General features: G+C 56.1%; 47 protein-coding genes. 36 read left to right on the top strand and 11 right to left on the bottom strand.

Annotated elements, in window-relative coordinates; all coding sequences use genetic code 11:
- Positions 1-128: 128 nt before the first annotated feature.
- The 4 genes from metA (at position 129) to aceK (ending at position 6,082) form a co-directional block, all read left to right on the top strand.
- Positions 129-1,058, top strand: coding sequence for a homoserine O-succinyltransferase (gene metA / locus EKN83_RS19300; RefSeq protein ID WP_126801506.1), 930 nt, complete (start codon positions 129-131; stop codon positions 1,056-1,058).
- 270 nt (positions 1,059-1,328) lie between these two features.
- The gene (aceB, locus tag EKN83_RS19305) at positions 1,329-2,930 is read left to right on the top strand and encodes a malate synthase A (protein ID WP_025759007.1); all 1,602 of its coding nucleotides are present in this window, start codon (positions 1,329-1,331) and stop codon (positions 2,928-2,930) included.
- 31 nt (positions 2,931-2,961) lie between these two features.
- Positions 2,962-4,266 (top strand): isocitrate lyase, encoded by a 1,305-nt coding sequence (aceA, locus tag EKN83_RS19310; RefSeq protein WP_126801507.1) that lies wholly within the window; start codon positions 2,962-2,964, stop codon positions 4,264-4,266.
- A 70-nt stretch (positions 4,267-4,336) separates the two neighbouring features.
- Complete coding sequence (gene aceK / locus EKN83_RS19315; RefSeq protein ID WP_126801508.1) at positions 4,337-6,082, top strand: bifunctional isocitrate dehydrogenase kinase/phosphatase; 1,746 nt, start codon at positions 4,337-4,339, stop codon at positions 6,080-6,082.
- Positions 6,083-6,110: 28 nt separating this feature from the next.
- Here the strand turns inward: aceK and iclR are convergent, their stop codons facing one another.
- Complete coding sequence (iclR, locus tag EKN83_RS19320; RefSeq protein WP_126801509.1) at positions 6,111-6,941, bottom strand: glyoxylate bypass operon transcriptional repressor IclR; 831 nt, start codon at positions 6,939-6,941, stop codon at positions 6,111-6,113.
- Positions 6,942-7,134: 193 nt separating this feature from the next.
- On the opposite strand from iclR, the gene metH reads away from it, so the two are divergent.
- The 5 genes from metH (at position 7,135) to rluF (ending at position 14,198) form a co-directional block, all read left to right on the top strand.
- Positions 7,135-10,818, top strand: coding sequence for a methionine synthase (gene metH / locus EKN83_RS19325; protein ID WP_126801510.1), 3,684 nt, complete (start codon positions 7,135-7,137; stop codon positions 10,816-10,818).
- A 116-nt stretch (positions 10,819-10,934) separates the two neighbouring features.
- Positions 10,935-12,566: a Na/Pi cotransporter family protein gene (locus EKN83_RS19330; RefSeq protein WP_045286170.1), complete on the top strand. Its 1,632-nt coding sequence runs from the start codon at positions 10,935-10,937 to the stop codon at positions 12,564-12,566.
- A gap of 95 nt (positions 12,567-12,661) precedes the next feature.
- Positions 12,662-12,955, top strand: a complete 294-nt coding sequence (locus EKN83_RS19335; RefSeq protein ID WP_126801511.1) for a type II toxin-antitoxin system CcdA family antitoxin — start codon at positions 12,662-12,664, stop codon at positions 12,953-12,955.
- Positions 12,955-13,272: a CcdB family protein gene (locus EKN83_RS19340; RefSeq protein ID WP_126801512.1), complete on the top strand. Its 318-nt coding sequence runs from the start codon at positions 12,955-12,957 to the stop codon at positions 13,270-13,272. Before EKN83_RS19335 ends, EKN83_RS19340 begins: the two co-directional genes overlap by 1 nt.
- A gap of 53 nt (positions 13,273-13,325) precedes the next feature.
- A complete protein-coding gene (gene rluF, locus EKN83_RS19345) occupies positions 13,326-14,198 on the top strand; it encodes a 23S rRNA pseudouridine(2604) synthase RluF (protein WP_048957452.1) in 873 nt (290 codons plus the stop codon).
- Positions 14,199-14,270: 72 nt separating this feature from the next.
- Here the strand turns inward: rluF and panS are convergent, their stop codons facing one another.
- The gene (gene panS / locus EKN83_RS19350; RefSeq protein WP_126801513.1) at positions 14,271-15,215 is read right to left on the bottom strand and encodes a ketopantoate/pantoate/pantothenate transporter PanS; all 945 of its coding nucleotides are present in this window, start codon (positions 15,213-15,215) and stop codon (positions 14,271-14,273) included.
- 93 nt (positions 15,216-15,308) lie between these two features.
- Entirely contained in the window at positions 15,309-16,658 is a 1,350-nt protein-coding gene (lysC, locus tag EKN83_RS19355; RefSeq protein WP_045286172.1) for a lysine-sensitive aspartokinase 3, read from the bottom strand.
- A 374-nt stretch (positions 16,659-17,032) separates the two neighbouring features.
- On the opposite strand from lysC, the gene pgi reads away from it, so the two are divergent.
- The 10 genes from pgi to EKN83_RS19405 all read left to right on the top strand — a co-directional run bounded on the left by pgi (position 17,033) and on the right by EKN83_RS19405 (position 27,980).
- Positions 17,033-18,682, top strand: coding sequence for a glucose-6-phosphate isomerase (gene pgi / locus EKN83_RS19360; RefSeq protein WP_126801514.1), 1,650 nt, complete (start codon positions 17,033-17,035; stop codon positions 18,680-18,682).
- A 367-nt stretch (positions 18,683-19,049) separates the two neighbouring features.
- The gene (gene yjbE, locus EKN83_RS19365) at positions 19,050-19,292 is read left to right on the top strand and encodes an exopolysaccharide production protein YjbE (RefSeq protein WP_008503423.1); all 243 of its coding nucleotides are present in this window, start codon (positions 19,050-19,052) and stop codon (positions 19,290-19,292) included.
- 118 nt (positions 19,293-19,410) lie between these two features.
- On the top strand, positions 19,411-20,049 hold the full coding sequence (locus EKN83_RS19370) for a YjbF family lipoprotein (protein WP_025758995.1): 639 nt from the start codon (positions 19,411-19,413) through the stop codon (positions 20,047-20,049).
- Positions 20,046-20,783 carry a capsule biosynthesis GfcC D2 domain-containing protein gene (locus EKN83_RS19375; protein WP_126801515.1) on the top strand — a complete coding sequence of 246 codons (738 nt, stop codon included), beginning with the start codon at positions 20,046-20,048 and terminating at the stop codon, positions 20,781-20,783. Before EKN83_RS19370 ends, EKN83_RS19375 begins: the two co-directional genes overlap by 4 nt.
- On the top strand, positions 20,783-22,879 hold the full coding sequence (locus EKN83_RS19380; protein WP_045286175.1) for a YjbH domain-containing protein: 2,097 nt from the start codon (positions 20,783-20,785) through the stop codon (positions 22,877-22,879). The genes EKN83_RS19375 and EKN83_RS19380 overlap by 1 nt, the downstream gene beginning before the upstream one ends.
- Before the next feature lie 201 nt (positions 22,880-23,080).
- Positions 23,081-23,491 carry a phosphate-starvation-inducible protein PsiE gene (gene psiE / locus EKN83_RS19385; protein ID WP_000202963.1) on the top strand — a complete coding sequence of 137 codons (411 nt, stop codon included), beginning with the start codon at positions 23,081-23,083 and terminating at the stop codon, positions 23,489-23,491.
- Positions 23,492-23,637: 146 nt separating this feature from the next.
- Positions 23,638-25,332, top strand: coding sequence for a PTS transporter subunit EIIC (locus EKN83_RS19390; protein ID WP_126801516.1), 1,695 nt, complete (start codon positions 23,638-23,640; stop codon positions 25,330-25,332).
- Entirely contained in the window at positions 25,329-26,372 is a 1,044-nt protein-coding gene (locus tag EKN83_RS19395) for an oxidoreductase (RefSeq protein ID WP_126801517.1), read from the top strand. The genes EKN83_RS19390 and EKN83_RS19395 overlap by 4 nt, the downstream gene beginning before the upstream one ends.
- On the top strand, positions 26,372-27,235 hold the full coding sequence (locus EKN83_RS19400) for a hypothetical protein (RefSeq protein WP_235424903.1): 864 nt from the start codon (positions 26,372-26,374) through the stop codon (positions 27,233-27,235). The genes EKN83_RS19395 and EKN83_RS19400 overlap by 1 nt, the downstream gene beginning before the upstream one ends.
- Positions 27,236-27,275: 40 nt before the next feature.
- Positions 27,276-27,980: a GntR family transcriptional regulator gene (locus tag EKN83_RS19405; protein WP_045286180.1), complete on the top strand. Its 705-nt coding sequence runs from the start codon at positions 27,276-27,278 to the stop codon at positions 27,978-27,980.
- A 104-nt stretch (positions 27,981-28,084) separates the two neighbouring features.
- Here EKN83_RS19405 and malG read toward each other — a convergent pair whose 3' ends face one another.
- From malG to malE, 3 genes are all read right to left on the bottom strand, one after another.
- Complete coding sequence (gene malG, locus EKN83_RS19410; protein ID WP_025758991.1) at positions 28,085-28,975, bottom strand: maltose ABC transporter permease MalG; 891 nt, start codon at positions 28,973-28,975, stop codon at positions 28,085-28,087.
- A gap of 14 nt (positions 28,976-28,989) precedes the next feature.
- The gene (gene malF, locus EKN83_RS19415) at positions 28,990-30,534 is read right to left on the bottom strand and encodes a maltose ABC transporter permease MalF (protein ID WP_126801518.1); all 1,545 of its coding nucleotides are present in this window, start codon (positions 30,532-30,534) and stop codon (positions 28,990-28,992) included.
- A gap of 120 nt (positions 30,535-30,654) precedes the next feature.
- On the bottom strand, positions 30,655-31,845 hold the full coding sequence (gene malE, locus EKN83_RS19420; RefSeq protein ID WP_059386340.1) for a maltose/maltodextrin ABC transporter substrate-binding protein MalE: 1,191 nt from the start codon (positions 31,843-31,845) through the stop codon (positions 30,655-30,657).
- A 370-nt stretch (positions 31,846-32,215) separates the two neighbouring features.
- Between malE and malK the strand changes: the two genes are divergently transcribed.
- The 5 genes from malK to ubiA all read left to right on the top strand — a co-directional run bounded on the left by malK (position 32,216) and on the right by ubiA (position 37,335).
- Complete coding sequence (gene malK, locus EKN83_RS19425; RefSeq protein WP_008500080.1) at positions 32,216-33,325, top strand: maltose/maltodextrin ABC transporter ATP-binding protein MalK; 1,110 nt, start codon at positions 32,216-32,218, stop codon at positions 33,323-33,325.
- 71 nt (positions 33,326-33,396) lie between these two features.
- Positions 33,397-34,707 (top strand): maltoporin, encoded by a 1,311-nt coding sequence (locus tag EKN83_RS19430; protein WP_126801519.1) that lies wholly within the window; start codon positions 33,397-33,399, stop codon positions 34,705-34,707.
- 114 nt (positions 34,708-34,821) lie between these two features.
- Positions 34,822-35,775 carry a maltose operon protein MalM gene (gene malM, locus EKN83_RS19435; RefSeq protein WP_095450284.1) on the top strand — a complete coding sequence of 318 codons (954 nt, stop codon included), beginning with the start codon at positions 34,822-34,824 and terminating at the stop codon, positions 35,773-35,775.
- 180 nt (positions 35,776-35,955) lie between these two features.
- Positions 35,956-36,453, top strand: a complete 498-nt coding sequence (gene ubiC / locus EKN83_RS19440) for a chorismate lyase (protein ID WP_025758980.1) — start codon at positions 35,956-35,958, stop codon at positions 36,451-36,453.
- A 12-nt stretch (positions 36,454-36,465) separates the two neighbouring features.
- The gene (gene ubiA / locus EKN83_RS19445; protein ID WP_025758979.1) at positions 36,466-37,335 is read left to right on the top strand and encodes a 4-hydroxybenzoate octaprenyltransferase; all 870 of its coding nucleotides are present in this window, start codon (positions 36,466-36,468) and stop codon (positions 37,333-37,335) included.
- Positions 37,336-37,424: 89 nt separating this feature from the next.
- Here ubiA and zntA read toward each other — a convergent pair whose 3' ends face one another.
- The gene (gene zntA / locus EKN83_RS19450; protein WP_126801520.1) at positions 37,425-39,596 is read right to left on the bottom strand and encodes a Zn(II)/Cd(II)/Pb(II) translocating P-type ATPase ZntA; all 2,172 of its coding nucleotides are present in this window, start codon (positions 39,594-39,596) and stop codon (positions 37,425-37,427) included.
- Positions 39,597-39,672: 76 nt separating this feature from the next.
- Complete coding sequence (locus EKN83_RS19455) at positions 39,673-40,299, bottom strand: lysoplasmalogenase (protein ID WP_025758977.1); 627 nt, start codon at positions 40,297-40,299, stop codon at positions 39,673-39,675.
- A 129-nt stretch (positions 40,300-40,428) separates the two neighbouring features.
- Between EKN83_RS19455 and EKN83_RS19460 the strand changes: the two genes are divergently transcribed.
- Positions 40,429-40,788 (top strand): DUF2500 domain-containing protein, encoded by a 360-nt coding sequence (locus EKN83_RS19460; RefSeq protein WP_025758976.1) that lies wholly within the window; start codon positions 40,429-40,431, stop codon positions 40,786-40,788.
- A gap of 82 nt (positions 40,789-40,870) precedes the next feature.
- Here the strand turns inward: EKN83_RS19460 and EKN83_RS19465 are convergent, their stop codons facing one another.
- Both EKN83_RS19465 and rsmD read right to left on the bottom strand, forming a co-directional pair.
- The gene (locus tag EKN83_RS19465; protein WP_008500088.1) at positions 40,871-41,152 is read right to left on the bottom strand and encodes a DUF1145 family protein; all 282 of its coding nucleotides are present in this window, start codon (positions 41,150-41,152) and stop codon (positions 40,871-40,873) included.
- Positions 41,136-41,738 carry a 16S rRNA (guanine(966)-N(2))-methyltransferase gene (gene rsmD, locus EKN83_RS19470; RefSeq protein ID WP_025758975.1) on the bottom strand — a complete coding sequence of 201 codons (603 nt, stop codon included), beginning with the start codon at positions 41,736-41,738 and terminating at the stop codon, positions 41,136-41,138. Before rsmD ends, EKN83_RS19465 begins: the two co-directional genes overlap by 17 nt.
- Positions 41,739-41,865: 127 nt before the next feature.
- On the opposite strand from rsmD, the gene ftsY reads away from it, so the two are divergent.
- From ftsY to livJ, 6 genes are all read left to right on the top strand, one after another.
- Positions 41,866-43,329 carry a signal recognition particle-docking protein FtsY gene (gene ftsY / locus EKN83_RS19475; protein ID WP_126801521.1) on the top strand — a complete coding sequence of 488 codons (1,464 nt, stop codon included), beginning with the start codon at positions 41,866-41,868 and terminating at the stop codon, positions 43,327-43,329.
- 2 nt (positions 43,330-43,331) lie between these two features.
- Positions 43,332-43,997, top strand: a complete 666-nt coding sequence (ftsE, locus tag EKN83_RS19480) for a cell division ATP-binding protein FtsE (RefSeq protein ID WP_025758973.1) — start codon at positions 43,332-43,334, stop codon at positions 43,995-43,997.
- Positions 43,990-45,045, top strand: coding sequence for a permease-like cell division protein FtsX (gene ftsX / locus EKN83_RS19485; protein WP_025758972.1), 1,056 nt, complete (start codon positions 43,990-43,992; stop codon positions 45,043-45,045). The genes ftsE and ftsX overlap by 8 nt, the downstream gene beginning before the upstream one ends.
- 251 nt (positions 45,046-45,296) lie before the next feature.
- The gene (rpoH, locus tag EKN83_RS19490) at positions 45,297-46,154 is read left to right on the top strand and encodes an RNA polymerase sigma factor RpoH (RefSeq protein ID WP_008500093.1); all 858 of its coding nucleotides are present in this window, start codon (positions 45,297-45,299) and stop codon (positions 46,152-46,154) included.
- 137 nt (positions 46,155-46,291) lie between these two features.
- On the top strand, positions 46,292-47,557 hold the full coding sequence (locus EKN83_RS19495; RefSeq protein ID WP_126801522.1) for a 4-aminobutyrate--2-oxoglutarate transaminase: 1,266 nt from the start codon (positions 46,292-46,294) through the stop codon (positions 47,555-47,557).
- 197 nt (positions 47,558-47,754) lie between these two features.
- Positions 47,755-48,855: a branched chain amino acid ABC transporter substrate-binding protein LivJ gene (livJ, locus tag EKN83_RS19500; protein ID WP_072201786.1), complete on the top strand. Its 1,101-nt coding sequence runs from the start codon at positions 47,755-47,757 to the stop codon at positions 48,853-48,855.
- 90 nt (positions 48,856-48,945) lie between these two features.
- On the opposite strand, the gene panM is transcribed toward livJ, so the two are convergent.
- Entirely contained in the window at positions 48,946-49,335 is a 390-nt protein-coding gene (gene panM, locus EKN83_RS19505; protein ID WP_025758967.1) for an aspartate 1-decarboxylase autocleavage activator PanM, read from the bottom strand.
- Between the two features lie 424 nt (positions 49,336-49,759).
- Here panM and livK point away from each other — a divergent pair, with 424 nt between their 5' ends.
- Genes livK through livF form a run of 5 tightly spaced genes read left to right on the top strand, consistent with a single transcriptional unit; the run spans position 49,760 to position 54,592 of the window.
- Positions 49,760-50,869, top strand: coding sequence for a high-affinity branched-chain amino acid ABC transporter substrate-binding protein LivK (gene livK / locus EKN83_RS19515; protein WP_025757804.1), 1,110 nt, complete (start codon positions 49,760-49,762; stop codon positions 50,867-50,869).
- A gap of 46 nt (positions 50,870-50,915) precedes the next feature.
- Positions 50,916-51,842: a high-affinity branched-chain amino acid ABC transporter permease LivH gene (livH, locus tag EKN83_RS19520; protein ID WP_025757805.1), complete on the top strand. Its 927-nt coding sequence runs from the start codon at positions 50,916-50,918 to the stop codon at positions 51,840-51,842.
- Positions 51,839-53,116 carry a branched chain amino acid ABC transporter permease LivM gene (gene livM, locus EKN83_RS19525; protein ID WP_013099130.1) on the top strand — a complete coding sequence of 426 codons (1,278 nt, stop codon included), beginning with the start codon at positions 51,839-51,841 and terminating at the stop codon, positions 53,114-53,116. The genes livH and livM overlap by 4 nt, the downstream gene beginning before the upstream one ends.
- Entirely contained in the window at positions 53,113-53,877 is a 765-nt protein-coding gene (livG, locus tag EKN83_RS19530; protein WP_025757808.1) for a high-affinity branched-chain amino acid ABC transporter ATP-binding protein LivG, read from the top strand. The genes livM and livG overlap by 4 nt, the downstream gene beginning before the upstream one ends.
- Before the next feature lies 1 nt (position 53,878).
- Positions 53,879-54,592: a high-affinity branched-chain amino acid ABC transporter ATP-binding protein LivF gene (livF, locus tag EKN83_RS19535; RefSeq protein WP_008500102.1), complete on the top strand. Its 714-nt coding sequence runs from the start codon at positions 53,879-53,881 to the stop codon at positions 54,590-54,592.
- Positions 54,593-54,622 lie beyond the last annotated feature (30 nt).

Below are 54,622 nucleotides of genomic sequence, written 5' to 3' on the forward strand. Positions count from 1 at the left end.
TGTTTTTCTCCCTCTCCCTGAAACTTTCTCACCTTCGCCTTGCAGACTCGACATTCCGATCATTTCTGGGTATCGTTAGCTGTCTGGATGTCTAAACGTTTATACGTATACTGTGAGGAAGTAAGGTTATGCCGATTCGGGTGCAGGACGAGCTACCAGCCGTCAATTTCTTACGTGAAGAAAACGTCTTCGTTATGACGGCTTCACGTGCGACAGTTCAGGAAATTCGCCCGCTGAAGGTGCTTATTCTCAATCTGATGCCGAAGAAGATTGAAACTGAAAACCAGTTCCTGCGTTTGCTCTCGAACTCCCCGCTGCAGGTGGATATTCAGCTCCTGCGAATCGATGCCCGAGAGTCGCGTAATACGCCTTCTGAGCATCTGAACACCTTCTACTGCAACTTCGATGACATTCAGGGCGAAAACTTCGACGGACTGATTGTGACCGGTGCCCCGCTGGGTCTGGTTGAATTCAACGATGTTGCCTACTGGCCGCAGATCAAACAGGTGCTGGAGTGGGCAAAAGATCACGTCACGTCGACATTGTTTGTCTGTTGGGCGGTACAAGCCGCTCTGAATATTCTTTATGGCATCCCCAAGCAAACCCGCACTGAAAAGCTCTCCGGCGTGTACGAACACCACATTCTCCATCCCCATGCTCTGCTGACGCGCGGGTTTGATGATTCTTTCCTGGCGCCACATTCACGTTATGCCGATTTCCCGGCGCAGCTGATACGTGATTACACCGATCTGGAGATCCTGGCTGAAACAGAGGATGGCGATGCTTACCTGTTTGCCAGCAAAGATAAACGCATTGCCTTTGTGACCGGACATCCGGAGTACGATCCGTATACCCTCGCGTCAGAGTATTTCCGTGATGTCGAAGCGGGCCTTAACCCGGATGTGCCGTACAACTATTTCCCGAAAAACGATCCACAAAACACACCGAGAGCCACCTGGCGCAGCCACGGGAATTTACTTTTTACCAACTGGCTCAACTATTACGTCTACCAGATCACGCCATACGATCTGCGTCACATGAATCCGACGCTGGAGTAATCGTCTGCACTAAACGATCCTAAAGCGTTTCAGCTATTCACATCAGGCACCTTCGGGTGCCTTTTTTATTTCCGAAATTCCACTCATCAAGCGAGGTAACTTTAATCTCATTAAAATCAATTGGTTGCCTGTTATTTTAAATTAAAATGGAAATTGTTTTTGATTTTAGAAAAAATGGAGATAGTCTTAATTCTGCTGAGCGAAAACTACCCAACGATCTTTCGTTCGCATCGGGGGCGTGATTTTGGATCTTTGATGAGGAGCAGAGTAATGACTCAACAGGCAACGACGGTCGATGAACTGGCCTTTACCCAGCCGTATGGCGAGCAGGAACAGCAAGTATTGACGGCAGAAGCGGTAGAATTTCTGACTGAACTGGTAACTCGTTTTACGCCACAGCGTAATAAGCTGCTGGCGGCACGCATTCATCAGCAGCAGGAAATTGATAACGGCAAGTTGCCTGGTTTTATTTCGGAAACCGCTTCCATTCGCCGTAGTGAATGGAAAATCCGCGGCATTCCTGACGACTTACAGGATCGTCGCGTTGAGATCACCGGTCCGGTAGAGCGTAAAATGGTGATCAACGCCATGAACGCGAACGTTAAAGTCTTTATGGCCGATTTTGAAGACTCGCTGGCACCGGACTGGCGTAAGGTCATCGAGGGTCAGATCAACCTGCGCGATGCCGTGAACGGCACCATCAGCTATACCAACGAAGCCGGTAAAATTTATCAACTCAAACCGAACCCGGCGGTGCTGATCTGTCGCGTACGCGGTCTGCATCTGCCGGAAAAACATGTTACCTGGCGCGGGGAAGCCATTCCGGGAAGCCTGTTTGATTTTGCGCTCTATTTCTTCCACAACTATAAAGCCCTGCTGGCAAAAGGTAGCGGCCCGTATTTCTATCTGCCTAAAACGCAGGCCTGGCAGGAAGCGGCCTGGTGGAGCGAGGTGTTCAGCTATGCGGAAGATCGTTTCAACCTGCCGCGTGGCACCATCAAGGCCACACTGCTGATTGAAACATTGCCCGCAGTGTTCCAGATGAACGAAATTCTCCATGCCCTGCGCGACCACATTGTTGGCCTGAACTGTGGGCGCTGGGACTATATTTTCAGCTATATCAAAACCCTGAAAAACTATCCCGACCGCGTGCTGCCGGACCGCCAGGTTGTCACCATGGATAAACCTTTCCTCAGCGCCTACTCGCGTCTGCTGATCAAAACCTGCCACAAGCGCGGCGCTTTTGCGATGGGCGGTATGGCGGCCTTTATCCCGAGCAAAGATGCTGAGCGTAACAACCAGGTGCTCAACAAGGTGAAAGCCGATAAAGAGCTTGAAGCACGTAACGGTCACGACGGCACGTGGATTGCGCATCCCGGCCTGGCCGATACGGCAATGGAGGTCTTCAACCGCGTACTCGGTGACAACAAAAACCAACTGTTCGTCACGCGCGAAGAGGATGCCCCAACGGCGGAAGAACAGCTGCTGGCTCCGTGCGCAGGTGAACGTACCGAAGAGGGCATGCGCGCCAATATCCGCGTCGCCGTGCAGTACATCGAAGCGTGGATCTCCGGCAACGGCTGTGTACCGATCTATGGCCTGATGGAAGATGCCGCGACGGCAGAGATCTCACGCACCTCAATCTGGCAGTGGATCCACCATCAAAAAACGCTCAGCAACGGCAAGCCGGTGACCAAATCCCTGTTCCGCCAGATGCTGGCTGAAGAGATGCGGGTGATCCAGGACGAGCTGGGCGAACACCGCTTCAGCAGCGGACGTTTTGACGACGCCGCGCGCCTGATGGAGCAAATCACCACATCAGATGACTTAATCGACTTCCTGACCCTGCCGGGCTACCGCTTCCTGGCGTAACTCACCACATAACAATATGGAGCATCTGCACATGAAAACCCGTACCCAACAAATCGAAGAATTAAAGAAAGAGTGGACACAGCCTCGCTGGGAAGGCATCCGCCGTCCTTATAGCGCGGAAGAGGTGGTGAAATTACGCGGCTCGGTCAATCCGGAATGCACGCTGGCCCAGAACGGTGCAGCGAAAATGTGGAAGCTGCTGCACGGCGGTTCCAAAAAGGGCTATATCAACAGCCTCGGTGCGCTGACCGGCGGTCAGGCACTGCAGCAGGCGAAGGCAGGCATTGAAGCTATTTATCTCTCCGGTTGGCAGGTCGCGGCGGATGCCAACCTGGCGTCCAGCATGTATCCGGATCAGTCGCTCTATCCCGCTAACTCGGTGCCGTCGGTCGTGGATCGGATCAACAACACCTTCCGCCGTGCGGATCAGATCCAGTGGGCTGCCGGTATCGAACCTGGCGATCCGCGCTTTATTGACTACTTCCTGCCGATCGTTGCGGATGCGGAAGCGGGCTTCGGCGGCGTGCTGAACGCATTTGAGCTGATGAAATCGATGATTGCGGCCGGTGCAGCGGCCGTTCACTTTGAAGATCAGCTGGCCTCCGTGAAGAAGTGCGGGCACATGGGCGGAAAAGTTCTCGTCCCGACCCAGGAAGCGATTCAGAAGCTGGTAGCGGCGCGTCTGGCCGCTGACGTGCTCGGCGTGCCGACGCTGGTCATTGCCCGTACCGATGCGGACGCGGCTGACCTGATCACCTCGGACTGCGACCCGTACGACAGCGAGTTTATTACCGGCGAGCGCACCAGCGAAGGGTTCTATCGCACCCATGCGGGCATTGAGCAGGCGATCAGCCGTGGCCTGGCGTACGCCCCGTACGCGGACCTGGTCTGGTGTGAAACCTCCACGCCGGATCTGGCGCTGGCAAAACGCTTTGCCGATGCCATCCACGCGAAATACCCGGGCAAACTGCTGGCCTATAACTGCTCGCCGTCCTTCAACTGGCAGAAGAATCTGGACGATAAAACCATCGCCAGCTTCCAGCAGCAGCTGTCCGATATGGGCTACAAGTACCAGTTCATCACCCTGGCGGGTATCCACAGCATGTGGTTCAACATGTTCGACCTGGCCCATGCCTACGCGCAGGGCGAGGGGATGAAGCACTATGTTGAGAAGGTACAGCAGCCAGAATTTGCCGCCGGTAAAGAGGGCTATACCTTCGTTTCACATCAGCAGGAGGTGGGAACCGGCTACTTCGATAACGTGACGACCATCATTCAGGGTGGCGCCTCCTCCGTCACCGCTTTAACAGGATCAACGGAAGAAGCACAGTTCTGATGTTTTCCTCCCCTCACCCTAACCCTCTCCCCGGAGGGGAGAGGGCCGGGGTGAGGGGTAAGGGGAATATATGTCGCGTGGTCTGGAATTACTGATTGCCCAAACTATTCTGCAGGGCTTTGATGCCCAGTATGGACGTTTTCTGGAAGTGACCTCCGGCGCTCAGCAGCGCTTTGAACACGCTGACTGGCATGCGGTGCAGCAGGCGATGAAGCAGCGTATCCATCTTTACGACCACCACGTGGGTCTGGTGGTGGAGCAGTTGCGCTGTATTACCGACGGTAAAAGCCCGGATGCGGAATTTTTGCTGCGCGTGAAGGATCATTACACCCATTTGTTACCGGACTACCCGCGCTTCGAGATTGCGGAGAGCTTTTTTAACTCCGTCTATTGCCGGTTATTTGACCACCGCTCATTATCTCCTGAGCGGTTATTTATCTTCAGCTCCCAGCCCGAGCGACGCTTTCGTACCATTCCGCGTCCGCTGGCCAAAGATTTCTTCCCTGATAGCGGATGGGAAAAGCTCCTGCATCGTGTGCTAACTGATTTGCCGCTGCGCTTACCCTGGGAGAATAAAGCCCGGGATATTGGTTATATCCACGCCCATCTTATTGAAACCTTCGGCACGGAGGTGCTCAGCCACAGCCATTTGCAGGTCGCTAATGAGCTTTTCTACCGCAATAAAGCTGCATGGCTGGTCGGTAAACTGATTACACCCTCGGCCATTCTGCCGTTTCTGCTGCCCATCCATCGTACCGATGACGGCGAACTGTTTGTCGATACCTGCCTGACCACCAGCGCGGAGGCCAGCATTGTGTTTGGCTTCGCCCGCTCCTACTTTATGGTCTATGCCCCGTTACCGGCCGCGCTCGTGGAGTGGTTGCGTGAGATCCTGCCGGGCAAAACCACGGCCGAGCTGTATATGGCGATTGGCTGTCAGAAGCACGCTAAAACGGAAAGCTACCGGGAATACCTGCGCTATGTCACCACCGCCGATGAGCAGTTTATTGAAGCGCCCGGCATTCGCGGCATGGTGATGCTGGTATTTACCCTTCCGGGCTTCGACCGCGTATTTAAGGTGATCAAAGATAAATTCGCGCCGCAGAAAGAGATGACCGCGGCACACGTTCGTGCCTGCTACCAGCTGGTGAAGGAGCACGATCGCGTCGGGCGCATGGCGGATACTCAGGAGTTCGAAAACTTTGTGCTGGATAAGCAGCAGATCGATCCGGCGCTCATGACCCTTTTACTGCAGGAAGCCTCGGGTAAAATCACCGATCTTGGCGACAAAATCGTAATAAGCCATCTCTACATTGAACGCCGCATGGTGCCGCTGAATATCTGGCTGGAGCAGTCCGAAGGCCAGGCGCTGCGTGATGCCATTGAAGAGTACGGCAACGCGATTCGCCAGCTTGCCGCGGCCAATATTTTCCCCGGCGATATGCTGTATAAGAACTTCGGCGTCACGCGTCACGGACGCGTGGTGTTCTACGATTACGACGAAATTTGCTACATGACAGAAGTGAATTTCCGCGATATCCCACCGCCCCGTTATCCGGAAGATGAGCTTTCCGGCGAGCCGTGGTACAGCGTCTCACCGGGCGATGTCTTTCCTGAAGAGTTTCGCCACTGGCTGTGCGCTGACCCGCGCATTGGGCCGTTATTTGAAGAGATGCACGAGGATCTGTTCCGCGCCAGCTACTGGCGGGGGCTGCAAACGCGGATTAAAAACGGACATGTGGAAGATGTCTACGCTTACCGCCGTAAGCAGCGGTTTTGCATCCGGTTTTCAGAGGGCATCATGCAGGCCGGGTAAGGCGAAGCCGCCACCCGGCAATGCATGCCTAACGGATCCCACCATACGCCAGGGTCACCTCTTTTGCCGCCTTAATCACCAGCGCACCCAGCTCGGTGACCCGATCATCGGTCATGCGGGAAATCGGCCCGGAGATGGAGATGGCGGCAAACGGTTCGCGGTGCTCGTCAAAAATACAGGCCGCAATACAGCGCAGGCCCAGGGCGTGCTCCTCGTCGTCGAACGAATAGCCGCGCTTGCGGGTCAGGGCCAAATCTTCTTTCAGATGCACCGGCGACACCAGCGTAGCGTGCGTATAGGCATGCAGTCCCTTGCGGTGCAGCAGCCCTGTCACCTGTTCCTCGCTCAGCTGTGACAGAAACGCTTTCCCCGCGCCCGACGCGTGCATCGGCAGCTTGCCGCCAATGGGGGCTGACATGCGCATCAGCTGCGTGCACTGAACCTGATCAATAATGATCGCCTGATGGTCGCTCTGGTCGAGCACCGCCAGGTTTACCGTCTCACCGGAATCTTCCATCAGTTTGCGCAGAATCGGGTGCACAATCGCCAGCAGGTTGCGACTCTGCAGGAAGCTGCTGCCGACGATAAACGCATGGGCGCCTACCGCCCAGTGCCCCAGCTCGCCGACCTGACGGACAAAGCCCAGCTGTTGCATGGTGGTCAGCAGCCGGTGGGTTGTGGAGTTCGGCAGGCCCGCCTGCTGCGCCAGCTCCGTCAGGGCCACGCTGCTGTGCGACTCGGCTATCCACTCCAGCAGCTTCAGACCGCGCGTGAGCGATTGAACCTGTCCGCCCTGTTGTGCGGCGGTGGCGGTGGCAGCAGGTTTTCTGCCGCGTTTAGCGGGAACGGTCGCGACCATGACGATCTCCTTTTTCTGTATCGTGGAAATCATTTTCGTTTTATTTGGTGAATTTGCAACCGTTATCCTGACTGATCGGAGGAGTGATGGTGAACATGTCTCATGTTACCCCTGAGTGACTTTTCCACCCTGCGAGATTGTGCCAGTATGGGACGCAGCCTTTTGGCCTTGTTGAGCGTTGTCGGGAGCAAGTGTGAGCAGCAAAGTAGAGCAACTGCGTGCGCAGTTAAATGAACGAATTCTGGTGCTGGACGGCGGTATGGGCACTATGATCCAGGGCTATCGCCTGAGCGAAGACGATTTCCGCGGCGAACGCTTCGCTGACTGGCCATGCGACCTGAAAGGAAACAACGACCTGCTGGTGCTCAGCAAGCCGTCAGTGATCAAGGATATCCACAACGCCTACTTCGAGGCGGGTGCGGATATTATTGAAACCAACACCTTTAACTCGACAACCATCGCCATGGCGGATTACCAGATGGAATCCCTGTCGGCGGAAATCAACTATGAAGCCGCGAAACTGGCGCGCGCCTGTGCCGATGAGTGGACGGCCCGCACGCCGGAGAAACCGCGCTACGTTGCAGGAGTGCTGGGTCCCACTAACCGCACCGCGTCGATTTCACCGGACGTGAACGACCCGGCGTTTCGTAATATCACCTTTGACCAGCTGGTCGTGGCCTATCGTGAATCGACCAGAGCGCTGGTGGAAGGCGGTTCCGATCTGATCCTGATTGAAACGGTATTCGACACCCTCAACGCCAAAGCCGCGATTTACGCGGTGAAAGAGGAGTTCGAGGCGCTGGGCGTTGACCTGCCGATCATGATTTCCGGCACCATCACCGACGCCTCGGGCCGTACCCTGTCCGGCCAGACAACTGAAGCGTTTTACAACTCGCTGCGGCATGCGGAGGCCCTCTCCTTCGGCCTGAACTGTGCGCTGGGGCCGGATGAGCTGCGCCAGTACGTGCAGGAGCTGTCGCGTATTGCGGAATGCTACGTCACCGCCCACCCGAACGCCGGTCTGCCGAATGCGTTTGGTGAGTACGATCTGGATGCCGACACCATGGCGGCACAAATTCGCGAATGGGCCGAGTCCGGCTTCCTGAACATCGTCGGCGGCTGCTGTGGCACCACGCCGGCGCACATCGCCGCGATGAGCAACGCCGTAGCCGGACTGCCGCCGCGCAAGCTGCCGGAGCTTCCCGTTGCCTGTCGTCTTTCCGGCCTTGAGCCGTTGACCATCGGCGAAGACAGCCTGTTTGTGAACGTGGGTGAACGTACTAACGTCACCGGCTCGGCGAAGTTCAAGCGCCTGATTAAAGAAGAGAAGTACAGCGAAGCGCTGGACGTCGCCCGCCAGCAGGTGGAGAGCGGCGCTCAGATTATCGATATCAACATGGATGAGGGGATGCTCGACGCCGAAGCTGCGATGGTGCGTTTCCTCAACCTGATTGCCGGTGAGCCGGATATCGCCCGCGTGCCGATCATGATTGACTCCTCCAAATGGGAGGTCATCGAAAAAGGGCTGAAGTGCATTCAGGGGAAAGGCATCGTCAACTCCATCTCGATGAAAGAGGGCGTGGACATCTTTATCCACCACGCGAAGATGGTGCGCCGCTACGGGGCCGCCGTGGTGGTGATGGCCTTTGACGAAGTGGGCCAAGCCGACACCCGCGAGCGCAAAATCGAGATTTGCCGCCGCGCGTACAAGATTTTAACCGAAGAGGTGGGCTTCCCGCCGGAAGACATCATCTTTGACCCGAATATCTTCGCCGTCGCGACCGGGATTGAAGAGCACAACAACTACGCCCAGGATTTTATCGGCGCGTGTGAAGACATCAAACGCGAGCTGCCGCATGCGCTGATCTCCGGCGGCGTGTCGAACGTCTCGTTCTCGTTCCGCGGTAACGACCCGGTGCGTGAAGCGATTCACGCCGTGTTCCTCTATTACGCCATCCGCAACGGGATGGACATGGGGATCGTCAATGCCGGACAGCTGGCAATTTATGACGACCTGCCTGCGGAGCTACGCGACGCGGTAGAAGATGTGATCCTTAACCGCCGCGACGACGCGACCGAGCGGTTGCTGGATTTGGCCGAAAAATACCGTGGCAGCAAGTCGGATGACGCAGCCAATGTTCAGCAGGCCGAGTGGCGCACCTGGGACGTGAAAAAACGCCTGGAATATTCGCTGGTCAAAGGCATCACCGAGTTTATCGAACAGGATACCGAAGAGGCGCGTCAGCAGTCAGCCCGTCCGATTGAAGTGATCGAAGGGCCGCTGATGGACGGCATGAACGTGGTGGGCGATCTGTTCGGTGAGGGCAAGATGTTCCTGCCCCAGGTGGTGAAGTCTGCCCGCGTAATGAAGCAGGCCGTGGCATACCTGGAGCCGTTTATCGAAGCCAGCAAAGAGCAGGGTTCCAGCAACGGCAAAATGGTCATTGCCACCGTGAAGGGCGACGTGCATGACATCGGCAAGAACATCGTCGGCGTGGTGCTGCAGTGTAATAACTACGAAATTATCGACCTCGGCGTGATGGTCCCGGCGGATAAAATCCTCAGGACCGCGCGCGAAGTGAATGCCGACCTGATTGGCCTCTCCGGGCTGATCACACCGTCGCTGGACGAGATGGTTAACGTGGCGAAAGAGATGGAGCGTCAGGGCTTCACCATTCCGCTGCTGATTGGCGGGGCGACCACCTCTAAAGCGCACACGGCAGTTAAAATCGAACAGAACTACAGCGGCCCGACGGTGTACGTGCAGAACGCCTCGCGCACCGTTGGCGTGGTCTCCGCGCTGCTCTCCGACACCCAGCGCGATGACTTTGTGGCGCGTACCCGTAAAGAGTACGAAACCGTCCGCATCCAGCATTCCCGCAAGAAACCGCGTACGCCACCGGTAACGCTGCAGGCGGCACGCGATAACGATCTGGCCTTTGACTGGTCGAGCTATACGCCGCCGGTGGCCCATCGGCTGGGCGTGCAGGAGGTGACCGCCAGCATCGAAACGCTGCGCAACTACATCGACTGGACTCCGTTCTTTATGACCTGGTCGCTAGCGGGTAAATATCCGCGCATCCTCGAGGATGAGGTGGTCGGTGATGAGGCGAAGCGCTTGTTTAAAGACGCCAACGATATGCTCGATAAGCTCAGCGCAGAGAAAACCCTTAACCCGCGGGGCGTGGTCGGGCTCTTCCCGGCGAACCGCGTGGGCGATGACATTGAAATTTATCGTGATGAAACCCGCACCCATGTGCTGGCGGTCAGCCGCCATCTGCGTCAGCAAACCGAAAAAGTGGGCTTTGCCAACTACTGCCTGGCCGATTTCGTGGCGCCGAAGCTTTCCGGTAAAGCGGATTATATCGGTGCCTTCGCCGTGACCGGTGGTCTGGAAGAAGATGCCCTGGCGGACGCTTTTGAAGCGCAGCACGATGATTACAATAAAATCATGGTGAAAGCGATTGCCGACCGCCTGGCGGAAGCCTTCGCCGAGTACCTGCATGAGCGCGTACGTAAGGTGCACTGGGGCTACGCGGCCAATGAGAACCTCAGCAACGAGGAGCTGATCCGCGAGAACTACCAGGGCATTCGTCCGGCACCGGGTTATCCGGCCTGTCCGGAGCACACCGAAAAAGGCACCATCTGGACATTACTGGACGTAGAGGCGCATACCGGGATGAAGCTCACGGAGTCGTTCGCCATGTGGCCGGGGGCGTCCGTTTCCGGCTGGTACTTCAGCCATCCTGACAGCAAATATTTCGCCGTGGCGCAGCTGCAGCGGGATCAGATTGAAGATTATGCCCTGCGTAAAGGCATGAGCGTTGCTGAAGTGGAGCGCTGGTTAGCACCGAATTTAGGCTACGACGCGGACTGACGTCACTTTTCCTTACAACAAACAGGGCGCTCATTGGGCGCCCTGTCTCTTTCTTACGTTTAAACCCTTATACTGAACCTAAGGAAAACGAATAACGATAAGGAGGAAAACCTTCCGTGCTGACCTTGTTACATCTGCTCTCTGCAGTCGCACTGCTCGTCTGGGGCACCCATATCGTTCGTACCGGCGTAATGCGCGTCTTTGGTGCCCGTTTACGCACCGTTCTCAGCAACAGCGTTGAGAAGAAGCCGCTCGCCTTCTGCGCGGGCATTGGCGTGACGGCACTGGTGCAGAGCAGTAACGCCACAACACTGCTTGTCACCTCCTTTGTGGCGCAGGATCTGGTGGCGCTGGCCCCGGCGCTGGTCATTGTGCTGGGGGCGGACGTGGGTACCGCGCTCATGGCGCGTATCCTGACGTTCGATCTCTCCTGGCTGTCGCCGCTGCTGATTTTCATTGGCGTCATCTTCTTCCTCGGACGCAAACAGACGCGGGCCGGGCAGCTTGGGCGCGTGGGGATTGGCCTTGGGTTGATCCTGCTGGCGCTGGAGCTGATTGTTCAGGCCGTCACCCCTATTACTGAGGCCAACGGTGTTCAGGTCATCTTCGCCTCCCTGACCGGTGACATCATGCTGGACGCGCTGATTGGCGCGGTGTTTGCCATCGTCAGCTACTCCAGCCTGGCCGCCGTGCTGCTGACGGCAACGCTCACCGCCGCCGGGGCGATCTCCTTCCCGGTTGCGCTGTGCCTGGTGATCGGGGCTAACCTCGGCTCTGGCCTGCTGGCGATGCTCAATAACAGCGCCGCCAACGCTGCCGCCCGTCGCGTGGCCCTGGGTAGCCTGCTGTTTAAGCTGGTGGGCAGCCTGATCATTCTGCCGTTTGTCCATCCGCTGGCGAACCTGATGGACAACCTCCCGCTGCCGAAGGCGGAGCTGGTGATTTACTTCCACGTCTTTTACAACCTGGTACGTTGCCTGGCGATGGTCCCCTTTGCCGAGCCGATGGCCCGCTTCTGTGAGCGCCTGATCCAGGATGAACCGGAGCTGGACGCTCGCCTGAAACCGAAGCATCTGGATACCTCCGCGCTGGATACGCCGGCGCTGGCGCTGGCGAATGCCGCCCGCGAGACGCTTCGCATGGGCGACGCCATGGAAACCATGCTCGAAGGCCTGCAAAAGGTGATGCACGGCGAGCCGCGAGAAGAGAAAGAGTTGCGCAGGCTGGCGGACGATATCAACGTGCTCTATACCGCCATCAAGCTCTATCTGGCGCGCATTCCGCAGGATGAACTGGCGGAGGAGGAGTCTCGCCGCTGGGCTGAAATTATTGAGATGTCGCTTAACCTTGAGCAGGCTTCGGATATTGTGGAGCGGATGGGCAGTGAAATTGCTGACAAATCTCTGGCCGCCCGCCGTGCATTCTCCGTCGAAGGGCTGAAGGAGCTGGAAGCTCTGCACGAACAACTTCTTAGCAACCTGAAGCTGGCCATGCTGGTCTTCTTTTCCAGCGACGTGCCAAGCGCGCGCCGCCTGCGCCGCAACAAGCATCGCTTCCGTATCCTCAACCGCCGCTACTCGCACGCCCACGTGGAACGTCTGCACCAACAGAACGTGCAAAGTATCGAAACCAGCTCCCTGCACCTGGGGCTGCTGGGGGATATGAAACGCCTTAACTCGTTGTTCTGTGCGGTGGCGTACAGCGTGATGGAACAGCCGGATGAAGATGACGGGCGGGATGAGTATTAATCTCTGAAAGCGCCTCGCAAAACGGATTTGCGAGGCGTGACTCCCCCTAAAGAGCAATTTATTCTTCAACCCTTACAATTTTAAGGGAATAGAAAATGCTCAATTATTACGCTACACTTCGCCAATTCATGCGCATTCCAATGGGGGTTCTCATGCGCGGTGCTAATAGCATTAAAAAATCAGTGAATGTTTCCCTGTCGCCCGACATCCTTGAAGAGGCGCGAAGGCTTAAACTTAATCTTTCTGCCGTGCTCACGGCGGCTTTGCAGGAACAGTTTCGTGAACATCGGCGTGCAGAGTGGCTGGCAGAAAATAAAGCTTCGATTGACGCCATTAATCAGTGGGTTGATGAAAACGGCTCCTTTAGTGACTTTCAGAGATCGTTCTGATGAAGCAGTATTTTGCTTATGAGAACGCAGGCAATGGAAGAAAAGCTTATCCATGGCTTATCAATATGCAGCATCCCGTTGCCAATGTGATGAAACATGTACTGGTCGCTCCCGCCGTTGAATTAAGCCAGCTAGGCGGTATTCGTCCACCTGAGAAAGTGTGTCCTGTCGTTGAGATCGCGGGAAAGCCCTGCGTGGTAATGATGCATATGATGGCAGGCATATCGCCAAAAGAGTTAGGCGAACGTGTTGCCGATCTTACGCTTAACCGGGCTTCACTGCGGGATGCACTCGATTTTTTGATCAACGGTTACTAACACTTTTTTGTCAGCCTCAAGGTAAGGTATATTTCGCCTTCACAGGAGAAACTATGCTGCCAACTCAATCAACCCGATTAAACAAATACATTAGCGAGAGCGGGATCTGCTCACGTCGCGAGGCGGACCGTTACATTGAACAGGGTAACGTGTTCCTCAACGGCAAACGCGCCACGATTGGTGACCAGGTGATGCCTGGCGACGTGGTAAAAGTGAATGGTCAGCTCATCGAACCGCGCGATGCTGAAGACCTGGTGTTTATCGCGTTGAATAAACCGGTTGGGATTGTCAGCACCACGGAAGATGGCGAGCGGGATAACATTGTTGATTTCGTGAACCACAGCAGCCGTATCTTCCCGATCGGCCGTCTGGATAAAGACTCTCAGGGGCTGATTTTCCTCACCAACCACGGCGATCTGGTCAACAAAATCCTGCGTGCCGGTAACGATCACGAGAAAGAGTACATTGTGACGGTGAATAAGCCGGTCACGGACGAGTTTATTCGCGGCATGGGCGCCGGTGTGCCGATCCTTGGGACCGTCACGAAAAAGTGTAAGGTGAAGAAAGAGGCGCCGTTCGCGTTCCGCATTACCCTGGTGCAGGGCTTAAACCGCCAGATCCGCCGTATGTGCGAATACTTCGGTTATGAAGTGACGAAGCTGGAACGCACGCGCATCATGAACGTCAGCCTGTCCGGTATCCCGCTGGGCGAGTGGCGCGATTTAACCGATGATGAACTGATCGAGCTGTTTAAGCTTATCGAGAACTCCTCGTCCGAAGCGAAGCCGAAGGCCAAAGCGAAACCGAAAACCCAGGCGATTAAACGCCCGGTGGTCAAGGCGCCACAGGCGGAAGAGAAAGGACGCGGCAAACCGGGTAACGGCAAACGCTTTACCCAGCCGGGGCGTAAAAAGAAGGGGCGTTAAACCCCTTCAATATCTCGCTACCCTTACGCGGACCTTGAGCGTAGGTCGGGTAAGCGTAGCGACACCCGACGTTTAAAGACGATATTCACCGCTTTCCTGTGGCTTTTCTTCTATCGGTTTTCCTGACCAGTAGCCCGCCAGCAGCGAACCGGAGAGGTTATGCCAGACGGAGAACAGGGCTCCCGGCAGTGCCGCCAGCGGTGAAAAGTAAATTTTCCCGAGCGCTGCCGCCAGGCCGGAGTTCTGCATGCCTACCTCTATTGCCAGCGTGCGGCAGGTCGATTCGTCAAAGCCAAACAGCTTCCCGCCCCAGTAGCCGCCCAGCAGGCCGATGGTGTTATGCAGCACCACAGCGACGATTACCACAAACCCCACGGAAGCAATGTGCGACGCGGAGCCCGCCACCACGGCGCTGATGATGGCCAGAATACAGACCATCGAAAAGGCCGGCAGATACGGCTCAACCGCTTTCACCACGCGCGGGAAAAGATGGTGAATGACCAGGCCCAGCGCAATCGGGATCACCACAATCTGCAGAATGCTCAGCAGCATGCCCATCACATCCACCTGAATATGCGCGTCCACGTACAGGCGGGTTAACAGCGGTGTGGCAATTACGCCCACCAGGGTTGAGACGGAAGAGATAGTGACGGAAAGCGCCACGTCGCCTTTTGCCAGGTAGATCATCACGTTAGACGCCGTGCCGCTGGCCACGCTACCCACCAACACCATTCCGGCGGAGAGGTCGGGCGGCATCTTAAAGGCCATTGCCAGTAGCCACGCCGCAAGCGGCATCACCAGGTAGTGGAGGAAAATCCCTGCTGCGACAGGCGCCGGGCGGGACAGTACACGTTTGAAGTCGTCGATTTTCAGGTGTACACCCATACCGAACATGATCAACATCAGCAGCGTGGTGACCCACGGACCAATGCCGGTGAAGGTGGCGGGAGTGTAATACGCGAGTACGGAGAGCAGCAGCGCCCAGAGCGGGAACAGCCGGGTAATGGCGGATAACATAGTGGATTCCTTGCAGTATTGTCGTGTTGTTTAGTTATGAAAAAGCCGGGTCTGTGCCCGGCTTGTAGGTAATGTTTATCGTGCTAACGAATTTTATTCAAACAAATTCTGATGAAGTTTCTGCACCACCTGCTCGGCCTGATCGGCAGGCACCAGGAAGCAGAGGTTATAGCTGGACGCGCCGTAGCAAATCATACGGATGTTGAACGGGTCGAGCACGCCGAACACTTCTTTGCCCACGCCGCAGGCGCGGGACAGTTTGTTGCCGATGATGGCTACCAGCGCCAGGTCTTCTTCCACTTCCACGCGGCACAGCTCAGACAGCTCAATCAGCAGCGACTGTGTCAGCAGGGTGTCGCCGGTGGAGGTAGAGCCGGTGGTGTCCAGCGTCAGCGCAATGCTCACTTCAGAAGTGGTGATCAGATCCACGGAGATATTATGGCGCGCCAGAATGCCAAACACTTCCGCCAGGAAACCGCGGGAGTGCAGCATATTATGGCTGTGGAGCGTCACCAGCGTCTGGCGACGGCGCAGGGCCAGCGCGCGGAACAGCGGTGGGTTTTCCGTTTTCTTGCAGACCAGCGTACCGCCCGCTTTCGGATCTTTACTGGAGCCGACGAACACCGGAATATCGCTGCGCACGGCCGGCAGCAGCGTGGCAGGGTGCAGCACTTTCGCGCCGAAGGTGGCCATTTCCGCCGCCTCTTCAAAAGCGATGACATCAATACGTTTGGCCGCGGAAACGACGCGCGGGTCGGTGGTGTAAATGCCCGGAACGTCAGTCCAGATATCGACACGGGTGGCATGCAGGGCTTCGCCCAGCAGCGCGGCGGTGTAGTCGCTGCCGCCACGGCCAAGCGTTGTTGTGCGCCCTTTTGCTTCACTGCCGATAAAGCCCTGGGTGATCACAATGCCATCGGCCAGGCGTGGGGCCAGCTGCTGAGTGGTCAGCTCGGCCAGCGCTTCGACGTCCGGCTCGGCGCGGCCAAAGCGATCGCTGGTACGCATCACTTTGCGCACGTCAAACCACTGCGCCGGAATATTACGTTCGCGCATGATTTCCACGAACAGCAGGGTGGACATCAGTTCACCGTGGCTGACCAGTTCGTCTGTCAGGGCAGTGGAGGTTGCCAGAGAGGCCGCTTCGGCCAGCGTGGTGATATTTTCCAGCAGACGTTCCACTTCCTCGCGGATGACGTTCGGGTTCTGCAGACGCTCAAGGATGTCGAACTGAATTTTGCGCAGTGCATCCAGCTTCACGAAACGTTCTGTCGCTTCCAGTCCTTCAGACAGAGAAACCAGCAGGTTCGTCACGCCGGCAGAGGCGGAAAGCACCACCAGGCGGGTATTCGGATCGGCCAGCACCACATCGGCGCTGCGGTTCATGGCATCGTAATCGGCCACACTGGTGCCGCCAAATTTGGCGACCACAAAACTCGTCATAACAACCTCGTGTCAGGGAATGAATAAGCGACCATGGCACAAGAATGAAACGAAAACAGGTGCAGGCGCAAAATACGGCCCTATAAATAAAATGTGGGGGAGGTCCTGTCAATGCTGGGATTATGCGGATTTTTTATGGGGGGGTACCCCTGAGAAACAGGACTTATAACAGGGCCAGATTTTATGCTCCGTTTTAGGGCTTTTTGACCGACATTTCGCCGCCGCAGAAGGGCAATTCAGCAGCTATACTTTTCGGGTCTTTTCACCTGTGTTTGATGCAGGCCAGGGCAATGGCATAAAAACCATCACAATTTTTATTTGCAGGCGCTACAATCGACCGCAGTCACAATTCTCAAATCAGAAGAGTATTGCTAATGAAAAACATCAACCCAACGCAGACCGCTGCCTGGCAGGCACTCCAGAAACATTTTGATGAAATGAAAGACGTCACCATCGCGGATCTGTTCGCGAAAGATGCCGATCGTTTCAGTAAGTTCTCCGCGACTTTCGATGACCTGATGCTGGTGGATTTCTCCAAAAACCGTATCACCGAAGAGACACTGGCAAAACTGCAGGATCTGGCGAAAGAGACTGAACTGGCCGACGCCATCAAATCCATGTTCTCCGGTGAGAAGATTAACCGCACCGAAGACCGTGCCGTACTGCATGTAGCCCTGCGTAACCGTAGCAATACCCCAATCATCGTCGACGGCAAAGACGTGATGCCGGAAGTGAACGCGGTGCTGGAAAAGATGAAAGCCTTCTCTGAAGCGATCATCTCCGGAAGCTGGAAAGGTTACACCGGCAAACCGATCACCGACGTGGTTAACATCGGTATCGGCGGTTCTGACCTCGGTCCGTTCATGGTGACCGAAGCGCTGCGCCCGTACAAAAACCACCTCAACATGCACTTTGTCTCGAACGTTGATGGTACCCACATCGCCGAAGTGCTGAAAAACGTGAACCCGGAAACCACCCTGTTCCTGGTCGCGTCTAAAACCTTCACCACCCAGGAAACCATGACCAACGCCCACAGCGCGCGCGACTGGTTCCTGAAAACCGCGGGCGACAACAAGCACGTGGCGAAACACTTCGCGGCGCTGTCCACCAACGGTAAAGCGGTCAGCGAGTTCGGTATCGATACCGCGAATATGTTTGAGTTCTGGGACTGGGTCGGCGGCCGTTACTCTCTGTGGTCCGCGATCGGTCTGTCCATCATCCTGTCCGTGGGCTTCGACAATTTCGTTGAGCTGCTCTCCGGCGCGCACGCGATGGATAAACACTTCTCCACCACCGCACCTGAGAAAAACCTGCCGGTGCTGCTGGCGCTGATCGGTATCTGGTACAACAACTTCTTCGGTGCCGAAACCGAAGCGATCCTGCCGTATGACCAGTACATGCACCGCTTCGCTGCTTACTTCCAGCAGGGCAACATGGAATCCAACGGTAAATATGTTGACCGTAACGGCAACGCGGTGGATTACCAGACCGGGCCAATCATCTGGGGCGAGCCGGGTACTAACGGCCAGCATGCCTTCTACCAGCTGATTCACCAGGGCACCAAAATGGTACCGTGCGATTTCATCGCCCCGGCTATCACCCATAACCCGCTGTCCGACCATCATCTGAAGCTGCTGTCGAACTTCTTCGCCCAGACCGAAGCGCTGGCGTTTGGTAAATCTCGTGAGGTGGTTGAGCAGGAATACCGCGACCAGGGTAAAGATCCGGCCACGCTGGACCACGTTGTCCCGTTCAAAGTGTTCGAAGGCAACCGTCCAACCAACTCTATCCTGCTGCGCGAAATCACGCCGTTCAGCCTGGGTGCGCTGATTGCCCTGTATGAGCACAAAATCTTCACTCAGGGCGCGATCCTGAACATCTTCACCTTTGACCAGTGGGGCGTTGAGCTGGGCAAACAGCTGGCAAACCGTATCCTGCCAGAGTTGGGTGACGATAACGCGATCACCAGCCACGATAGCTCGACCAATGGCTTGATTAACCGTTATAAAGCATGGCGTGCGTAATTAAATTGTCATGAAAATGTGCCGGCGATATGCCGGCATTTTTTTATCAGATAATTCCTGATGTCTGTTATTTAGCTCTAATTCCTGTACTGAGTTTAATCTGAAAAAAGCCGTTAACCCGTTAATGACTGAGGTTTACTTTAGGAATATACGGATAACGGCATAGTCCATTTTTAATTCTATCTTATTGATTTGTATGTTCTCTATATTTGGTTAATTGCTCTTATCTTTCAATTTTATCCATTAGTCTGAAAACCCCTTTCCTATTTCCCCGGACGGCAAACCCACGGCGGGAGTTGTGTATACTCGAATCCGCCTGAAATTCTTTTTGGGCAAATCTCCATTCATTCAATGAAGGGAAATTCTTATGAAGAAAGTACTGTATGGCATTTTTGCCATATCTGCGCTTGCGGCGACATCTGTTTATGCAGCTCCGGTTCAGGTCGGGGAAGCGGCAGGTTCGGCTGCGACGTCTGCGTCTGCGGGAAGTTCTACCGCGGCCAGCGCCAGCACCGTAAGTTCAGCCGTGGGTGTCGCGCTGGCGGCAACCGGTGGCGGTGATGGCTCCAATACCGGAACCACGACCACCACGACAACCAGCACCCAGTAATAGCGGGTGTTTTAATCATAACCACACTTCGGTGTGGTTATTCTGGCTTTTCAGTAGCCTTCGGGACCTGTAGGCCGGGTACGAGTAGCGCCACCCGGCAATAATGCGGAGAAGAGTCGTGAAGCGACCTGGGATCATCCTGATTTGCCTGCTGTTGCAGGCGTGCTCGGCCACCACCAAAGGGCTGGGAAACTCACTGTGGGAGAGCATGTTCGGCACACCGGGCGTGCATCTGACCGATGACGAACTGCAAAACATGCCGTATGCCAGCCAGTACATGCAGCTTAACGATGGCCCGCAACTGTTTGTGGTGCTCGCTTTCGATGAAAACGGGCAGCAGAAATGGGTGACGCAGGATCAGGCCACCATCGTGACACAGCACGGTCGTATCGTAAAAACCCTGTTGGGCGGCGATAACCTGCTTGAGGTGAATAACCTCGCGGCCGACCCGCTGATCAAACCGAACCAGATTACCGACGGCGCAAGCTGGACGCGCACGATGGGCTGGACCGAACATAAGCAGGTGCGTTACGCCACGGCGCGTTCGACCTTCCGCTGGAACGGCACGGACAGCGTCAGCGTGGGTAGCGATGAAACCCGTGTTCGCGTGCTGGATGAAGAGGTCGTCACCGATCAGGCCACCTGGCATAACCGTTTCTGGATCGACGATGACGGGCAGATCCGCCAGTCCCTGCAGTATCTCGGCGCCGGATTCTTCCCGGTCAAAACCACGCTGATCAAGGCCGCGAAATCATGAAAACACTTATTCGCGTTGCGCTGATCGCAAGCTTTGCCACACCGCTCGCATGGTCTGCCGGGACGGTGAAGGTCTATACCCCGGAGAGCACGCAGCCTAAAACATTGACCAATGCCGGTCATCTTATCGATCTCGTCGGCCAGCCACGTCTGGCAAACAGCTGGTGGCCGGGTGCGGTCATCGCTGAACGCCAGAAGACTGCTGAAGCGGAACAACAGCACAAGGCGCTTCTCGCCAGGCTGACGGGGTTAGCGGAGCAGGAAGATGGCGATGACGCGGCGGCGATTAACAGCGTTCGCCAGCAGCTTCAGGCTCTGAAGATAACAGGACGGCTGCAGGTCAATCTCGATCCGGATGAGGTGCGGGTGTCGGAGAACGGCAACCCGGCGCTGGAAGGCGATTACACGCTCTGGCTACCGGCACAGCCTGCCACCATTACCGTCTTCGGACTGATCAGCAGCCCGGGTAACAAGCCTTTTACGCCGGGTCGCGATGTGGCGAGCTATCTTGACGAGCAAAGCCTGCTGAGCGGAGCGGACAACAGCTACGCCTGGGTGGTTTACCCGGACGGGCACACGCAAAAAGCCCCGGTTGCTTACTGGAACAAACGCCATATCGAACCTGCGCCTGGCAGCGTGATTTTTGTCGGTTTTGCCGACCATTTCTGGACGAAGGCCTATGACGGGCTTAACGCCGATATCCTTCACTCCCTGATTCAGCGGATACCGGAATAATGAAAAGAACCTATCTCTACAGCATGCTGGCGCTCTGCGTGAGCGCCGCCTGCCACGCAGAAACGTATCCGGCACCCATTGGCCCGTCTCAGTCAGACTTCGGTGGCGTCGGTTTAATGCAGACTCCCACCGCGCGAATGGCGCGTGAAGGTGAGTTGAGCCTTAACTACCGCGATAACGACCAGTATCGCTACTACTCGGCGTCTGTGCAGCTGTTCCCGTGGCTTGAAACCACGCTGCGCTACACCGACGTGCGCACCAAAAAATACAGCAGCGTTGAGTCCTTCTCTGGCGATCAGACCTACAAAGATAAAGCCTTCGACGTCAAACTGCGTCTGTGGGAAGAGAGCTACTGGATGCCGCAGGTCTCCGTTGGGGCGCGTGATATCGGCGGTACCGGTCTGTTTGATGCGGAATACGTCGTCGCCAGCAAAGCCTGGGGACCGTTCGACTTCTCTCTCGGCCTGGGATGGGGCTATCTGGGCACCAGCGGTAACGTGACCAACCCGTTCTGCTCCTACAGCGATAAATACTGCTACCGCGATAACAGCTATCAGAAAGCGGGATCCATCAATGGCGACCAGATGTTCCACGGCCCGGCATCGCTGTTTGGCGGTGTGGAATATCAGACCCCCTGGCAGCCGCTGCGCCTGAAGCTGGAGTACGAAGGTAATAACTACTCGCAGGATTTCGCCGGGAAGATTGAGCAGAAGAGCAAGTTTAACGTCGGCGCCATTTATCGCGTCACTGACTGGGCTGACGTTAACCTCAGCTACGAGCGTGGCAATACGGTGATGTTTGGCTTCACGCTGCGCACCAACTTTAACGACATGCGCCCGCACTACAATGACAACGCGCGGCCTGCATACCAGCCGGAGCCGCAGGATGCGATCCTGCAGCACTCCGTCGTGGCAAACCAGCTGACATTGCTGAAATACAACGCAGGCCTCGCCGATCCGAAAATTCAGGTCAAAGGGGATACGCTGTACGTCACCGGTGAGCAGGTAAAATATCGCGACTCGCGGGAAGGGATCGAGCGCGCCAACCGGATCATCATGAACGATCTGCCGGACGGGATCCGTACGATCCGCGTGACGGAGAACCGTCTCAACCTGCCGCAGGTGACAACGGAAACGGACGTCGCCAGCCTCAAGCGCCATCTGGAAGGCGAACCGCTGGGGCATGAAACCGAACTGGTGCAAAAACGCGTTGAGCCGATCGTGCCGGACACTACCGAACAGGGCTGGTATATCGATAAATCGCGCTTTGATTTCCATATCGATCCGGTGCTGAACCAGTCCGTCGGCGGGCCGGAAAACTTCTACATGTATCAGCTCGGGGTCATGGCGACGGCGGATCTGTGGCTCACCGACCACCTGCTGACCACCGGCAGCCTGTTTGGCAACATCGCCAACAACTACGACAAGTTCAACTACACCAACCCGCCAAAAGACTCGACGCTGCCACGCGTGCGTACCCGCGTGCGTGAATATGTGCAGAACGATGCCTACGTGAACAACCTGCAGGCCAACTACTTCCAGTACTTCGGCAACGGTTTCTACGGCCAGGTTTACGGGGGGTACCTGGAAACCATGTACGGCGGCGCGGGGGCGGAAGTGCTGTATCGTCCGGTGGACAGCAACTGGGCGTTTGGTATTGATGCCAACTACGTCAAGCAGCGTGACTGGCGCAGCGCGCAGGACATGATGAAGTTCACCGACTACAGCGTCAAAACGGGCCATCTGACCGCCTACTGGACGCCGTCGTTTGCGCCTGATGTGCTGGTAAAAGCCAGCGTCGGTCAGTACCTGGCGGGCGATAAGGGCGGCACGCTGGATATCTCTAAACACTTCGACAGCGGCGTGGTCGTGGGCGGTTACGCCACCATCACCAACGTCTCGCCGGACGAATACGGGGAAGGAGACTTCACCAAAGGGGTGTATGTGTCGATTCCGCTGGATCTCTTCTCGTCAGGCCCAACCCGCAGCCGCGCGGCCATTGGCTGGACGCCGCTGACGCGTGACGGCGGTCAGCAGCTGGGTCGTAAGTTCCAGCTGTACGACATGACGAGCGATAAGAATATTAACTTCCGCTGATGCCTGTTCCCCTCACCCTAACCCTCTCCCCAAAGGGGAGAGGGGATCGCTCGGAGCCTCCTTTTCCCCTTCGCCCCTTTAGGGTGTACGGTCCGGGGTGAGGGGAATCCTCTCCGTTGAATCAAATATAAACAAAAAATATAGATCCACGTCACATTTTTGCGTTATACAGGAACCTCGCCCTGGAGAATGAGGTGCTGTATGACATCCCTGACTCGCCCGCGCGTTGAGTTTATCTCAACTATCCTCCAGACCGTGCTGAACCTCGGTCTGCTGAGCCTTGGCCTGATACTGGTCGTCTTTTTGGGTAAAGAGACGGTGCATCTGGCGGATGTGCTGTTCGCCCCCGAGCAAACCAGCAAATATGCGCTGGTGGAAGGACTGGTGGTCTACTTTCTCTACTTTGAATTTATCGCCCTGATTGTGAAGTATTTTCAGTCAGGCTTTCACTTCCCGCTACGCTATTTTGTCTACATTGGGATCACCGCGATAGTGCGGCTGATCATCGTCGATCATAAATCTCCCCTCGATGTGCTGATCTACTCGGCGGCGATCCTGCTGCTGGTGATCACCCTCTGGCTGTGTAATTCAAAGCGGCTGAAGCGCGAATAGCTGTCCGGATTGCGGAGAGATGCGATCAAAATGTGATCTATATAGATTTAATTTAAAACTATATAGTTTTAAATGTGTGGCAGTTCAGGAATAAGCCGTACTGAAATTAACTGCCACATACTCAATCTATTTGACAGGTGATCTGCATGGCCCACTCTTCGTTACTGGAGCGGATAACTGACGTCTCGCAAAAGCTGGCATCAGAAGTCCATCTTCGAAGTTTACGGGACAGTTTTATTATTACTGTCCCGTTCCTTGTCCTTGCCGGACTATTCATCATGCTCAATTATGTTTTTCTTGATCCGAAAGGCTTGTTGAGCGGTCTGTTATCCACAGAAATTCTCGTGCAGCTGCGTAATATTGGCGAACGTGCACTGAACGGCACAATGAATATTTTATCACTGATGCTGGTGATATTAATTGCTTATCATATTGCCAGTAAGAAAAAGCATCCCTCGCCGGTTATTCCTGCGATGGTCGCGCTGGCGGTATTTTATACGTTGATGCCTGTTGTAACGGTGCAAACCCTGGCTGATGGCCAGCAGGTTAAGCTTACCGGGAGTGTTTCTTACGGCAATACCAATGCTGGCGGTGTTTTTCTGGCGATACTGACAGCGGTGCTCTCAACCCATCTTTTTTTATGGATTTCGAAAAGCAAAAAATTACAGATTCGCCTCGGGGATGATGTCCCCTCCATGGTTGTACAATCCTTTCAGTCGATGTTTTCAATTATGCTGACTATCGCTATTTTTGCGCTGGCCGCATTTAGCGTAAATCTGTTCCTTCATACTGAAATCCCGGCGCTGATTCAGCATCTCATTCAGGCACCGCTGGTCCATTTAACGACGAACTTATCCGGTTTCCTGGTATTAACGACCCTGACAAATCTGCTCTTTTCGTTGGGGATCCATCCGGGAGGGATTATTAATCCGATCCTTGAACCTCCCTTGCTGGTGGCAATGCAGGAGAATATGTCCGCCTTCGCCAGCGGCCAGATCCCACCCCATATTATCGTTCTGCCATTTCGCGATCTGTATGGCCATATGGGAGGAACCGGGAGCACGCTGGCCCTGCTGCTGGCGGTGTTCATCCGAAGCCGCATGTCCAGCCACCGTAATTTTTCCCGGACGGTGATTGCCCCAGGCATTTTTAATATTAATGAGCCGGTCATTTTTGGTTTCCCGGTGCTCTACAACCCGTTAATGATGATCCCGTTTATCCTCTATCCGCAGATTAATTTCACAATTGCGTACTTTGCCACGGCCTGGGGATGGGTCTCAAAAATTATTGCCTATGTTCCCTGGTCAGTACCTCCGCTTATTTCTGGCTGGCTCGGATCTGGCGGTGATGTTCGTAATGTTATTTTGCAGGTTCTGTTACTGGCGCTTGGCGTTATGGTCTATCTCCCCTTTTTAACCGCCTATGAGCGTTCGCTAATGAAACGCAGCAATGAAACGCTCATTAACACGATCGCCTCTGAGCCAGAAATAACGCAGCAGGACGAAACGGATATTCACCTGCTGGATGGCAAAACCATTATTCTGGCCTGTAACGAAGGGATGTCTACCTCATTAATGGCCAGCAAAATGCGCAAATACTGCGAGAGCCAGAATTGCACCCTCAACGTCTATGCCGTGAACGCCGGGAAACTGGTGGAAGAGTATCAAAAAGCGGGGCTTATTCTGCTTGGTCCGCAAATCGCTTATTTGCAGGAAACGATCCTGCAGGATATTAACCATCACTGCCCGGTGATCCCCCTTGATCCACAGCACTTTAGCAAACTCGATGGACCGGCAGTCATTAATGCTGCTCTGCCTTATTTTAAAAAGGAATCCGTATGATTAACTGTGCCTATATTGGCTTTGGTAAAAGCGCCACGCGCTATCATCTCCCTTACGTGTTATGCCGCAAGGATAAATTTAACGTTAAACGTGTTTTCGATATTGCACGTAAACCGGAGGTTGAAGCGCAGCCGCACTATCAGCACATCCATTTTACCTCCCGGTTGCAGGATATTCTTGAGGATACGTCTCTTCACCTGGTGGTTGTCTGCACCCATCCTGACAGCCATTTTGAGTATGCCCGGCTATGCCTGGAGCATGGCAAAAACGTGCTGGTCGAGAAACCATTTACCACCACGCCAGAAGAAGCAAAAACGCTGTTTGCCCTCGCGAGGGAAAAGGGCTTAACCGTCTCTCCGTTTCAGAACCGACGTTTTGACAGCTGCTACCTGACCATGAAGCAGGCGATCGAGAGCGGTAAATTGGGAGAGATCGTTGAGATAGAGAGCCATTTTGACTATTTCCGTCCGCAAGCGGAAACCCGCCCTGGCAGCTATTTTGACGGCGCGTTTTATGGTCTGGGCGTGCATACCCTCGATCAAATCATCGCCCTGCTGGGGCGCCCTCAGCAGGTTGGGTACCATCTTCAGCGTCAGAGAAATCCCCTTAACCCTGACGATGCTTTTGCGGTTCACCTCTACTACGGAAAGACGACCGCGATCGTGAAAACCAGCCATCTGGTGAACATACCCGCACCGAAGTTCACGGTGCACGGCACGCGCGGCTCGTTTGTTCGCTACGGTATCGACCAGCAGGAAACCAGCCTGAAGGCAGGCATTATGCCGGGGGAAATGGGGTTTGGCGAAGATCGCGAGTGCGCGGTGCTGGAGTATATCGATGACGCGGGATGCCCTGTCCGGGAAACGTTACCGGCGGTGCCGGGCGACTATGGACGCGTTTATGACGCCCTGTACGACACGCTCTCCTCAGGCAAGGCCAACTATGTCAGCGAGCAGGAAGCATTGACCAATCTTGAGATTCTGCAAAAGGCCTTTCATCAGTCAACGCCTGCTATCGTCACGCTGGACGAGGAGGTGTGATGATGAAGCGACTCCTGAACTGCCGGGCCAGCGACTTCCGTGGGCCCGTTACTGGCGAGAGTCTGCGTGATGCCATTAGCGCCTGCGAAGGGCGCGTCATTATGGCGGAAATTGCCGTCAGTGCTTCTCCGCTGTTCGCCGAGGTGACCAATGCGGAACTTTTGTGCGCGTTTGGCGCCGATCTGCTGCTGCTCAAGGGCATGAATTTTCAGCAGCCCGTGTTAAAAGGGGGAGATGCGCGATTTGGCGCCGATCCTGTCAGCCAGGTGAAATGCCTCACGGGCCGTTTAACGGGCGTCAATTTTGAAGTCCTGCCCGCAGACGATCTCTCCAGTCCCGGCGCTTTTCTGCCCGCACATGTTGAGGCAATGCGGCATGCGGATTTTTACTGCCTGACTGGCTACGACAAACCCGGCGTCACGGCTGAACGTATGTGTCAGGCGATAGAGGCGCTCAGGGCACAAACCGATAAGCTGATTCTGGCGGCGAAATTTTACACGTCGGGGATGGCGCAACCGCAGGAGTATGCCGGATACATCCTCGCGGGCGCAGACGGCGCAATCTTTCCGGCACCGGGCGGATGCCGGGGGGCATCGGAAGGACGCGTCAGCCAGATTACGCAGGCGGTGCAGGCGCTGGGAGGGCTTGCCATCACTACGCTGAGCAGTAGTCAGGAAGGGGCCGATTGTGCTACGGTGCGCGACATTGGCCTGGCCAGTAAGCGTTGCGGGAGTGACATGCATAATTTTGGCGACGCAGGGGTAGTGGGAATGGCCGATCCGGAGGCGCTAAATGCCTTATCCATCGCTATCCGTGGCCGACGGCATACCTGGGTGCGCATGGCAGCATCTCTGTCTCGTTAATTTAATCCGGCCCCGAAAGGGGCCGTTTGTGGAGAGCGTTATGCCTAAGTATATGGAGATCTACCATGAAGTGCGGCGGCGCATTATGGTGGGCATCTATGCTCCCGACAAAAAATTGCCCGAAGGGGGCAGGCTTGCCGCTGAATTCGGTTGTAGCGAGCTAACCATCACCAAAGCACTGGATGTACTGGTGCGTGAGGGCCTGGTACTGCGTAAGCGTGGACTGGGCTCGTTTGTTAAACGCCAGGTTTCCGCCGCCAGCAACTCACACCTGATTGGTACCGCACAGCGCTGCGCTGCGCAGGGAAAAACGCTCGCCACGTGCGTGCAGTGGTACAGAGCCGTTCCGGCCCCGGCGGATATCGCACAAAAATTGCAAATCCCGGAGGGCGAACTGGTGCATGAGATCTGCAGGGTGCGCGTTATCGCACAGACGCCTTCCATCGTGGAGTACACCTGGATGCCTGTCGCGCTGTTTCCTCACCTTGCACTGCGCCATGTCCAGCACTCCATCTACGCTTACATTACCCATGAACTGGGATATACCGTCCATAGCGCTCATATGAAAGTCACTGGACGACGCGCCAGCGAACAGGAGTTGATGTGGCTGGCGCTCGCTGAACCCACGACGCTCATTCAGGTTGAACAGACGGCGTTTCTGGATAATGGCAAGTTGTTTGAATACTCCTGCGCCCGCCATCTCTGGCATACCTTTAACTTTGAGACTGATTTTGTGCGTGTCTGAGGCATAAAAAAATGGCGCTCCGAAGAGCGCCTAACAACAGTCACAAGTTGGGTCAATACAATACGTCTAAAGTTGAGGGTTGCAGTGGCATAACAAAATGAAACTTAACCTTTCACACCGCCCGCTGTCAGGCCGTTGACCAGCCAGCGCTGCGCCAGCAGGAACACCACGGTAATCGGGATGGCAGAGAGTACGGCCGCTGCGGCAAAGTCACCCCACAGGTAGTTTTGCGGGTTGAGGTATTGCTGCATCCCTACGGCCAGGGTGTAGCTGTTAACATCGCGCAGCAACAGCGACGCGACAGGCACTTCGGTGATGGCGGCGATAAACGACAGGATAAACACCACCGCCAGGATTGGCACCGAGAGCGGCAGCAGCACCAGACGGAACGCCTGCCATGGGGTTGCCCCATCCAGCGCGGCTGCTTCTTCCAGCGAACCGTCGATGGTTTCGAAATAGCCTTTAATGGTCCACACATGCAGTGCGATACCGCCCAGATAAGCGAAGATTACGCCGCCGTGGGTGTTGAGACCGATAAACGGCACATACTGGCCCAGGCGGTCAAACAGGGCATACAGCGCCACCAGGGAGAGCACTGCCGGGAACATCTGGAAAATCAGCATCCCTTTCAGCAGCGTCGCTTTGCCCGGGAAACGCATACGGGCGAAGGCGTAAGCGCAGGTGGTGGAAAGCGCCACGATACCAACCGCGGTAATACCTGCGATTTTCACCGAGTTCCACAGCCACAGCAGGACCGGGAACGGCGGCGGCGTGACGCGGCCATCCGCGTGTTCCACGCTGAAGCCCAACGCGAGCTTCCAGTGCTCCCAGGAGATTTCGTCCGGGATCAGGCTCCCGGTGGCGAAGTTACCCGAACGCAGGGAGATGGCGATAACCATCAGCAGCGGGAACATGATCGCCGCGATAAAAATCAGCAGACCTAAGTGCGTCACGAGGAGGCGCAGTTTTTGAGATTTGGGTTGTACCATAGCCATGATCGTTGCCCTCCTTAGTCAAATTTCATACGTGTGGCTTTCAGGTTCACAATCGCCAGTGCGCCAACCAGCAGGAAGATCAGGGTGGCAATCGCTGCCGCCAGACCGAAGTCCTGTCCGCCGCCGCCTTCGAAAGCGATACGGTAGGTGTAGCTCACGAGCAGGTCGGTATAGCCTGCCGGCGTGGTGGTGCCAAGACGGTCCGGACCACCGTTGGTCAACAGCTGAATCAGCACGAAGTTGTTAAAGTTAAAGGCGAAGCTGGCGATCATCAGCGGCGTCAGCGGCTTAATGAGCAGCGGCAGCGTAATCTTAAAGAAGTTCTGGAACGGGCCTGCGCCATCCATCGCTGAGGCTTCGTACAGATCGTCCGGGATGGCCTTCAGCAGACCCATGCACAGGATCATCATGTACGGATAGCCCAGCCAGGTATTCACAATGATAATCATCGCGCGGGCGGTGGTCGGGTCGCTGAACCAGGCTGGTTTAATGCCAAACAGCGCGCTCAACATCATGTTGATTTCACCGAAGCTCTGGTTAAACAGCCCTTTGAAAATCAGAATCGAGATGAACGACGGTACGGCATAGGGCAGGATCAGCAGCACGCGGTAAATCGCTTTACCTTTCAGGGACTCCCACTGAACCAGGCAGGCCAGCACCATGCCCACGGCCACGGTCAGCAGCACGGTCAGCACCGAGAAGACGACTGTCCAGACAAAGATGGCGAAGAACGGTTTCTGAATACCTTCGTCGGTGAACACGCGGGTAAAGTTGTCCCAGCCGATGGTCACGGTATAACCCGGGCTGAGTTTGTCATCACCCCATTTGCCGTCGGCGGTAATGGACTGATAGAAACCAATGTCGTTGTTCGGACGATATTTCACGCCGCTCTGGTTGTTGGTAAGCGTGCCGTCATCCGCCAGGGTATAGAGCGGCTGTGTGCCGGAGAACTGGCGCAGCGAGCTCATCGTCACTTTGCTTTCGTCTGGCAACACCGCAGTGAGCTGGGTCAGCGCCTGACGGTTCTGGGTAATGACACGCAGGTTGGCGCGTTCACCTTCCGGCAGGGCGGCAGCCTCTTTTAAGGCCAGCTTCTGTTCGCCGCCGAACGTGAAGGCGTCGGAGACATAGTATTTGCCGCTAGCTTCGTCAGTGAGCGCTAACTTCCACTCTTTACCGGCAGGATACAGACCGAAGTTAAAGGTCTTGCCGGCCTGATAAGAGCGCTCCAGCAGGACCTGCTGCGCGCGTTCCTGCGCAAGCTGGTTGGTGCTGCTGTAGTTGGTAAACGCAATGGCGATAGTACAAATCAGCGGGAAAAGGACAAACAGCCCCATCCCGGCCACGCCCGGATAGACATAACGCCAGGCATAGGTTTTACGGTTGGCGAAAATATACAGGCCAGCAGAGCTTAAAATCAGCGTCATGATGGCAAACAGATATTCCCCTTGTACGTACATTAAAACAACAAGGTAACCCACCAGCAGACTCAGCAGACCGATCGCTGACCATTTCAGCGCGTCGCTTTGCCACCAGCGTTTCTTTTTAATGACATCCATGGGGTTTTTCCTCTACAACGGTGAAAACTTATCGTCAGGTGGCGCTGCGCTTACCTGACCTACGGATCGTGCCGTAGTCGTAGGGCGGGTAAGCGCAAGCGCCACCCGCCGTTTTTCTGCTTACTTGGTAATACGACCCTGTGCATCTTTCAGCGCGGCATCGACAGTCTGACGACCGCTTGCGGCGTTGATGACGGCAGTACGAGTGGCGTACCAGAACGCGGCCATCTGTGGGATGTTCGGCATGATTTCGCCTTTCTGGGCGTTATCCATGGTGGCGGCGATACGAGGATCTTTCGCCAGCTGATCCTGGAAGGATTTCAGCGCAACAGCACCCAGCGGTTTGTCCTTGTTCACTTCATCCAGACCCTGATCGGTCAGCAGATAGTTTTCCAGGAACTCTTTCGCCAGCTCTTTGTTCGGGCTGGCCGCGTTGATACCGGCGCTCAGCACGCCAACGAACGGTTTAGACGGTTTGCCTTTGAAGGTTGGCAGCAGCGTCACGCCGTAGTTGATTTTGCTCTTGTCGATGTTGCTCCAGGCCCACGGACCGTTGATGGTCATCGCGGTTTCGCCTTTGTTGAACGCCGCTTCTGCGATGGAGTAGTCGGTATCCGCGTTCATGTGTTTGTTCTTGATGAGGTCAACCAGGAAGGTCAGGCCTGCTTTCGCGCCAGCGCTGTCTACGCCCACGTCTTTCACGTCATATTTGCCGTTTTCAAACTTGAACGCGTAACCGCCGTCGGCTGCAATCAGCGGCCAGGTGAAGTACGGCTCCTGCAGGTTGAACATCAGCGCGCTCTTGCCTTTCGCTTTCAGCTCTTTATCCAGTTTCGGGATCTCTTCCCAGGTTTTCGGCGGGTTAGGTACCAGGTCTTTGTTGTAAATCAGAGACAGGGCTTCTACCGCAACCGGGTAAGCGATCAGTTTGCCGTTATAGCGAACGGCGTCCCAGGTGAACGGGAACAGCTTGTCCTGGAAGGCTTTGTCCGGGGTGACTTCAGCCAGCAGACCAGACTGTGCGTAGCCACCGAAGCGGTCATGTGCCCAGAAGATAATGTCCGGACCGTCACCCGTTGCCGCAACCTGCGGGAATTTCTCTTCCAGTTTGTCCGGGTGCTCTACGGTGACTTTGATACCGGTGTCTTTCTCAAATTTTTTACCCACTTCGGCCAGGCCGTTATAGCCTTTGTCGCCGTTAATCCAGATAACCAGCTTGCCTTCTTCAATTTTGGCGAGCGCCGGTGCGGAAATCATCATTGCTGCGAGGGCGGACAATGCGAAAACGCGTGCGCCAGTCTTGATATTCATATCTGCCATCCTTTTTGGTGATGTCTCGTGGTATGACTTCAGTGGTTCAACGTGACTCAGTCTCCTTATTTGACATCCTCTTTCCATCCTCCCAACCCCTACGCCCCACCCCCCGTTTGTGTGATCTCTGTTGCATAAATTTAAGTTATGAGTGCTGGCGCACATAAAAACACACTGAATTTTGCTGGCCGCTTCACGAATTTCGCCTCACCCCGCCAGCGACGGTCGCAGAGCCTGCTCTCTCATCCTCCCGCCTCCTCCCCCATAAAAAAGCCGGGGGGTGGAGGATTCAGGAAAGTAATGGATACCCCATAGTGAACTTATCTTGAATGTTTCTGTCGGTGACAGGTTGTAACGAAGGGAGAAGGGCATGGCGAGCGTACAGCTGCGTAATGTAACGAAAGCCTGGGGCGATGTTGTGGTGTCGAAAGACATCAATCTGGACATCCACGAAGGTGAATTCGTGGTATTTGTCGGCCCATCAGGCTGCGGTAAATCAACTCTGCTGCGTATGATTGCCGGTCTTGAAACCATCACCAGCGGCGACTTGCTGATCGGTGATACCCGAATGAACGACATCCCACCCGCCGAACGTGGCGTCGGCATGGTGTTCCAGTCTTATGCACTCTATCCCCATCTTTCCGTGGCCGAGAACATGTCCTTCGGTCTGAAGCTGGCCGGCGCGAAGAAAGAGGTCATTAACCAGCGCGTCACCCAGGTGGCGGAAGTGTTACAGCTGGCGCACCTGCTGGAGCGTAAACCGAAAGCGCTTTCCGGCGGTCAACGTCAGCGTGTGGCGATTGGCCGTACCCTTGTCGCCGAACCGCGCGTGTTCCTGCTCGATGAACCGCTTTCCAACCTGGATGCCGCCCTGCGCGTCCAGATGCGTATCGAAATCTCCCGTCTGCATAAACGTCTTGGCCGCACGATGATTTACGTCACCCACGATCAGGTCGAAGCGATGACTCTGGCGGACAAAATTGTGGTGCTGGATGCCGGTCGCGTGGCGCAGGTGGGTAAACCGCTGGAGCTCTATCACTACCCGGCAGACCGCTTTGTTGCGGGCTTTATTGGCTCGCCAAAGATGAACTTCCTGCCCGTTAAAGTGACCGCGACAGCCATTGAACAGGTACAGGTGGAGCTGCCAAACCGTCAGCAAGTCTGGCTGCCGGTCGACAGCGCCAACGTACAGGTGGGGGCAAACATGTCCCTCGGTATTCGTCCTGAACATTTACTGCCGAGCCACATCGCCGATGTGACGCTGGAAGGTGAGGTTCAGGTCGTCGAACAGCTTGGTCACGAAACACAGATTCATATCCAGATCCCCGCCATTCGTCAGAACCTGGTCTACCGCCAGAATGACGTGGTGTTGGTAGAAGAGGGTGCCACATTCGCTATCGGCTTGCCGCCAGAGCGTTGCCATCTGTTCCGTGAGGATGGCACTGCATGTCGTCGGTTGCATAAAGAGCCAGGCGTTTAAGCAATCCCAAAAGAAGACACGAAACCGACAGGTGAAGTGTTCAAAGAAAAGCAATGATCTCAGGAGATAGAATGATGATTACTCTGCGCAAACAAGTCCCTCTGGCAATCGCCGTTGCGGCAGGCATCCTGTCTGCCCAGGCAGGCGCCGTGGACTTTAAAGGTTATGCTCGTTCCGGCATTGGCTGGACCGGGAGTGGCGGTGAACAGCAGTGCTTCCAGGCAACAGGTGCTCAAAGTAAATACCGTCTCGGTAACGAATGTGAGACCTACGCCGAGCTGAAACTGGGCCAGGAAGTGTGGAAAGAGGGCGATAAGAGCTTCTACTTCGACACCAACGTCGCGTATTCCGTTTCTCAGCAGAATGACTGGGAAGCCACCAGCCCGGCCTTCCGTGAAGCTAACGTGCAGGGTAAAAACCTCATTGAAGCATTGCCAGGTTCCACCATCTGGGCCGGTAAGCGCTTCTATCAGCGTCATGACGTTCACATGATCGACTTCTACTACTGGGATATTTCTGGTCCTGGTGCGGGTATCGAAAACATCGACCTGGGCTTCGGCAAGCTCTCCCTGGCCGCCACCCGTTCTTCTGAAGCGGGCGGTTCCGGCACCTTCGCCGATCGCGATATTAACGGCGACCGTACCTATGATCGTATCGTGCCAAACGATGTCTTCGACGTCCGTTTAGCTGGTCTGGAAACCAACCCGGGCGGTACGCTGGAACTGGGTGTTGACTACGGTCACACCAACATTCCAGACGATTACTACCTGCAGCCTGGCGCCTCTAAAGATGGCTGGCTGTTCACTGCTGAACATACCCAGAGCATGATGAAAGGCTTCAACAAGTTCGTACTGCAGTACGGTACGGATTCCATGACCTCTAACGGCAAAGGTATCCCTCAAGGCGGTAGCGTTGATAACGATGGCTCCATGTGGCGTGTGCTGGACCACGGTGCAATCACCCTGGCAGACCGTTGGGACCTGATGTACGTCGGTATGTACCAGAACATCGATCGTGATAACAACAACGGTACCGAGTGGTGGACCGTGGGTGTTCGTCCAATGTTCAAATGGACGCCGATCATGAGCACCTTGCTGGAAGTGGGCTACGACAACGTCAAATCTCAGAGAACTGACGAGAAAAACAGCCAGTACAAAATCACCCTGGCACAGCAATGGCAGGCAGGCGACAGCATCTGGTCTCGTCCGGCTATCCGTGTCTTCGCAACCTACGCGAAGTGGGATGAGAAATGGGGTTACGCGAACAACAGTGACACCGGCTACACCTCTGGCGTGGCATACAGTGACACTTCCGCGAAAACCTTCAGCCGTGGCGACGACGATGAGTGGACCTTCGGCGCCCAGATGGAAATCTGGTGGTAATTCGTTAGACCTGACGTAATGACCTAAAAAGAGGGGCGAAAGCCCCTCTATCCTTAGGGTGCTGCGCGCTATTGCCTGGCCACCGCAGTGCTCACGCTATCAGAGGTAATAACAATGAAAATGAAGAAAAGTCTCGTCGCGCTGTGCCTCTCTGCGGGGCTGATGGCCTGTGTTCCGGCGGTCTCCCTGGCAGATGTGAATTTCGTGCCACAAAATACCAGCGCTGCGCCATCTATCCCGGCGGCGGCGCTCCAGCAACTGACCTGGACACCGGTTGATCAATCCAAAACGCAATCCACCCAGCTTTCTACAGGCGGACAACAGCTGAACGTGCCGGGGATCACCGGGCCGGTTGCCGCCTACAGCGTGCCAGCCAATATTGGTGAACTGACCCTGACGTTAACCAGTGAGGTGGACAAACAGACCAGCGTATTTGCGCCGAACGTGCTGATTCTGGACCAAAACCTGACGCCTTCTGCTTTCTTCCCGAGCAGCTACTTTAGCTATCAGGAGCCTGGCGTGATGAGTGCAGACCGCCTGCAAGGCGTGATGCGCCTGACGCCAGCCCTGGGACAGCAAAAAATTTACGTGCTGGTCTTCACCACCGAGAAAGATTTGCAGCAGACCACAAAGCTGGTTGACCCGGCGAAAGCCTATGCGAAAGGCACCGGCAACTCGGTTCCGGATATTCCGGACCCGCTTGCCCGTCATACCACTGATGGCCTGATCAAACTGAAAGTCTCCACCAACAGCGCCTCCAGCGTACTCGTTGGCCCACTGTTTGGCTCCTCAGGCCCAGGGCCGGTGACCGTGGGGAATACCGCTGCACCTGTCTATGCCGCGCCAGCTGCCACGGCAGCCGCACCGGTAGCGACCGCAGCGCCGGCCCCGGCGAAGAAAGCTGAGCCGGTACTGAACGACACCGAAGAGTACTTCAACAACGCCATTAAGCAGGCGGTGAAGCGCGGCGATGTCGATAAAGCGCTGAAACTGCTTGATGAAGCCGAACGTTTAGGTTCAACCACTGCCCGTTCCACCTTTATCAGCAGTGTAAAAGGCAAGGGGTAACCGTTTCCCCACAGTGCTGATTTGTTAGTAGTTTAGTGCGCCTGAGTGGGCGCACTTTTTTTCGTCTCGTCCTGGTTGTTGCGCCCTTGTTGCGATCGTGATCGTTAAATAACGTTTGGCCCCCCTCAATCCGCGTTTCTGCGATACAATGCCAGTACGTTATGTATCGGAGAGTCTGGCATGTCACACCCCGCGCTAACGCAACTGCGTGCGCTGCGCTATTTCGACCACATCCCTGCGCTTGATCCGCAGCAGCTTGACTGGCTGTTGCTGGAAGATTCCATGACGAAACGTTTTGAGCAGCAGGGGAAAACGGTCACGGTGACCCTGATTCAGGAAGGGTTTGTCTCTGGCGATGAGATCGCCAGCGAACTGCCGCTGCTGCCGCAGGAGCCTCGTTACTGGCTGCGTGAAATTTTACTCTGTGCTGACGGTGAACCGTGGCTTGCAGGACGGACGGTAGTACCCGAGTCCACCCTTTCCGGGCCCGAGCTGGCGCTGCAGCGTCTGGGGAAAACGCCGCTGGGGCGTTACCTCTTCACCTCGTCTGAACTTACCCGGGATTTTATTGAAATTGGTCGTGATGCCGAACTGTGGGGGCGTCGTTCCCGCCTTCGCCTGAGTGGTAAACCGTTAATTCTGACGGAGCTTTTTTTACCGGCATCACCGTTGTACTAAGAGGAAGAAAAAATGGAGTGGAGCCTGACGCAGAATAAGCTGTTGGCTTATCACCGCTTAATGCGTACCGATAAACCTATTGGCGCGTTACTGTTGCTGTGGCCGACCTTATGGGCGCTGTGGGTGGCGACGCCAGGCGTGCCGCCGCTGTGGATCCTTGGCGTGTTTGTTGCCGGGGTCTGGCTGATGCGTGCGGCGGGCTGCGTGGTCAATGACTATGCCGACCGTAAATTCGACGGCCATGTCAAACGGACTGCCGGTCGTCCGTTACCCAGTGGGCAGGTGACCGGGAAAGAGGCCCGCGTGCTGTTCGTTGTTCTGGTGCTGCTCTCCTTCCTGCTGGTGTTAACCCTGAACACCATGACCATTCTGCTCTCCGTGGCAGCGCTGGCACTGGCCTGGGTTTATCCGTTTATGAAGCGCTACACCCATCTGCCGCAGGTTGTGCTGGGCGCGGCGTTTGGCTGGTCGATTCCGATGGCGTTTGCGGCAGTTAGTGAGTCCTTACCGCTCAGCTGCTGGCTGATGTTTCTGGCGAACATTCTCTGGGCCGTGGCTTACGATACCCAATACGCGATGGTTGACCGCGACGACGATCTGAAAATTGGCATCAAATCCACCGCCATTCTGTTTGGCCGTCACGACAAGCTGATCATCGGGATTCTGCAGGTTGCCGTGCTGGCGCTGATGGTGGCGATCGGTCGCCTCAACGGTCTGAACTGGGCGTTTTACTGGTCCGTGCTGGTGGCGGGGCTGCTGTTTGCTTATCAGCAGAAGCTGATCGCTAAGCGTGAACGTGACGCCTGCTTTAAAGCGTTTATGAACAATAACTACGTCGGTCTGGTGCTGTTTTTAGGCCTGGCGATGAGCTATTTCTTATAAAAAAAGTCGGGTGGCGGCTTCGCCTTACCCGACCTGTGATCTGGCAGGACATGTAGGCCCGGTAAGCGTTAGCGCCACCGGGCGTTTTTTTACCGGCGACGCAACAGCCGGAGCGCGTTTGCCGTCACCAGCACCGTTGCCCCGGTATCCGCCAGCACCGCCAGCCATAATCCGGTCATGCCCAGCAGCGTGGTGACCAGGAAAATCCCTTTCAGCCCCAGCGCGATGCCGATGTTCTGGCGGATGTTGGCCCGCGTCGCCCGCGCAAGCGCGATCATCTGGGCCAGCCCGGTCAGGCGGTTGTGGGTCAGCGCCGCGTCAGCGGTCTCCAGCGCCACGTCGGTACCGCTGCCCATGGCGATGCCAATGGTGGATGCCTTCATCGCCGGCGCATCGTTAATCCCGTCGCCGACCATCGCCAGCGGGGCGTGTGCGTTCAGCTCCTTCACCGCGCTGACCTTATCCGCAGGCAGCAGGCCGGCTTTAAACTCGAGCCCCAGCTCACCGGCAATGGCCGCCGCCGCGCGAGGGTTGTCCCCGGTTAAAATCACACCCTGCACGCCCAGCTGATGCAGCGCCGCCACCGCCTCTCTGGCATCGTCACGCAGGGTATCGCGCAGCGCCAGAATGCCTTTCACGACGCCGTCAAGCATGACGGCAACAACCGTCTGTCCGGCTTTTTCTAACGCCTCGACCTCTGGATTTGAAGACTTGCCAGCCGCGACAATCAGTACCTTTTTACCGTCAACGGTGGCCTCAATCCCTGACCCTACCAGCGCTCGCTGCGCGGTCGCCGCCGGGATAGTTAATCCTCGCGACTGTGCTTCACGCACAATTGCCATCGCCAGCGGGTGAGTGGAACCCTGTTCAACGGCGGCGGCCAGTGTCAGCAGTTCATCTTCACTGATTTCCTGCGGATACACGCCGGTGACCTGCGGCTTGCCGACGGTCAGTGTGCCGGTTTTATCGAAGGCGATGTGTTCAACCTGGCTCAGCTGCTCCAGCGCCGCGCCGCCCTTAATCAACGCGCCGCGACGTGCCGCCGCCGCCAGGCCGGACGTAATGGCCGCCGGGGTGGATATGACCAGCGCGCACGGGCAGCCGATCAGCAGCAGCGTCAGCCCTTTATAAATCCAGCCCTCCCACGGCGCGCCAAAGAACAGCGGGGGAATGACGGTAACCAGCAGGGCAACCAGCATAATGGCGGGGGTGTAGATACGGCTGAAGCGGTCGATGAAGCGTTCGACAGGCGCGCGGCGTTCTTCGGCCTCTTCAATCAGCTTCAGGATACGGTCTATGGCGCTGTCGCCCGGTTCGGAAAGAACCTTAAGCTGCACCAGACGATCGACGCTGGTGGCGCCCGCAGGCACTTTTTCGCCCATTGCGCGTTCCACTGGAATGGACTCCCCGGTGAGAGCACTTTCGTCGAAGCTTGCCGTGGCGGTGAGCAACTCACCGTCCGCAGGCAGACGGCCCCCTGCGGCAACGTCTATCACGTCGCCCGGGCGGAGCGTACTGATGGCGACCGTTTCACGCGTACCGTTTACCACGCGGGTGGCGGTTTCCGGTTTCAGGGCCATTAACGCGCTGACCCCTTTACGCGCCCGGCTGGCAGCCCAGCCCTCAAGGCGTTCACCGATTAAGAACAGCAGCAGCACCATTGCCGCTTCTGCCGTCGCACCAATAAACAGCGCGCCGATGGCGGCCACGCTCATCAGTGTTTCGATGGCAAACCAGCTGCCGCTTCTCATCAGACGCCATGCCTGACGGGCAATTGGGAACAGCCCGACCAGGGTGGTGGCGATAAATGCCAGATTGCCAAACGGGTGGTTGATCTGCTCCAGCCCCCAGCTCAGGGCCATCATAATGATGAGCGTAACAAGCGGAAGATTTTCGCGCAGGGATGACGTTTTTTCCGCGGGGGCGGTTTCGCTACGCAGGCTGTAACCGGCCTGGCTGACCGCGGCTTCCACCTGTTTGCTGACGTCCTTTTCGGCGCTGATCAGCAGTTTTTCGGTGGCGAACAGCACCTGAACGTGACTCACGCCCGGAACCTGTTTCACGGCGTTTTCAACTTTACGGGCGCAGGCGGCGCAGTCCATACCGTTGACGATCCAGCTGTAGCGGTTTCCGCTTTCGGGCAGCGGCTGCGTTTGCGTTTCACACGCGCCTTCGCAGCAGCAGTCGTCTTTCGACGGCACCGGGCTGAGCTTAAGCGCCGAGAATTGAGGAACTTTTTTAGGTATTTCTGGAGTCGACATGGCAGTCTCCGGCAATGATAATTTTCTCATTAACCGCAGCATACACTCTGGAGTCGACTCCAGAGTCAAGCGTTATTTAGATATACAGGGAACGCACAATCAGGAAGTGCCCGGCAAAGTAACAGGCGGCGGCAATCGCGTTATCTGCCCGGAAACGGCGGCGATAGTGGCTACCCAGCCAGACGATATTGCCGATCAACAGCAGCGCCGCACCGAAGAATGCGGACATCGCCGGGGCCGTTGGGCGGAAGAACCACAGTTCACCTGCCAGCCATACCATCACCAGCGTCATGGCGATAAACGTGCAGATCGGCAACCGCATCTCTTCCAGACGCGACCAGATCACCGCAATCAGCAGGGCGCCAATCACCAGCAGCACCAGCGGCAGCGGCCAGAAGAACGAGAGCGTCATCTGGCTGGCGAAGTAAATGGTGTACAGCAGATGCGACAGGAAGAACGCCCCCACGGCATACAGCAGGCGCTGGCGCGGCAGCAGGGTCAGGGCATCGCCAATCAGGGAGGCGCACAATCCGGCGAGGACCAGATAACTTATGGCGTTGAACATCGGTGCTTGCCAGGCAAGCAGCAGGAGCAGCAGCAGTGTGACGGGTTTAAACAGCCAGCGCTGCCAGGTGGGACCACGGTACGACGCATCGACATAAAGCCATGCGGAAAAACAGACAGCGATAAATGACCAAAGCATATTAACTCCCTGTATCTGTTAAGGCTGAATAATCAGTTTCTCATTCAGTGTAGTGACGCGGGCGGGCGTTTGGCAATGGCGGGGAAGGCAGGGTATCCTGAATTCCGCATAATCTTATGGGATGGTTGAATGAGCAAGATGCCGCTGTTTTTCATTATCGTGGTGGCGATTATCGTTATTGCCGCGTCGTTCCGTTTTGTGCAACAGCGCCGCGAAAAGGCGGATAACGACGCTGCGCCACTGATGCAAAAGCGCGTGATTGTGAGCAACAAACGCGAGAAGCCCCTTAACGACCGCCGCTCGCGGCAACAGCAGGTCGCGCCGGCGGGTACCGCTATGCGCTATGAAGCGAGCTTTAAGCCGGAAACGGGCGGTCTGGAGATGACCTTCCGCCTGGAGGCGCCGCAGTACCATCAACTGACGGTGGGGGAGAAAGGGACGCTGAGTTATAAAGGGTCGCGGTTTGAGGGGTTTAAACCGGCGCTGTAATTTTCCCTCATCCCGGCCCTCTCCCAGAGGGAGAGGGTGTAATCGTCCCCTCTCCCTCTGGGAGAGGGTTAGGGTGAGGGTGTTATTTCTTCACCTGCGCCTTAAACTTCTTCATCCACACCAGCAGTTCAAACACGCCGAAAATAAAGACGCGCAGCTGCTGCCAGCCGGTCATCTGTGGGCCATCTTTCGGCAGGCCATTTTTCAGCATCACCATCTGCAGGGCGTGCATGAACGAGGTGAAAATCAGCGCGACGTTAACAAAAATATTCATCGGGCGCGGGAACGGGTGCACCAGGTTGAGAAGCAAAAACGCCCAGACGCCCAGCATCAACAAACGTCCCAGATTAATCAGTACCGGCATCGGATCCTCCTTGTGCCTGACGGTGATACAGACGATAAGCGACCTGACCGGCCACTTTCTCACGGTGCAGTTCCCAGTGGGCGGGAACCGGGGGTAAACCGTTTTCCACTTCGCTTTCCACGTAAATTAATGCGTCATCCGCCAGCCAGCCGTTTTGCTCCAGCAGGGATAACGTCTCTTCCAGCAGACCCTTACGGAACGGCGGGTCGACAAACACCACGTTATGCGGCGTGCCCTTCTGTGCCAGAAAACTCAGGGTGTTGGTGTTCACAACCCTGGCGTTGCTCGCTTTCAGCGTCGCCAGATTCTGCTGCAAGGTCTGCGCAACGCCGCGCTCCATCTCCAGCAGCGTGGCGCTGGCGGCATAGCGCGACAGCGCTTCCAGCCCGAGTGCGCCGCTGCCAGCGAAGCAGTCGAGACAGTGGGCGTCGACCATTGACGGGGCCAGCCAGTTAAACAGCGTTTCGCGCACGCGGTCGGTGGTGGGGCGTAAACCGGGGCTGTCCGGCACCGGTAATTTCCGGCCTCGCCACTGACCACCGATAATACGAATTTGACCGGCCGGGGCGCGGTTGGGTTTCTTCATTTCAGGAAAGCTCTGTTAACAATTGGCCTGCGATTGCGGGCGGTGATGTCAATTAAGTAAAGTGTTAGACTATTTCATCATTTTTTTAGCTTCCATGTATATAGCGCCGCGAGGAGTGTAGTCGCAGATGGCAAAACAAAAAAAACGTGGCTTCTTTTCCTGGCTGGGCTTCGGTGAAAAAGAGCAAGAAACAGAACAGAAAACCGAAGAGCAACATGCCGTTGAAGAGCAATCGCAGCCTGAAACGCCTGTAGAAACCGCCGCGGTTGTCGAGGCGGAAGAAACGGCGCACAGCAAAGAAGAGATCGAATCTTTCGCTGAAGAGGTGGTTGCGGTCACTGAAGAGGTTCAGGAGAGCGAGAAGCCAGAACCGGTTGTGGTTGATGAGATCCCCGACGCGCCACAGGCCGTTATCGAACATGATGAGTTACCGCTGCCGGAAGAGGTGAAAGCCGAAGCCGTTTCTGCCGAAGAGTGGCAGGCCGAAGCGGAAACCGTTGAAATTGTTGAAGCGGTGGAAGAAGAGGCCGAAAACGAACCTGAGCTGACCGACGAAGAGCTGGAAGCCCAGGCGCTGGCGGCAGAGGCCGCTGAAGAAGCGGTTATCGTCGTGCCGGTGGAAGAGCCAGAGCAGACCGAAGAGATTGTCCAGGAGCAGGAAAAACCGACCAAAGAAGGTTTCTTCGCTCGCCTGAAACGCAGCCTGCTGAAGACCAAAGAAAACTTAGGTTCCGGATTTATCAGTCTGTTCCGCGGCAAAAAGATCGACGACGATCTGTTTGAAGAGCTGGAAGAACAGTTGCTGATCGCGGACGTGGGGGTAGAAACCACCCGTAAGATCATCACCAATCTGACCGAAGGGGCGAGCCGCAAGCAATTGCGTGACGCCGAGGCGCTGTACGGCCTGCTGAAAGACGAGATGGGTGAAATTCTCGCAAAAGTTGACGAACCGCTTAATATTGAAGGCAAAACGCCATTTGTTATTCTGATGGTCGGCGTGAACGGCGTGGGCAAAACCACCACCATCGGCAAGCTGGCGCGTCAGTTCGAGCAGCAGGGCAAATCGGTGATGCTGGCGGCGGGTGATACCTTCCGTGCGGCAGCGGTTGAGCAGCTTCAGGTCTGGGGCCAGCGCAATAACATTCCGGTGATTGCTCAGCATACCGGCGCGGACTCCGCATCCGTGATCTTCGACGCCATTCAGGCGGCGAAGGCGCGCAACGTGGACGTGCTGATTGCCGATACTGCAGGCCGTTTGCAGAACAAATCGCACCTGATGGAAGAGTTGAAGAAAATCGTCCGCGTGATGAAGAAGCTGGACGAAGACGCACCGCATGAAATTATGCTGACCATTGATGCCAGCACCGGACAGAACGCCATCAGCCAGGCGAAGCTGTTCCATGAAGCGGTAGGACTGACGGGGATCACGCTGACCAAACTGGACGGCACCGCGAAAGGCGGGGTGATCTTCTCCGTGGCTGACCAGTTCGGCATTCCTATCCGCTACATCGGTGTGGGCGAGCGTATTGAGGATTTACGTCCGTTTAAAGCGGACGACTTTATTGAGGCATTATTTGCCCGAGAGGACTAACAATGATTCGCTTTGAACACGTCAGCAAGGCCTATCTCGGTGGGAGACAAGCGCTGCAGGGGGTGACATTTCACCTGCAGCCGGGCGAGATGGCATTCCTGACCGGCCATTCCGGCGCGGGGAAAAGTACCCTGCTCAAGCTTATCTGTGGGATCGAGCGGCCAAGCGCCGGGAAAATCTTTTTCGGCGGCCATGAGATCAGCCGCCTGAAAAACCGCGAAGTGCCGTTCCTGCGTCGGCAGATCGGCATGATTTTCCAGGACCACCACCTGCTGATGGATCGCACCGTTTTCGATAACGTGGCCATTCCGCTGATTATTGCCGGTGCCAGCTATGACGATATCCGCCGTCGCGTCTCTGCGGCGCTGGATAAGGTTGGGCTGCTGGACAAAGCGAAGAACTTCCCGATCCAGCTCTCCGGCGGTGAACAGCAGCGTGTGGGCATTGCCCGTGCGGTGGTGAATAAGCCTGCGGTACTGCTGGCGGATGAACCGACCGGTAACCTGGACGATGCCCTGTCCGAAGGGATTTTGCGTCTGTTTGAGGAATTTAACCGCGTGGGGGTCACCGTATTGATGGCGACGCACGATATCGGGCTCATTTCCCGTCGTTCGTACCGCATGCTAACCCTGAGCGACGGTCATTTGCACGGAGGCCACGGTGAATAAGCGTGATGCAATGAACCAGATTCGGCAGTTTGGCAACCGGTTAGACCGTTTCCGCAAGCCGCAGAGCGGGGGTGACGGTAATCGTAATGCGCCGAAGCGCCAGAAGGCCGCGCCTAAGCCGGCTTCCCGCAAAACTAACGTATTCAACGAGCAGGTGCGCTACGCCTTCCACGGCGCGCTGCAGGACCTGAAAAGCAAACCGCTGGCGACGTTCCTGACGGTGATGGTGATTGCCATCTCCCTCACGCTGCCAAGCGTCTGCTATATGGTTTATAAGAACGTTAACCAGGCGGCTTCACAGTATTATCCTTCTCCGCAGATCACGGTCTATCTGGATAAAGCGCTCGACGATAACGCGGCGGCGCAGGTGGTCGGGCAAATTCAGGCCGAGCAGGGTGTGGAGAAGGTTAATTATCTCTCGCGTGAAGACGCGCTGGGCGAGTTCCGCAACTGGTCAGGCTTTGGCGGTGCGCTGGATATGCTTGAAGAGAACCCGCTGCCTGCCGTGGCGGTGGTGATCCCGAAGCTGGATTTCCAGGGTACCGATTCCCTTAACACCCTGCGCGATCGCATTACCCGCATTAAAGGCATTGACGAAGTGCGCATGGATGACAGCTGGTTTGCGCGTCTTTCTGCCCTGACCGGGCTGGTCGGGCGTGTGGCGGCGATGATTGGCGTGCTGATGGTGGCGGCGGTCTTCCTGGTCATCGGCAACAGCGTGCGCCTGAGCATCTTCGCCCGTCGCGATACCATCAACGTGCAAAAGCTGATTGGGGCAACGGATGGCTTTATCCTTCGACCGTTCCTTTACGGCGGCGCGCTGCTCGGGTTTTCCGGCGCATTTCTTTCACTGATATTGTCAGAAATTTTGGTGATGCGGCTTTCATCTGCCGTGACTGAAGTGGCGCAGGTTTTCGGAACGAAGTTTGATATCAGTGGCTTAGGGTTCGATGAGTGCCTGCTGCTGCTGCTGGTGTGCTCGATGATCGGGTGGGTGGCCGCCTGGCTGGCAACCGTTCAACATTTACGCCACTTTACTCCCGACTAAGAAAAGCGTGATATAATCTTTCCCTGCACCGAGATGTTCGCTCTGCAGGGAAAGCGTCCCTGTTGTCACTTCCCCTGTTATCATCTCCATGTCACATTTTGTGCGTAATTTATTCACCGTTGCACCTGGAACTTGTGGATAAAATCACTGTCTGATAAAAGAGTGAATGCTAATCTCGTTGCTCAAACGCTTTGGCATGGTTGTTGCCTGACGGGGACAACCAGGACCAGAAGAAACATTGAGAGGAATGAATGACCAAAGAAATGCAAACTTTAGCTTTAGCCCCTGTTGGTAACCTGGAATCGTATATCCGGGCTGCGAACACCTGGCCGATGTTAACGGCCGAGGAAGAAAAGGAGCTTGCTGAAAAGCTGCATTACCAGGGCGATCTGGAAGCAGCGAAAAAGCTGATCCTGTCTCACCTGCGCTTTGTTGTTCACATTGCTCGTAATTACGCGGGCTATGGCCTGCCGCAGGCGGACTTGATTCAGGAAGGTAACATCGGTCTGATGAAGGCTGTGCGTCGCTTTAACCCGGAAGTGGGTGTGCGACTGGTCTCCTTCGCTGTGCACTGGATCAAAGCAGAGATTCACGAATACGTGCTGCGCAACTGGCGTATCGTGAAAGTCGCCACAACAAAAGCGCAACGCAAACTGTTCTTTAACCTGCGTAAAACCAAGCAGCGTCTGGGCTGGTTCAATCAGGATGAAGTCGAAATGGTGGCGCGCGAGCTGGGCGTATCCAGTAAAGACGTGCGTGAGATGGAATCCCGTATGGCCGCGCAGGACATGACTTTTGATATGTCCTCTGACGACGATGCTTCCGACAGCCAGCCAATGGCGCCGGTTCTGTATCTGCAGGATAAGACCTCTAACTTTGCTGACGGCATCGAAGAGGATAACTGGGAAGATCAGGCCGCGAACAAGCTGAGCTATGCGATGGAAGGCCTGGACGAGCGTAGCCAGGATATTATCCGCGCCCGCTGGCTGGACGAAGACAACAAGTCCACGCTGCAGGAGCTGGCCGACCGCTACGGCGTCTCCGCTGAACGTGTGCGTCAGCTTGAAAAGAACGCCATGAAAAAACTTCGCGCCGCTATCGAAGCGTAATTTCCGCGAAGTATGACGAGAACCCCTGGATGCCAAGTCCGGGGGTTTTGTTTTTTTAGCGCCCGCTCTGGCGAATTTCCGCCCCCTGGCAAACACTTACTGATGCGCTAAGCAGGCGACTTTCTCAGGGGGACAGGGTGAAAAATAACGAACTCAACGACCGGCGTTTACAGGCGACGCCGCGCGGCATCGGCGTGATGTGTAACTTCTATGCCGATAAAGCGGAGAACGCCACGGTGTGGGACATCGAGGGCAACGAGTACATCGACTTTGCTGCGGGGATCGCGGTGCTGAATACCGGCCATCGCCATCCAAAGGTCATTGCCGCCATCGAAAAACAACTCCACGCCTTTACCCATACGGCTTACCAGATTGTGCCGTATGAAGGCTATGTGTCGCTTGCCGAGCGTATCAACGCACGCGTGCCCATTGACGGCCCGGCGAAAACGGCGTTCTTCTCGACGGGCGCAGAAGCGGTGGAAAACGCCGTAAAAATTGCCCGCGCCTTTACCAAACGTCCTGGCCTTATCACCTTCGGCGGCGCGTTCCACGGCCGTACCTTTATGACCATGGCGCTGACCGGCAAAGTCGCGCCCTACAAGCTCGGCTTTGGCCCTTTCCCCGGCTCGGTTTATCACGCACAGTATCCGAATGAACTGCATGGCGTCAGCACCGCGGAGGCGCTAAAGAGCCTGGAGCGCATCTTTAAAGCGGATATCGCCCCGGATCAGGTTGCGGCGATTATTCTCGAACCGGTTCAGGGGGAGGGCGGTTTCAACATCGCCCCGGCTGATTTTATGCAGGCCCTGCGCGCCCTGTGCGATACCCACGGTATTTTGCTGATTGCCGACGAGGTGCAAAGCGGTTTCGCCCGCACCGGCAAGCTGTTCTCGATGGAGCACCACTGTGTGAAGCCGGATCTGATCACCATGGCGAAAAGCCTGGCGGGCGGGATGCCGCTCTCGGCGGTCTCGGGTCGTGCTGAGGTGATGGATGCGCCTGCGCCTGGCGGGCTGGGCGGCACCTACGCGGGGAACCCGCTGGCGATTGCCGCGGCGCATGCCGTGCTGGACGTGATTGATGAAGAAGACCTCTGCACCCGCTCGGCACATCTTGGCCATCACCTGGTGGAGGTGCTGAACAAAGCGAAGGAACACTGCCCATATATCGCGGATATTCGCGCGCAGGGCTCGATGGTGGCGGTGGAGTTTAACGACCCGCAAACGGGTCACCCTTCGCCGGAATTTACCCGCCAGGTTCAGGAACGTGCATTGCAGGAAGGTCTGCTGCTTCTGAGCTGCGGCGTGTACGGCAACGTCATTCGCTTCCTCTATCCGCTGACGATCCCCGAGGTGCAGTTCCGTAAAGCGCTGGACATTCTCTCCGCCTCGCTGACACGTTAAAGCCACTTGCCCGGCAAAACGCCCTGCCGGGCTTATCATATATTCATTTCAAATTTGCTATTCCAAAATCATAAAAATGGGGTATGTTTTAGCAGAGTATGCTGAAAAAGCGCGAACAGCACACCTATAACTGAAATAAAGCGCTGCACAACAACATCACAACAATCGTAATAACCATAATAATGGGGAATCTCAGGATGAACATGAAGGGTAAAGCGTTACTGGCAGGATGTATCGCGTTGGCATTCAGCACCATGGCACAGGCAGACATCAAAGTGGCTGTGGTAGGCGCGATGTCCGGTCCGGTAGCGCAGTACGGCGACCAGGAATTTACTGGCGCAGAACAGGCGGTTGCAGACATTAACGCTAAGGGCGGTATCAAGGGCGAAAAACTGCAGATCGTAAAATATGATGATGCCTGTGACCCGAAACAAGCGGTCGCGGTCGCGAACAAAGTGGTAAACGACGGAATCAAATACGTCATCGGCCACCTGTGTTCTTCCTCTACGCAGCCTGCGTCTGACATCTACGAAGACGAAGGTATTCTGATGATCACCCCGGCGGCGACCGCACCGGAGCTGACCGCACGCGGCTACAAGCTGACCCTGCGTACCACCGGTCTGGATTCTGACCAGGGCCCAACCGCGGCAAAATACATTCTTGAAAAAGTGAAGCCGCAGCGCATCGCCATTGTTCACGATAAACAGCAGTACGGTGAAGGTCTGGCGCGTGCGGTGCAGGATGGTCTGAAGAAAGGCAATGCGAACGTCGTCTTCTTCGACGGGATCACTGCGGGCGAGAAAGACTTCTCCACGCTGGTTGCGCGTCTGAAGAAAGAGAATATCGACTTCGTTTACTACGGTGGCTACCACCCGGAAATGGGCCAGATCCTGCGTCAGGCACGCGCGGCCGGTCTGAAAACCCAGTTTATGGGACCAGAAGGGGTGGCGAACGTTTCCCTGTCTAACATCGCGGGTGAGTCTGCGGAAGGCCTGCTGGTGACCAAGCCGAAGAACTACGACCAGGTCCCTGCGAACAAACCTATCGTTGATGCCATCAAGGCGAAGAAACAGGATCCAAGCGGCGCGTTCGTCTGGACCACCTACGCGGCGCTGCAGTCTCTGCAGGCGGGCCTGAACCAGTCAGCCGATCCAGCTGAAATTGCCACCTGGCTGAAAGCGAACACCGTCGAGACCGTTATGGGGCCTCTCTCCTGGGACGCGAAGGGCGATCTGAAGGGCTTCGAGTTCGGCGTGTTTGACTGGCATGCTAACGGCACGGCGACGGACGCCAAATAAAAGCAAAAAGGCAACGTAAGTTGCCTTTTTTAATGTTTTCTCCCTCTCCCCGTGGGAGAGGGCCGGGGTGAGGGCATCAGGCCGCACATATCAACTCTGGCGCTTCTCCCACCCGCTCTCCTGCGCCGTAAACCCTAACGCCTGCATAAACGCCGCCATCACACCGCGGTCTTCTACCCCCACGTCGGCCATCCACCATGAAGTCACGTTCGGGTTTGTGCGAATCACTTCTTCAATTAAGTACTGTCCTACACCGCGACGACGGGTAACGTCACGTACGCGCAATGAGTCCAGCGCCCCTTCTGTCCCGCTTAGCGTCACGCGAACCGCAGCCAGCAGGCGCTCGTTGAAGCGCGCGGCATAAATGCGGTGGGTCTCATCGACGCGTAGCGACGAAGGGGAATATTCCGGCCAGATCTTGCCCAGGTCGATATGATCCTGGTCGCTAAAGGTCACCAGACGCACGATAGTCAGTTTCATTAGCCACTTGTCCAAATCAAATTGAGTAGGGGCAGTGTACTCAATTTATTCGCTCAGCGGCTTCCTCTTTTTATTCTCATTCGCCAGGTGATTAGTTTTTTGACAACGCAATGGGCAGATTGAAAACACATGGATCGAAAAATAAGCAGAATTTTAACCTGAATGGTAGTGATTTATTCGGCGCTTTGTACCGTTATTTTATGCTGCAAACTGCACTTTTAGTTGTTTATCTCTGCCTGATTTCAGAATATTATCTTTGCTTAATCGCCTGAAAAATAGAGATTTTAGTCTGGTTTTTGACAAAAAACTGCGCTAAACCATTAAAGGCACTGGTAAAAATAGCGTTGTTCATTAAAAGTACAGAATGCTTTTTAACCATAATAAAACAAAATATAAACACGACATCACGAATGGGGATTCAGAGATGAAAAGGAACGCGAAGACGATACTCGCGGGGATGGTCGCACTGTCGATCTCGCATGCCGCTATGGCGGAGGACATTAAAGTTGCGGTGGTGGGGGCGATGTCCGGTCCTGTTGCTCAGTGGGGTGACATGGAGTTCAACGGTGCGCGCCAGGCCATCAAAGACATCAACGCCAAAGGCGGCATCAAAGGCGACAAGCTGGTAGGCGTGGAATATGACGACGCCTGCGATCCGAAACAGGCCGTCGCGGTCGCTAACAAAATCGTCAACGATGGCATCCAGTACGTGATCGGCCATCTGTGCTCATCCTCCACCCAGCCGGCGTCTGATATCTACGAAGATGAAGGCATTCTGATGATCACCCCCGGTGCGACCAACCCGGAGCTGACCCAGCGCGGCTATCAGCACATTATGCGTACCGCCGGTCTGGACTCCTCTCAGGGGCCGACTGCCGCCAAATTTATCCTCGAAAACGTCAAGCCACAGCGCATCGCCATTATTCATGACAAACAACAGTATGGCGAAGGCCTGGCGCGTTCCGTTCAGGACGGCCTGAAAAAAGGCGGCGCAAACATCGTCTTCTTCGACGGTATTACCGCTGGTGAGAAAGACTTCTCCGCGCTGATTGCCCGTCTGCAAAAAGAGAATATCGACTTCGTTTACTACGGTGGCTACTACCCGGAAATGGGACAAATGCTGCGTCAGGCGCGTTCGGTAGGGTTGAAAACCCAGTTTATGGGGCCGGAAGGCGTGGGTAACGCCTCCCTGTCTAACATTGCGGGTGATGCCGCCGAAGGCATGCTGGTGACGATGCCAAAACGCTATGACCAGGATCCGGCCAACAAGGCTATCGTTGATGCGCTCAAGGCGCAGAAAAAAGATCCGAGCGGGCCGTACGTCTGGATCACTTACGCCGCCGTACAGTCTCTGGCGACGGCGCTGGATCGTACCGGCAGCAAAGAACCGCTGGATCTGGTGAAAGATTTAAAAGCGCACGGGGCGAACACCGTGATTGGGCCGCTGAACTGGGATGAGAAAGGCGATCTGAAGGGATTTGAGTTTGGTGTCTTTAAGTGGCACGCCGACGGTTCGTCCTCGGTCGCCAAATAATTATCCCACCGCCCGGACCGCCGGGCGGGTATAAAAAGGTTTGCATATGTCCGAGCAGTTTCTCTATTTCCTGCAGCAGATGTTTAACGGCGTCACGCTGGGAAGCACCTACGCGCTGATTGCCATCGGCTATACGATGGTTTACGGCATTATCGGCATGATCAACTTCGCCCACGGCGAGGTGTACATGATCGGTAGCTATGTCTCCTTTATGATCATCGCCGCGCTGATGATGATGGGCATCGACAGCAGCTGGCTGCTGGTCGCCGCCGGGTTTGTCGGCGCGATTGTGATTGCCAGCGCCTACGGCTGGAGCATCGAACGCGTGGCCTACCGGCCGGTGCGCAGCTCCAAGCGCCTGATTGCGCTCATCTCCGCGATTGGGATGTCCATCTTCCTGCAAAACTACGTCAGCCTGACCGAAGGCTCGCGCGACGTGGCGTTGCCAAGCCTGTTTAACGGCCAGTGGGTTGTGGGGGCCAGCGAAAACTTCTCTGCCTCTATCACCACCATGCAGCTGGTTATCTGGGTGGTGACCTTTATTGCGATGCTCGCCCTGACGCTGTTCATCCGTTACTCGCGCATGGGACGCGCCTGCCGCGCCTGCGCGGAAGACCTGAAGATGGCGAGCCTGCTGGGGATCAACACCGACCGCGTCATTGCCCTGACCTTTGTGATCGGTGCCGCGATGGCGGCTGTTGCCGGGGTTCTGCTCGGCCAGTTCTACGGCGTGATTAACCCGTACATCGGCTTTATGGCCGGGATGAAAGCCTTTACCGCGGCGGTGCTGGGCGGTATCGGCAGTATTCCGGGGGCAATGATTGGCGGCCTGATCCTGGGCGTGGCGGAAGCGCTCTCCTCGGCGTATCTGAGCACTGAGTATAAAGATGTGGTGTCGTTTGCCCTGCTGATTCTGGTTCTGCTGGTGATGCCTACCGGTATTCTGGGCCGTCCGGAGGTAGAGAAAGTATGAAACCGATGCATTTTGCAATGGCGCTGCTCTCTGCCGCCATGTTCTTCGTGCTGGCGGGCGTCTTTATGGGCGTTCAGTTAGAGCTGAACGGCACTAAGCTGGTGGTCGACACCGCTGCCGACATTCGCTGGCAGTGGGTATTTATCGGCACGGCGGTCGTCTTCCTGTTCCAGCTGCTGCGTCCGCTGTTTCAGAAGACGCTGAAAGGCGTCTCCGGGCCGAAGTTTGTTCTGCCGGCAATTGACGGTTCGACCGTTAAGCAGAAGCTGTTCCTCGTGGCGCTGCTGGTGGCCGCGGTGGCGTGGCCGTTCGTGGTCTCCCGCGGCACGGTGGATATCGCCACCCTGACCATGATCTACGTGATACTCGGTCTGGGTCTGAACGTGGTGGTGGGGCTTTCCGGCCTGCTGGTGCTGGGCTACGGCGGCTTCTACGCCATCGGTGCCTACACGTTTGCGCTGCTGAACCACTATTACGGCCTCGGCTTCTGGACCTGTCTGCCGCTGGCGGGGCTGGTCTCTGCCGCCGCCGGTTTCCTGCTTGGCTTCCCGGTGCTGCGCCTGCGTGGTGACTACCTGGCGATTGTGACCTTAGGCTTCGGTGAAATCGTCCGTATCCTGCTGCTCAACAACACCGAAGTGACCGGTGGCCCGAACGGTATCAGCCAGATCCCGAAACCGACCTTCTTCGGTCTGGAGTTCAGCCGTACCGCCCGTGAAGGCGGCTGGGACACCTTCAGCAACTTCTTTGGCGTGAAATATGATCCGTCCGACCGCGTTATCTGGCTCTATCTGGTGGCGCTGCTGCTGGTGGTGATTACCCTGTTCGTGATTAACCGCCTGCTGCGTATGCCGCTGGGCCGTGCGTGGGAAGCGCTGCGCGAAGATGAGATCGCCTGCCGTTCTCTGGGCCTGAACCCGACCCGCATCAAGCTGACCGCGTTTACCATCAGCGCCGCGTTTGCCGGTTTTGCCGGGACGCTGTTTGCCGCACGTCAGGGCTTCGTCAGCCCGGAATCGTTCACCTTTGCCGAATCCGCCTTTGTGCTGGCGATTGTGGTGCTCGGTGGGATGGGCTCGCAGTTTGCCGTTATTCTGGCGGCCATTCTGCTGGTGGTCTCGCGCGAGCTGATGCGTGACTTTAACGAATACAGCATGCTGATGCTGGGTGGTTTGATGGTGCTGATGATGATCTGGCGTCCGCAGGGCCTGCTGCCGATGACCCGTCCACAGCTGAAGCTGAAGAACGGGCAAGCGAAAGGAGAGCAGGCATGAAGCCTTTATTATCCGTTAACGGTCTGATGATGCGTTTTGGCGGCCTGCTGGCGGTCAATAACGTGAATCTGGATCTGCACAAGAAAGAGATCGTCTCCCTGATTGGCCCGAACGGCGCGGGGAAAACCACGGTCTTTAACTGCCTGACCGGTTTCTATAAGCCGACGGGCGGCACCATCATGCTGCGCGACCAGCATCTCGAAGGTTTACCGGGTCAGCAGATTGCCCGCATGGGCGTGGTGCGTACCTTCCAGCACGTACGTCTGTTCCGCGAAATGACGGTGATTGAGAACCTGCTGGTAGCACAGCATCAGCAGCTGAAAACCGGGCTGTTCTCCGGCCTGCTGAAAACCCCGGCGTTCCGCCGCGCGCAGGATGAAGCGCTCGACCGCGCCGCCACCTGGCTCGACCGAATTGGCCTGCTGCAGCACGCCAACCGTCAGGCGAGCAACCTCGCCTACGGCGACCAGCGCCGCCTTGAAATTGTGCGCTGCATGGTGACCCAGCCGGAAATCCTGATGCTCGACGAACCGGCAGCAGGGCTTAACCCGAAAGAGACCAAAGAGCTGGACGAGCTGATTGCCGAACTGCGCGATCATCACGACACCACCATTCTGCTGATTGAGCATGACATGAAGCTGGTGATGGGCATTTCTGACCGTATCTACGTGGTCAACCAGGGCACGCCGCTGGCAAACGGCACGCCGGAAGAGATCCGCAACAACCCGGACGTGATCCGCGCATACCTTGGTGAGGCATAAGATGGAAAAAGCGATGTTAACGTTCGATAAGGTCAATGCGCACTACGGTAAGATCCAGGCGCTGCACGACGTCAGCCTGCATATCAACCAGGGGGAAATCGTGACCCTGATCGGGGCCAACGGCGCGGGTAAAACCACGCTGCTCGGCACCCTGTGCGGCGACCCGCGCGCCACCAGCGGGCGGATTGTGTTCGATGGCAAAGACATTACCGACTGGCAGACCGCCAGAATCATGCGTGAGGCGGTGGCGATTGTGCCGGAAGGACGTCGCGTGTTCTCTCGTATGACGGTGGAAGAGAACCTGGCGATGGGCGGTTTCTTCGCCCACCGCGATGAATATCAGACCCGCATCAAGTGGGTGTACGAACTCTTCCCGCGTCTGTGGGAGCGCCGCATCCAGCGTGCGGGCACCATGTCCGGCGGTGAACAGCAGATGCTGGCGATCGGCCGCGCGCTGATGAGCCAGCCGCGCCTGCTGCTGCTGGACGAACCGTCGCTCGGTCTGGCACCGATCATCATCCAGCAGATCTTCGACACCATCGAACAGCTGCGTAAAGAGGGGATGACCATCTTCCTCGTCGAGCAGAACGCCAACCAGGCGCTGAAGCTCGCTGACCGTGGCTACGTGCTGGAGAACGGTCGCGTGGTGCTGGAAGACACCGGTGACGCGCTGCTGGCGAACGAAGCGGTGCGGAGCGCGTATTTAGGGGGATAGGTAAAAGTAAAAAGGCAACGTAAGTTGCCT

This window comes from Enterobacter sp. WCHEn090032 (genome assembly GCF_003986875.1).
Taxonomy (GTDB): Bacteria; Pseudomonadota; Gammaproteobacteria; order Enterobacterales; family Enterobacteriaceae; genus Enterobacter; species Enterobacter sichuanensis.

What these genes read in the sequence shown, in the direction of transcription:
- metA (WP_126801506.1), top strand. Translation starts at nt 129, where the DNA reads ATGCCGATTCGGGTGCAGGACGAGCTACCAGCCGTCAATTTCTTACGT.
- aceB (WP_025759007.1), top strand. Translation starts at nt 1,329, where the DNA reads ATGACTCAACAGGCAACGACGGTCGATGAACTGGCCTTTACCCAGCCG.
- aceA (WP_126801507.1), top strand. Translation starts at nt 2,962, where the DNA reads ATGAAAACCCGTACCCAACAAATCGAAGAATTAAAGAAAGAGTGGACA.
- aceK (WP_126801508.1), top strand. Translation starts at nt 4,337, where the DNA reads ATGTCGCGTGGTCTGGAATTACTGATTGCCCAAACTATTCTGCAGGGC.
- iclR (WP_126801509.1), bottom strand. Translation starts at nt 6,941, where the DNA reads ATGGTCGCGACCGTTCCCGCTAAACGCGGCAGAAAACCTGCTGCCACC.
- EKN83_RS19335 (WP_126801511.1), top strand. Translation starts at nt 12,662, where the DNA reads ATGCTCAATTATTACGCTACACTTCGCCAATTCATGCGCATTCCAATG.
- EKN83_RS19340 (WP_126801512.1), top strand. Translation starts at nt 12,955, where the DNA reads ATGAAGCAGTATTTTGCTTATGAGAACGCAGGCAATGGAAGAAAAGCT.
- rluF (WP_048957452.1), top strand. Translation starts at nt 13,326, where the DNA reads ATGCTGCCAACTCAATCAACCCGATTAAACAAATACATTAGCGAGAGC.
- panS (WP_126801513.1), bottom strand. Translation starts at nt 15,215, where the DNA reads ATGTTATCCGCCATTACCCGGCTGTTCCCGCTCTGGGCGCTGCTGCTC.
- lysC (WP_045286172.1), bottom strand. Translation starts at nt 16,658, where the DNA reads ATGACGAGTTTTGTGGTCGCCAAATTTGGCGGCACCAGTGTGGCCGAT.
- pgi (WP_126801514.1), top strand. Translation starts at nt 17,033, where the DNA reads ATGAAAAACATCAACCCAACGCAGACCGCTGCCTGGCAGGCACTCCAG.
- yjbE (WP_008503423.1), top strand. Translation starts at nt 19,050, where the DNA reads ATGAAGAAAGTACTGTATGGCATTTTTGCCATATCTGCGCTTGCGGCG.
- EKN83_RS19375 (WP_126801515.1), top strand. Translation starts at nt 20,046, where the DNA reads ATGAAAACACTTATTCGCGTTGCGCTGATCGCAAGCTTTGCCACACCG.
- EKN83_RS19380 (WP_045286175.1), top strand. Translation starts at nt 20,783, where the DNA reads ATGAAAAGAACCTATCTCTACAGCATGCTGGCGCTCTGCGTGAGCGCC.
- psiE (WP_000202963.1), top strand. Translation starts at nt 23,081, where the DNA reads ATGACATCCCTGACTCGCCCGCGCGTTGAGTTTATCTCAACTATCCTC.
- EKN83_RS19390 (WP_126801516.1), top strand. Translation starts at nt 23,638, where the DNA reads ATGGCCCACTCTTCGTTACTGGAGCGGATAACTGACGTCTCGCAAAAG.
- EKN83_RS19395 (WP_126801517.1), top strand. Translation starts at nt 25,329, where the DNA reads ATGATTAACTGTGCCTATATTGGCTTTGGTAAAAGCGCCACGCGCTAT.
- EKN83_RS19400 (WP_235424903.1), top strand. Translation starts at nt 26,372, where the DNA reads ATGATGAAGCGACTCCTGAACTGCCGGGCCAGCGACTTCCGTGGGCCC.
- EKN83_RS19405 (WP_045286180.1), top strand. Translation starts at nt 27,276, where the DNA reads ATGCCTAAGTATATGGAGATCTACCATGAAGTGCGGCGGCGCATTATG.
- malG (WP_025758991.1), bottom strand. Translation starts at nt 28,975, where the DNA reads ATGGCTATGGTACAACCCAAATCTCAAAAACTGCGCCTCCTCGTGACG.
- malF (WP_126801518.1), bottom strand. Translation starts at nt 30,534, where the DNA reads ATGGATGTCATTAAAAAGAAACGCTGGTGGCAAAGCGACGCGCTGAAA.
- malE (WP_059386340.1), bottom strand. Translation starts at nt 31,845, where the DNA reads ATGAATATCAAGACTGGCGCACGCGTTTTCGCATTGTCCGCCCTCGCA.
- malK (WP_008500080.1), top strand. Translation starts at nt 32,216, where the DNA reads ATGGCGAGCGTACAGCTGCGTAATGTAACGAAAGCCTGGGGCGATGTT.
- EKN83_RS19430 (WP_126801519.1), top strand. Translation starts at nt 33,397, where the DNA reads ATGATGATTACTCTGCGCAAACAAGTCCCTCTGGCAATCGCCGTTGCG.
- malM (WP_095450284.1), top strand. Translation starts at nt 34,822, where the DNA reads ATGAAAATGAAGAAAAGTCTCGTCGCGCTGTGCCTCTCTGCGGGGCTG.
- ubiC (WP_025758980.1), top strand. Translation starts at nt 35,956, where the DNA reads ATGTCACACCCCGCGCTAACGCAACTGCGTGCGCTGCGCTATTTCGAC.
- ubiA (WP_025758979.1), top strand. Translation starts at nt 36,466, where the DNA reads ATGGAGTGGAGCCTGACGCAGAATAAGCTGTTGGCTTATCACCGCTTA.
- zntA (WP_126801520.1), bottom strand. Translation starts at nt 39,596, where the DNA reads ATGTCGACTCCAGAAATACCTAAAAAAGTTCCTCAATTCTCGGCGCTT.
- EKN83_RS19455 (WP_025758977.1), bottom strand. Translation starts at nt 40,299, where the DNA reads ATGCTTTGGTCATTTATCGCTGTCTGTTTTTCCGCATGGCTTTATGTC.
- EKN83_RS19460 (WP_025758976.1), top strand. Translation starts at nt 40,429, where the DNA reads ATGAGCAAGATGCCGCTGTTTTTCATTATCGTGGTGGCGATTATCGTT.
- EKN83_RS19465 (WP_008500088.1), bottom strand. Translation starts at nt 41,152, where the DNA reads ATGCCGGTACTGATTAATCTGGGACGTTTGTTGATGCTGGGCGTCTGG.
- rsmD (WP_025758975.1), bottom strand. Translation starts at nt 41,738, where the DNA reads ATGAAGAAACCCAACCGCGCCCCGGCCGGTCAAATTCGTATTATCGGT.
- ftsY (WP_126801521.1), top strand. Translation starts at nt 41,866, where the DNA reads ATGGCAAAACAAAAAAAACGTGGCTTCTTTTCCTGGCTGGGCTTCGGT.
- ftsE (WP_025758973.1), top strand. Translation starts at nt 43,332, where the DNA reads ATGATTCGCTTTGAACACGTCAGCAAGGCCTATCTCGGTGGGAGACAA.
- rpoH (WP_008500093.1), top strand. Translation starts at nt 45,297, where the DNA reads ATGACCAAAGAAATGCAAACTTTAGCTTTAGCCCCTGTTGGTAACCTG.
- livJ (WP_072201786.1), top strand. Translation starts at nt 47,755, where the DNA reads ATGAACATGAAGGGTAAAGCGTTACTGGCAGGATGTATCGCGTTGGCA.
- panM (WP_025758967.1), bottom strand. Translation starts at nt 49,335, where the DNA reads ATGAAACTGACTATCGTGCGTCTGGTGACCTTTAGCGACCAGGATCAT.
- livK (WP_025757804.1), top strand. Translation starts at nt 49,760, where the DNA reads ATGAAAAGGAACGCGAAGACGATACTCGCGGGGATGGTCGCACTGTCG.
- livH (WP_025757805.1), top strand. Translation starts at nt 50,916, where the DNA reads ATGTCCGAGCAGTTTCTCTATTTCCTGCAGCAGATGTTTAACGGCGTC.
- livM (WP_013099130.1), top strand. Translation starts at nt 51,839, where the DNA reads ATGAAACCGATGCATTTTGCAATGGCGCTGCTCTCTGCCGCCATGTTC.
- livG (WP_025757808.1), top strand. Translation starts at nt 53,113, where the DNA reads ATGAAGCCTTTATTATCCGTTAACGGTCTGATGATGCGTTTTGGCGGC.
- livF (WP_008500102.1), top strand. Translation starts at nt 53,879, where the DNA reads ATGGAAAAAGCGATGTTAACGTTCGATAAGGTCAATGCGCACTACGGT.